This window comes from Shewanella gelidimarina, assembly GCF_023283945.1.
In the GTDB taxonomy this organism is placed as follows: domain Bacteria; phylum Pseudomonadota; class Gammaproteobacteria; order Enterobacterales; family Shewanellaceae; genus Shewanella; species Shewanella gelidimarina.
Genome location: NZ_JAKIKW010000009.1, coordinates 1 through 57,671 on the forward strand (window position 1 = coordinate 1; position 57,671 = coordinate 57,671).

Here is a 57,671-nt window from a genome sequence, read left to right on the forward strand (position 1 = left end):
GATCCCATTCCGAACTCAGAAGTGAAACACAGTATCGCCGATGGTAGTGTGGGGTTTCCCCATGTGAGAGTAGGTCATTTCCAGGCGCCTAATTTCTCGAAAGAGAGTGAATAGCCCGTTGCTAACGCAACGGGCTTTTTTACGTCTTCGATTTGTGGTTTTTGAGTTGATGAACTGACGGAACGACTGAATGTAGGGGGGTAATAGCATAGACATCATAGTGCTGTGGTCGATATTACCCAGGTGCGAGTCGAACATTTCCAGTCGCCACTCTTTTTTATCTTGGTCTGATAAGAGAGTGAATAGCCCGTTGCTAACGCAACGGGCTTTTTTACGTCTGTGATTTGTGGTTTTTAAGTTGATGAACTGACGGCACGACTGAATGTAGGGGGTAATAACATAGACATAATAGTGCTGTGCTCGATATTACACAGGTGCGAGTCAAACATTTCCAGTCGCCACTCTTTTTATCTTGGTATGATAAGAGAGTGAACAGCCCGTTGCTAACGCAACGGGCTTTTTTACGTCCGCAATTTGTGGTTTTTTGAGTTGATGAATTGACGGAACAACAATATTTAGGGACAGTGGATAAATCTCTAGCACCCTGTGTCGGGGATTTTTCGTTTAAGGGCTTTGAAACATTTCTCACCAGGGGGAAGTAGAAAGCTCGAACACAGTCAGACTCAATGCCATTGAGACATCCTGCATAATCGACACTACCGCATCCATATGGGTCGTAGCGTGAAGTCCTTGAGCTTATCAAGGACAGCTCGAAGCGAGGATAGCTCCGATAACTGTTCCAGCATTATTCTAATAGGCACCATTTCGAGTTTAACCATGACTGGCTTTTGTACGCCTGCAATTTGTAGCTTGTCCCGCTTTGAGGATAATAAAGAGTGTGGTAATCGAATATCAACTGCACTGTTGAGGTTTTCTTAGCGTGGATACCAAAGAAGGATAGCAGTGAGGTTGATATTCCAATGGTATATGGCCAATGAGCTATGAAAGAGTCGCTCTGATTCAAAAATGTAATTCATCTATAAGGGAGTGAGTAGCCTGTTGCTAAGGTAGTGGCTTTAGGGAAGTATCAGAATAGAACTCTAGAAGGTGGCGTTAATGACTTCGGTTAACGCAGTGTTTAGGGCTTCGTCGCATAAGAAATAATGACTATATTTTACTGGCGATTATAAACATTGGTTCCTGTTTACCATGACCGATTATTCGATAGCAGAAAGTAAGTAGTGTGATAATGTACCAAGCTAAATTTCATCTTAGTACAACCGACTCCTAAATGGTGATAGTTGAAGTATCACGGTTAGAGTTAATCTAGAGTTCTTGTATTTTCTTCGTCTAGCGACTTGACCTGTAACGGAAATATATAGTGTTTCTAAAGACCATAATTGGGTTGGCTTTATGGCTTGCTGATTGAAAAAAAGGCAGTCAGTGAGTTTGCCTTAAAAAATACTTTACCTTTTCGGTCAGTTTACGCATAGTGACGTCTTCAACAGGGGTGTAGCTCCAATTGGTAGAGCGGCGGTCTCCAAAACCGCATGTTGTGAGTTCGAGTCTCCCCACCCCTGCCAAATTAGAAAAAGCCGAGCATTAGCTCGGCTTTTTTACATCTGCAATTTTTCATATACCTGTTCGGTTCTATTATTTTGGTTTCTTTCAGTCAATTTACGCTGTTATGCATGTGTTGACCGAAAAAACTACAGTCGATCGGCTTTATATAAAAAAGTACTTTACCTTTTAGGCCTGTTTACGCATAATGCGTCTCGTCAACAGGGGTGTAGCTCCAATTGGTAGAGCGGCGGTCTCCAAAACCGCATGTTGTGAGTTCGAGTCTCCCCACCCCTGCCAAATTAGAAAAAGCCGAGCATTAGCTCGGCTTTTTTGCATCTGGAATTTAGAAACCTCAACGTTAGGATTAGATGGCTTCACAAGCTTGCGAGCGAACTGTTATCCTTACTCACCTTTATTCTCTTTTGAGCCAGTATGAAATCGAATGACTACTTAGATGCAATGGGGATTACCCGTTGGGTAAAAGCTAAATTGAAGGCTGAGGTATCAACCGTACTGGTGAGTCCGCGTAGGCTGACTGAGACTGACAGCCCCATCATTTCTAAAGTGCTTGAGATGCTTGGCTATGACCGTAAGCACGTACGCTTTGCCACAAGTGCTGAATCAAATTCAAAAGTCATTTGGGATATGCGCGGTAAACAAGTGGACAGCGTTGACAATATATTAATCTCGGCTCCGATTAATGAGATTGAATCTAACCCTGAAGCTAAAAAGTTACTATGGCGTAATATGCAGCCCTTTATCGTTAAAAAGGATTCAGAGTGACCGTTATCCCTCTTACTGAGCTATCGACGCCTGAGATGGCGCTAATAGCGGCCAGTGCGCATAGTCACCCGATGTCTGAGTCGACAATAAAGAGTTGCTTTGGGCCTTTGTATACTTGCTTAGGTCTATATGAGGGTGACGAGCTTTATGGTTTTGCGATATTGCATCAGATATTTGAAGATGCGACCTTAATGGATATATGTGTCGCACCAAGTCATCAAGGAAGAGGTTTCGGTAAAGCTTTGCTCGATAGGGTCATTGAGCAAGCTCGTGCTAATGATGCCGAAGTCCTATTGCTTGAAGTGCGTGAATCGGCAGTGGGTGCTCGGGCACTGTATGTCAAAGTAGGTTTTGAGCAGTCAGGGATCCGAAAAGGCTATTACAAAACAAATGCTGGGCCTGAAGATGCAATACTGATGACGCTGACTTTTTAGCGTGTGCTAATGGTATGAGTATAAGATAATAAAAATAGCGCCAGATAGGCGCTATTTTTTTATCTTTAAGATCTGACACAAGCGAGGCTATTTAACTTCTTTACCTTGTGCTTGCAGGTCTGCATGGTAGCTTGAGCGAACTAAAGGTCCACAAGCTGCATGGGTAAATCCAATGCTTTCTGCTAACACTTTCAACTCATCAAACTCTGCTGGAGGCACATAGCGCTCGACTGGCAGGTGGAATTTTGATGGTTGTAGGTATTGACCTAACGTCAGCATCTCAACATTGTGAGCGCGAAGATCGTGTAGTACTTGCGCTATCTCTTCGTTAGTCTCACCTAATCCCATCATAAGACCTGATTTAGTTGGTACGTTAGGGTGACGCTCTTTAAACTTCTTAAGCAGATCAAGTGACCATTGATAGTTTGCACCTGGTCGCGCTTTACGATAATGCATAGGCGCTGTTTCTAAGTTGTGGTTAAACACATCAGGCGGCTCGGTCGCTAAAATATCGAGCGCTTTATCGATGCGGCCACGGAAATCGGGCACCAAGGTTTCTATCTTAATTTGTGGATTTAGCAGGCGGATTTCGCGTATGCAATCAACAAAGTGCTGTGCTCCACCATCTCGTAAGTCATCACGGTCTACTGATGTGATAACCACGTACTTAAGTTTCATATCCTGGATTGTCTGAGCGAGCTTCTTTGGCTCTTCAGCATCAGGCTTTAGTGGACGTCCGTGTGCAACGTCGCAGAAAGGACAACGTCGAGTACAGATAGCACCTAAAATCATAAAGGTGGCCGTACCATGGTTGAAACATTCAGACAGGTTAGGGCATGACGCTTCTTCACAAACTGAGTGTAAGCCATTCTTACGTAGGGCTTGTTTAATCTCAGTAATACGTTGATTAGAGGCTGGCAGCTTAACGCGCAGCCAATCAGGCTTTCTCAGCATGGTGTCGCGCTCAGAAGGGACAACTTTCACTGGAATACGGGAAACCTTATCTGCGTCTCTTAACTTAACGCCAGGTTGTAATCTTTCAGGCCTATTCATAATGACTCTGGTAATCCTTGATGATGAACTAGGTTGCTTAAACCAAGCTCGTGGCTAAGGGTTTCAATTAATTGTTTGCCAGCTTCTTCGACAGTTTGTGGTCCACCGAGCTGTTTGCATTGGATCATCTCCATTCCGGCATACCCACATGGGTTGATGCGTTGAAAGGGGGACATGTCCATATCTACATTGAGAGCCAATCCATGGAAAGAGCATCCTTTTCTGATCCGTAGACCGAGTGATGCAATTTTTCGCTCTTCAACATACACGCCGGGTGCATCAGCTTTAGCATAAGCTTCTACATCATAACGTTTGAGCATGTTGACAATACTTTGTTCAATATGAGTGACGAGTTGTCGTACGCCCACTTTGAGTCGTTTAATATCTAACAGAGGATAAACAACTAATTGTCCTGGGCCGTGATAAGTCACCTGACCGCCGCGGTCAACTTGGATAACTGGGATGTCTCCAGGATTGAGGATATGCTCACTCTTACCAGCTTGGCCTTGAGTAAAGACGGGCGTATGTTCAACAATCCAGATCTCGTCAGGACTGTTTTCATCGCGATTATCTGTGTAGTGCTGCATCGCATGCCACACTGATTCGTAATCTTGCTTACCAAGATGTCGAATATGCAAAACGCTTTCTAGCAAGGGCAACCTCTCCCCCAAATATAAGTGTGGCTATTATACGCCTCAATTTGATAAATGTAAGACAGATCACATTTATCAGCAATGAGTAATATTTATAAGACGCGTTTAACACCCTCTATTTTGGCAAGTTCGACGTATAAGGTTTCTACATGTTCTTTGCTCAGGACCGTTACTCGAATCGTGATTGAGTGATAAGTGCCTTTACTTGAGACTTTCATGCTTGGCGAGTAATCGCCTGGAGCATGTTGTTGAACAACAGAAACAACACGTTCGGTTAAAGTTTCGTGAGCTTCACCGACAACTTTGAATGGAAATGAGTTTGGGAATTCCATTAATTCATCAAATTTAGTATCTAACATTTTTTACTCTCAGCAATTTCTCTAACTGTTATATGGTGTCAATTATAGCGAATTCAAGTGTACTAATACCAATTGCATTAAGTATATGTTCATTCAGTGGGAGCTCAAAGCGCTGAAGGCAAGTCGGAAGCTTGAAGTTAATAGTTATTCTATAGCAAGGGGTTCTGCCGCAGCATGCAGCGCTTTGAAACCCACCCAAAGGGAAGCGCTCAGGCATTCCACTTCTGCTTTACATTGGCTCACAAGGGAATACCATTCTCTCGGCAATGTACCTTGAATTGAAAAGCTTGAGCGTTTCTGAATTGACTACTTACTTAATGCAATTGGTATAATCTTGCTCTAGGTAATATCAAGCCTATTAAACGCAAAAAGCCACCCTGAGGTGGCTTATAATCGTGTTCGTCTGATTAACTCAACCAACCTTCAAACATTTGCTTAAAGTAGTCCATGAGTTGACTAAACCAACTGCCTTCGTTCACTTCTTGTAACGTTACAAGTGGGAACTGCGCAATATCCTTACCATTTAACTGGAAGTAGATGCGACCAACCGTTTCGCCTTTGGCTATAGGCGCTTTAAGCTCTTTGGTTAGCTCAAAGTTGGCTTGTAGGTTCTTGGCTTGACCACGGCTAATCGTGATGGGTGTATCAGTGGTTACGCCAAGATCAATGGTTTCTCTATCACCATACCAAATTTTTTGAGTAACGAAGCTATCACCTGCTTGGTAAGGAGTGACTGTTTCGAAAAAGCGGAAGCCGTAATTAAGCAGCTTTTTGCTCTCCGCTTTACGCGCTGATTCACTCTTGGTCCCCATGACGACTGAAATAAGACGCATGCCATCTTTGGTCGCTGAAGTCACTAGGTTATAGCCTGCACCAGAGGTGTGGCCAGTCTTTATACCGTCGACGTTTAGGCTCTTGTCCCACAAAAGACCGTTGCGGTTATATTGCTTGATGCCATTATAAGTAAAAGATTTTTCTTTGTAGACTGCATATTCATCAGGCACATCACGAATGATAGCAGCGCCTAAGATAGCCATATCATAGGCTGTGCTTTTATGGTTATCTGAATCAAGTCCGTGGGAGTTTTCAAAATAACTATCTTGCATGCCTAATTGCTTTGCCCATGAGTTCATCAGGTCAACAAAGCCGTCTTCTGTACCGGCGATATGCTCAGCCATTGCGACACAAGCGTCATTACCAGATTGAATGATAATGCCTTTGTTAAGCTCTGCCACCGAAACGGTTTTACCGACTTCGATAAACATTTTTGATGAATCAGGGAAGTTCTTTGACCAAGCTTTTTTACTAATAGTCACTTCATCTGAAGGTGATACGTTGCCAACTTTTATCTCATGACCAATGACATAACTGGTCATCATTTTAGTTAAGCTCGCAGGATTAAGGCTTTCGTATGCATTATTTTCTGCAATAATCTGCCCGGTATTGTAATCCAATAAGACATAGGCTTTAGCCGCAACAGTCGGTGCATTTGGCGTCATAACTGGGGCAGCTTGTGCAGAAAATGCGGCGATTGAGGTCGCGAGCAAAAGCGTTTTTATAGGTTGGTCTAATAAGTTCATATTAATCATGCACGTCTTTATTTTTAGGAATGATGAAAGCGAAGTTCCGCAAAGTATATCATTAGTCGACAAGCTAATTCGCGCTAGGTTCATTAATCTTGTTTCATTCTGTAATCAAGTAGCTTTGTGGATAACCGTGCTGTTTGAGTGTTTCTGTCAGTTTGCTCGCTAACTGCGCTTGTCCAATCGGACCAAGCTGCAAGCGGTATAGATTGTTAGATTCTTGCAACCGGCTGTTTACTTGGTATTTTTTTTCAAGATCTTTCGCTAAGGTTTCTAGGCGTTTTTTGTTAGAAGACGCGACAATTTGGATGAAATGTAGCTCAGTCCCTTTAAGCTCTGCTAATGCAATAGATTCCGGGTTGGCAATGTAGATAACTTCAAGGCTTACATTGGCGGTGCCAGTTTTTAGCATGTCGAGTCTATGGGCGGCAGCATAGGATAAGTCAATGAGTCGGTCTTCATGAAAGGGGCCGCGATCATTGACTCGAACAATGACACTTTTATTATTTTTTAGGTTAGTGACCCTCACATAACTCGGCAGTGGTAAGCTTTTGTGTGCCGCTGACATTGAGTACATATCATAGGTTTCACCATTAGAGGTTAAATGGCCATGAAACTTAGCGCCATACCAAGAGGCAATGCCTTTTTCTTGATAGCCTTGGCTGCTATCCATGACTTGATAGTTTTTACCTCGAACAGTGTAATTAGTCTTATTGCCGCCACGGCTATAGGGTTCAAACTTTGGATGAGCGTCTTCGACTTTTGACACATCAGGCGCCGATGCTGGCGCTTTATCATCGGCAATATCGTAGCGGCTGTTTTGGTTGCTGCTAGAGCAAGCAGCCAAAATAGCGGCTAATAAGATAACAACAAGGGTGTTAATGCGCTGCATAAGCTTGTTCAAGTTCCTGGCTAAACTGGTACACCGCCATCGCATAAAGCGGGCTTCGATTATAACGGGTGATGACGTAGAAATTTTTCAGACCTAGCCAGTACTCATCTTTGTCAGTTTGTTCTAGCTTAACCACTAGTGCGGGTTGAGATACATCTATATCCATCGATTTAGCAAGCGCTACACTGGGTGATAAAATATCCGCAATCGTGTAGTGCATCTTCTCTCCAGACCATGTTTTTACTGTTTCAGGCAGTTCTTTAGCCAAGGTTAATTTTACTGCCACTGGTTGGTTTTGTTGCCAGCCATGTTGATGAAAGTAATTTGCGACGCTGCCAATAGCATCCACCGGACTATTGAGTAGATCTCGACTGCCATCATTATCAAAGTCTACGGAGTAGTGACGGTAACTAGAGGGGATAAACTGGCCAAATCCCATCGCGCCAGCATACGAGCCTTTTAGGCTATTGATATCAAGCTTCTCTTCTTTTACTAATGCTTGCAGGTTAGCAAACTCACTGCGGAAGAAGGTTGCTCTTGGGGGGTAATGAAATCCTAATGTGTATAAAGCGTCTTTAACCGGGTAGTTGCCCATATAACCGCCGTAAAAAGTTTCTATTCCTATTATGGCGACAATTATTTGCGGATCAACATTGAACTCTTTAGCGGCTTTATCGATGGTTTTGGCATGTTCTTTCCAGAATGCTAGCCCTGCCGCGAGACGTTTTTCGGTAAGAAAAATCGGATAGTATTGGTGCCAAGGTTTAGCTTCCCAAGGCTTGGTCATAGCGTCAATAACCGCTTGGTTAAATTCCGCATTATCAATAAAGGCTTGAGTTTCGGCATCGCTAAAGCCTTTAGCGTTTTGCGTTTGGATAAACTCAGCTTTTAGCTCATCGACAGAGGGCTCTATGGCGTTTGCGAATGCGGAAACGGATAAAATGGTGAGCGCTAAGGGTGCTATAAAACGGTTTAACAGTGTCATCTGCTATACAATCCTCAATGTCGATTAAACGTTTACGGCGATACCTGAATACGGTAAACGTTATCGAGTTAATATTTGTTTTTGGTTGCTGTGAACATTATCTATCGATGAATCGTCTGTGAGTATGAATACTCATTAGAATCCCAAATCCAGTCATCAATGTCAGCATGGATGTACCACCATAACTGATTAACGGCAGTGGTACACCTACCACAGGCAATATGCCTGAAACCATGCCTATATTTACAAAAATATAAACGAAGAAGGTTAAGGTTATGCTACCCGCTAATAATCGAGCAAAACTAGTTTGGGCGCGTGAAGCAATAACGAGTCCGCGGCCGATGACATAAAGATACAGAGTCAACAGTAACAAGCTTCCGATAAGACCGAACTCTTCACCAATGACGGCGAAGATGAAGTCCGTATGACGCTCAGGCAAAAATTCGAGTTGAGATTGAGTACCCTCTAGCCAGCCTTTGCCCCACAGCCCACCAGAACCGATAGCAATTTTAGATTGAATGATATGGTAGCCGGCACCAAGAGGGTCTTTTTCTGGATTCAGTAGCGTAAGAACGCGGGTTCGCTGGTAATCGTGCATGAAGAAAAACCATAGCGCGGGTAACATGGCTAATACCGATCCGATAAACCCTCCCACAATTCGCCAGCTCATACCTGATAGAAACAATACAAATATACCTGATGCCGCGACCAGAATAGAGGTGCCTAAGTCGGGCTGTTTGGCAATCAGTAAGGTTGGCACCAGCAAAATGACGATAGCGCCGGCTAAGTAGCGTTTTTTGGGCGGCAGTGGGAACTTACTGATATACCAAGCCATGGTGATCGGAAAAGCGAGTTTCATTAACTCAGAAGGCTGGAACTCCATAAAACCAAGATTGAGCCAGCGCTGTGCGCCTTTATTAATCTCGCCAAAAAAATGCACTCCAAGTAGCAATATTATCCCCGTAATGTAGATAGGAAATGCCCAGCGGCGTAAGACTTCAGGGTTTATTTGCGCGACGGCAAACATGATCACCAGAGACAAGCCCATACGCACTAACTGACGGTCCATTAAGGCTAAGTCTTCACCACCAGCGGAGTAGATAACGAATAGCCCAAAGCCCATTAATGCTAAGAGTCCAATGAGTAAAGGCAGATCGATATGCAGGCGCTGCCATATATTTTGCCGATGGTTGTGTGCACTCATTCTTTTTTGTCCCATGAATCTCTTAGTAAATACTCATCAAGTAGAGCCCGTGCTACAGGGCCGGCATTTTTACCACCCCAACCCGCATTTTCAAGTACTACAGCCAGTACAATAGTGGGGTTCTCATAGGGTGCATAGGCAATAACCAATGCGTTGTCTCGTAAGCGTTCATCAATGGTATCAGCGTCATACTTAGCATCTTCTGCCAGACTGAATACCTGAGCTGTACCTGTTTTCATTGCCGCAGTATATTTGGCATCTTTGAAACGAGATTTGTGCGCAGTGTCCCGCATGGCTTCACTAATGATGTCCCAGTTCTCTGGGGTGTTAAGCACAATGGGAGCCAGCTCGTCTGTGGGCGAATCAATCTTGGCAGTTTGGTCTTGAATTGATTTAAGTAAATGCGGTACAAAACGGCGGCCTTTATTGGCCATAATAGTTGCAGCATTTGCCAGCTGTAGTGGGGTTGTCGTCCAGTACCCCTGACCAATACCGACGGAAATGGTATCGCCAATATACCAAGGCTGATTATAACGCAGACGTTTCCAATCTTTAGAGGGCATGATACCGGCGGACTCTTCATAGATATCGACACCCGTACGCTCACCAAACCCAAAGGGTTCCATAAATTTGGCAATAGCATCGACTCCGGTTTTATAGGCTAAGTCATAGAAATAGGTATCGCAGGAACCAACGATGGCGCTGTTAACATCAACCCAGCCATGACCCCAACGCTTCCAATCTCGGTATTTGCGTTCAACCCCTGGGATCTGCCAAAAACCAGGATCCCAAATACGGGTTTTTGGCGTGATAGCCTTACTTTCTAGCCCCAGTAGCGCAAGGTGTGGTTTAACCGTCGATGCTGGAGCGTATTGACCTTGGGTTGCACGGTTAATTAATGGCCGTGATGTTGAATTGAGCAGCTTGTTATAAGCTTTACTGCTAATACCGTGAACAAATGGGTTTGGATCGTAAGTTGGGCTTGATAAAAGAGCTAAAATTCCGCCATCGCGAGGATCAATAGCAACGACTGAACCACGGCGACCATTGAGTAACTCCATAGCCTTTTTTTGTAGATTAAGGTCTAAGGTTAGGTATATATCTTGGCCAGGGACCGGCGGCTCTGACTTTAAGGTACGAATGGTACGACCGCGGTTGTTGACCTCTTCTTCCAGATGACCTGGTTTGCCGAGCAGCATGCTTTCGTAAAACTTTTCTATACCCAGTTTGCCAATATCTTTGGTGGCGGCGTAGTTACTCCACTGATTATTTTTCTCAAGTGACGTTCTGTCACGACCATTGATTCTTCCAACGTAGCCCAACGCATGAGTCATTAGGCCATTATAAGGGTAATGACGTTTTAACCCCGCTTCTATCGAAATACCAGGGAATCGATGTTGATTGACACTAAACTCCGCGACTTGCTCTTCAGTAAGTTTGTTCTTAATGGTGAGAGGTTTAAAGCGTCGGTGGTATTTAAGTGCTTCAATGACACTCTCTTTTTCATCATCAGTGAGAGATATTATTTGACCAAGTTGGTCTAAGGTTTCACTGATGTTGTCGACTTTTTCAGGCACCATTTCCAAAGAGAAGAAAGGTTGGTTTTCGGCGAGTAACTGTCCATTACGGTCGTATATAAGACCTCGACTCGGGGCAACAGGTACGACCCTGATCCGGTTATCGTTGGATCGTGTTTCATAATCGTTGTATGAGAGGATTTGCAGCTGATACAGATTGACGAAAAGTAAGCTCAGCAGAATGAAAACACAAAGGAAAGTAAAAAGAGCGCGACGTTTAAACAGCGAGGCTTCAGCTGCATGGTCGTTCATGGTAATGCGCTTTCTAGGGGACACTTACATTTTCTCCTGCTCAAAAAAAGGTGCCAGGCACATATCTTATTCCCGTAAAGGTAAGACTAACTGAATGTAAAGTCGATATTATTCTCTATGGTAGGGATGATTATTATTAATGCTCCAGCCTCGGTAAAGACTTTCTGCAACAATCACTCTCACCAGAGGGTGGGGAAGGGTTAACGCTGATAAGCACCAACTTTGCGCTGCTGCTTGTTTACAGTCAGGGGATAAACCCTCGGGGCCGCCAATTAACAGACTGACATCACGGCCATCGAGTAGCCATTTATTCATCTGTTGTGCCAGTTCTGGAGTCTTCAGGTTTTTACCTGGAAGATCGAGGCTGACAATATGGTTACCCTTAGGGATTGCCGCCAACATTAACTCGCCCTCTTTTTGGAGGATGCGAGTTATATCGGCATTTTTACCGCGTTTGCCAGCAGGGATTTCAATTAACTCAAGCGCCATATCCCGAGGGAATCGGCGCTGATATTCTTTAAAACCTGTTTCGACCCAATCTGGCATGCGGGTCCCTACTGCAACTAACTGAATTTTCATTATTCAGGTTTTTCTGACCATAGTTTTTCAAGCTGGTAGAAGTCGCGAGTTTGATCTTGCATTACGTGCATGATCACATCGCCTAGGTCAACAAGAACCCATTCGCTGCTCTCACGGCCTTCGACACCTAAAATCTTTAGGCCAGCACGTTTTGATTCAACCACTAAGTTCTCTGCGATTGATTTTACATGAGTTTTTGAGTTACCTGTACAAACCACCATAAAATCGGCGATGTTAGATTTCTCTGATATGTCCATGACGACAATATCTTTAGCTTTAAGGTCTTCAACCTTATCGATTACAAATTGTTTTAGCTCGGCGCTTTCCACGCGGATACCCCATTAATTTTTAGACAGCGCGATAGTATAGCAGGTTATAGGGTTTAGATTAATAGCGAAGCTTAGAAATAATGAGATTAGCCGTGAAGAGTTTTGTGGGCAGCACTAAGCCTTTGAGCCATATAGTCTATGCTGCTTTATATACAACTGAACACTGGTGGGTAATGCCTCATCAACCGATAAGCCCTTGCTAATATCGGCGCGTATCTGAGTTGACGAAAATGGCTGCTCTGTGATTGATACGCAGAAAATACCACCGGTTTTTGGCTGGCTTTCTACTGCTGTTATTGCACTCTGTTGAGCTAACACCATTTGCATTGGATGCTCATCTGATAGTTTCCATCCTGGTCGCTGACACACCACTAAGTGGCACAAATCAAATAGGCTCTGCCATTGATACCAGCTCTGTAATCCTAAAAATGAATCCATCCCCATTAAAAAATAAAACTCATGCATTGGGTATTGTTGTTTAAGTGCAGTGAGCGTGGTGACTGTATAGGAGGGGGTTTCTCGACTGGCTTCAATTGCGCATAGTTGGAGTTGTGGAAATTCATTGCATACCGCTTGCGCCATTGCCAATCGGTCATCAGTGCTGACATGGGTGCTGTTTTTGTGCGGCGGAATATGATTTGGCATTAGCCAGATCCCATCCAACTCAAGCTGTTGCTGCACCTCCATCGCCGGACGAAGATGACCAAAGTGCAAGGGGTCGAAGGTGCCGCCTAGAATGCCTATTTTCATGATTAGTCTATGGCTATATGTTCAAGTGCTTTATGAGCTTTAGCATCAAAAAGCAGACTTACATGGCTAAGTCCGGTCCAGTCTTCTATGCCTTGCTGCTTAAGTTTTAGCTCTAGTACCGATGAGGTTGAAAGCAGCGTTTCGACTTGCGACAGTGATAACCGCTTGAGTGCCTGTTGATATAAAGGCTTACGTTTGTCCCAGATGCGTAACTTGCTCCAAAGGGCTTGAATTGGTTGACCGCTAGTTTCCGCTGTTTTGAGCTGCAGCAAAACGGTCAACTCTTTGAATAGTGACCAGAGTATGATTGGCATTGCCACTCCCTCACTTTTTAGCTGTGACAGAATATGCTGTGCTTTATCTTGTTGGTTACACAACATGGCATCAGTTAGCTGGAAAACACTAAAACGCGACTGGTCTTCAAAATATTGGGTTAACTGCTCCGGTTCAATCGGCGCTGTAGGGCTGAGTAATTGCAGTAATTGCAACGCTTGGTCCGCGGCAAGTAAATTGCCTTCATATAATGTAAACAGCATCTCTCGGGAATCACGCGATAAAGACAATGCATAATGGCTGATCCGAGTATCAAGCCAACGCTGAAACTGTGCCCCTTCTGGGGTGATACACGGAACATAAACGCCTTTAGCGTCTAAGGATTTGAACCATTTACTCTTGGTTTGTTCTGCTGCAAGTTTAGGGCCCGTTAAAATCAATAATACATCTGGATTATCCATCTGCATTAAAGATTGAAACATGGTGCTGCCTTCAGTGCCAGGTTTGGCGGTGGGCAGCGTGAGCTCAATAATACGGCGACTGGAGAACAAACTCATGGCTTGCCATTGTTCGATTAACTCATTCCAATTGAATCCGGTTTCTTGGGTTAATTGAATTTTCTCATCGAAGCCTTGCTGTTTAGCAACTTGGTACAATGCTATTCGGCTTTGTTCACATAGCCAAGGGTCATCGCCAAAAATAAGGCAACACTGTGGCAAAGGGCTGATATTTCGCAGCAACTGATCTGGGTATACCCGCATCAATTAACCTCTATAGTCGCCAAAGTCTGAATAATACGATCGGCAGCTTGATTGCGCATCTCTTTGAGTAGCAATTGCATCTCGCGGCTCTTTGCTAGCGCAGTACGCGGATCGTCCAAATAATCGCGGTGAATATCAACTTCAAAACGCTGAGATTCAGCATCTGGCAGTTGCACAGCAAAAGAGACTTGGTAGATTAACTCATACTCAGCCACGTTACCCGTTGGGTAAATGGACAGCGTTGAACGGTCTAGTGAGTCGCTAATAATGCGAACGGTTGGGATCTCATCTGTTGGCTCAACAACGGCAATACGGTTAAGTCTTAAACGTTCACGCACGAGACGAGTTAATTCACTGTATTCGTCTTGGCTACTTAAGCTCAATGTCTGCAACTGTTCAGGGATAGAGTAGCTTCCCTGTAATTTAAAGCCGCAACCCGCACTGAGCAGTACGCTCAGTGCTAAGGTTACTAAAAATATGCGTTTAATTAGCATAAGCTTTGTTTAGTCTTCCTTGTTTGCATTGTCGGTGTGCAAAGCAAATTAGCCTGCATTTAGTTCGCTACAATGTTGAGCAATTTGCCCGGGATGTAGATAACTTTACGAACAGTTTTGCCTTCAGTGTGCTTAACCACACCCTCTTCAGCCAACCCTGTCGCTTCAACTTCTTCTTTGCTTGCATCTGCTGCGACAGTAATTTTAGCGCGTAGCTTACCGTTAACTTGCACAATAATAAGCTTGCTGTCTTCAACCAGTGCAGCTTCGTCTACTTCTGGCCAAAGTACGTCTTCAATCGCACCAGTATTGCCCAGTTCATTCCACAAGCTAAAGCTAGTGTGAGGAATGATTGGGTAAAGCAAACGCGTCACAGCGCTTAATGCTTCTTGCATCAATGCTCTGTCTTGTTCAGTGTCAGTGGCAGCTTTTTGTAAGCGGTTCATCAATTCCATCACCGATGCGATAGCAGTGTTGAACATTTGACGACGCTCAATATCATCACCCACTTTAGCAATGGTTTTATGCAGTTCACGGCGAAGGTCTTTTTGAGCAGCATTAAGTGACTTTAAATCTAATTCAGCAGTTGGACCCGCAGCAACATGATCGTGTGCTGTTTTCCACAAACGCTTAATAAAGCGATGTGCACCTTCAACACTCGACTCTTGCCATTCAAGCGTTAGCTCTGGTGGCGCGGCGAACATCATGAATAAACGAACGGTGTCAGCACCGTACTTATTGACCATCTCTTGTGGGTCAATACCGTTATTCTTAGACTTAGACATCTTGCTCATACCAGTATAAACCAGCTCGTTACCTTCGCTGTCTACGGCTTTAACGGTACGGCCTTTATCATCAGTCTCAAGTACTGTTACATCGCTTGGTGCAACCCAAACACGTGCGCCTTTTGCATTGTTATAGTAGTAAGCATCAGCCAATACCATACCTTGAGTCAGTAGACGCTTAGCGGGCTCGTCAGAGTTCACTAGACCTGAATCGCGTAACAATTTGTGGAAGAAGCGGAAATACAATAGGTGCATACAAGCGTGCTCAATACCACCAATGTATTGATCGACTGGCAACCAGTAGTTAGCTTTAGCAGGATCTAGCATTTCATCGGCATGAGGGCTGCAGTAACGCGCGTAGTACCAAGATGACTCCATAAAAGTGTCGAAGGTGTCTGTTTCGCGGAAAGCTTCCTGACCGTTAACTTGCGTTTTCGCCCACTCTTTGTCAGCTTTAATAGGACTCTGAATCCCATCCATGACAACATCTTCAGGCAAGATAACTGGAAGTTGATCCTCAGGTGTTGGGATAATGGTTCCATCAGCCAAGGTGACCATCGGAATGGGGGCGCCCCAGTAACGTTGACGTGAAACACCCCAGTCGCGTAGACGGAAGTTCACTTGACGCTTACCTTTGCCTTCAGCTACTAGCTTGGCATCAATGGCATCAAACGCCGCTTGAAAATCAAGACCGTCAAATTCAGCTGAATTAAACAATACACCTTTATCAGTGTAAGCTTCTTCGCTGAGATCAAGTTCACTATCAACAGGCTTAACAACGCCTTCGATGGTTAGGTCGTATTTTTTGGCAAATTCATAATCACGTTGATCGTGTGCTGGGACCGACATAACAGCGCCAGTACCGTAGTTCATTAATACAAAGTTACCGACCCAGATAGGAACTTCTTTACCGGTTAGCGGGTGAATTGCATTAAGACCGGTAGCAACGCCTTTTTTCTCCATTGCAGCCATAGCCGCTTCGGTAGTATCAGCGTTTTTACACTCTTCGATAAAATCAGCGAGGGCAGGGTTATTCGCTGCAGCTTGCTGTGCTAATGGATGAGCGGCTGCAATAGCAACGTACGTCACACCCATAACAGTATCTGGACGAGTGGTATAAATATCGAAGCTCTGGTCGCTATTCGCCACCTGGAATGTCATTTCGATACCTTCGCTACGGCCAATCCAGTTGCGCTGCATGGTCTTAACTTGCTCTGGCCATTCGTCTAACTGGTCGAGGTCATTAAGCAGCTCGTCGGCATACTCAGTGATCTTAATGAACCACTGCGGGATCTCTTTTTGCTCTACAGTGGTATCACAGCGCCAGCAGCAACCGTCGATGACTTGCTCGTTCGCGAGAACGGTTTCATCATTTGGGCACCAGTTAACCGATGCCGTCTTCTTGTAAACCAAGCCTTTTTCGTAAAGCTTAGTGAAGAACCATTGCTCCCAACGGTAATACTCAGGTGTACAAGTGGCTATTTCACGCGACCAGTCATAACCAAAGCCAAGCATTTTAAGCTGGTTCTTCATGTAGTCGATGTTTTCATAAGTCCATGGCGCAGGCGCGGTATTATTTTTGATTGCCGCATTCTCTGCAGGCAGGCCAAAAGAGTCCCAACCGATAGGTTGCAGAACATTTTTGCCTTGCAGTCGTTGGTAACGAGCAACAACATCACCTATGGTGTAGTTACGCACATGGCCCATATGGAGTCGACCTGAAGGGTAAGGAAACATAGAAAGGCAGTAAAACTTTTCTTTGTTTTCATCTTCGGTAACTTCAAATGTCTTTTCATCTTTCCAGTGCTGTTGCACTTTTGCTTCAATTTCAGAAGGAGTATATTGCTCTTGCATCAATGTATTTCCGGCCATTGTTTGATCTAGCGCTGTTTATGCGCGAGTTATATCGACATAGAATAAACTAGAAGTGAGTCATTAAAAAGGTTCGTCTAAGGAGTATTTATTATGAGTGAACAAAGTACTGAGTTACTTTCGCTTTACGAGGCACTAATTCAACAAATAAAAACGCAATACAGTGACGATAACTCTCTGACTGTAAAGAGTTTATATAGTCAGACTCAGACCTGTAAAGAATACTTGGCTATTAAACAGCAAGCAAAGGCTGAAGAGTTAGCTTTAGTTGAACAATTTTTAAAACGTGATATCGCCAGTTTCCTACAAGAGAGGAACGCTAAAGATCTGAGTCATAGTCCAACAATGATCACGGTTGAAAATACGTTATGGCATTGGCTCAGTGAAATTACTGACAGAAGCCAGATTGAATGGCATGAGGTGGCGCAAGATTTTAAGCATCACGGCTATTATGTATCGGGCGAAATAGTTGGCCAAGGAACCATGGTATGCACGGCTTGTGGCCATGAATCGAAAATCGAATTCCCAGGGGTGCTATCTGATTGTACTGAGTGTGATAACGGCGAGTTTACTCGTGAAGCATTAGCACCTTAGCTCAATACCGTGGTCATTTTGAATGTTTTTTACGCTTATTAATCCGCATTGCTTAAATAACAATGCGGTCCTTCAATATTTACTTCTGCTTATTTACTTGTTTTCTATCCTAAAGTTACATTCCATATACTTTTTTACCACAAATCACTAAAGCTACCCGTGAACGCAGCCGATGTTTATAACAGTAATAGATGATATTCATTTCTGGTCAATCATAGGGAGATGTTCGACTGGGTCGTTGTAGATGCAAGCTTTAGAGTTGAGTAAAGCATCGGTAGTTTTTGGGGATTAGCATGAAGTTTGTACATAAAATTGTTATTAGCGCGAGTCTGATCTTGCTCTTGTCGCTAGGGAGCTTATCGAGCTACCAGTATTTCCAAGTTAAACAGCAGATAAATGATCAGGTCAGTCTGAGTGTGGCTGAGTTGGTCGATTCGATGAAAAATAATATAGAAGCTGTTATGGCCGAAAAAGCAGATCTTACTCGCTTTGCTGCTTCTCTATTCGAGTCAGACCTCTCGGATGAACATTTTCAGCAAGTGTTAGGTCAGCCTGTCATTAAGCAACATTTTATCTTAGCGGGTATGGGGCTGGAGTCGGGGCATTTCATCGGCAATGAAGCGAGCTGGCAACCGCAAAACTATGATCCTCGCAAGCGAATGTGGTATCAAGAGGCGAAACAACAAGGGCGACAATTATTTACCGAGCCCTATGCTGACGCTAGCACTGGAGAGATCTTAGTGTCAGTGGCTGCACCTCTGTTTAAAAATGGTCAGTTTGAGGGAGCTATGTTTGCGGATATCAGTCTTAAAGCGTTAGCGGATATTAGTAACAAAGCGAACTTATTCGGTGCGGGTTATGCCTTTGTTGTAGGCAACAACGGCGATTTTATTGCCTACCCAGATGCGAGTATGAATGGACGTCCTATGAGTCAGGTATTCGGGGAACAATTGGATGTGACTCAGAAAACTAGCCACATCAACATCGATGGTAAAATACATACTGTTATTTTTAACCCGTTATCCGGCTTAGATTGGAGTTTGGGTATCGTACTAGATGAACAGGTTATCTATGCCGCTGCTGACAAATTACGCGGTGACGCTATCTTCTATTCCTTATTGGCTCTGGTCGTGGCGACGCTGCTGATGGCCGGTCTCATTAGGCATTTAATGAAACCATTGGGAATATTGAACGAGGCGATGAAAGACGTGGCATCTGGCGAAGGGGATTTGACACGACGCTTGAGCACTGAATCTGACGTTGAGTTCGCGAGTTTAGCCAGCAGTTTTAATAGTTTCGTTATCAAACTGCAAGACTTGATCCAGCAGGTAAAGGTCATTGGTGGTGAAGTTGCTATTGGGACTGAAATGACCGCAGAAGGCGCGAAATCCGCCTCTCGTGCGATGGGACAGCAGACGCAGGAGATCGAGCAACTTGCAACGGCAATGCATGAAATGGCGGTCACTGCATCGGAAGTGGCTGGAAATGCGCAGAGCGCAGCATCCGCTGTTCAGCAAGCCGATGCTGCCGTTAATGAAGGTGCAGCGGCAGTGAATCAAACAACGGATTCCATCGATCATCTGTCAGAACAAATTATGCAAGCTAGCGAAGCTGTAAAAGAGTTAGAAGCAGACACTGTTAGCATCGAATCTATCCTTGGCGTCATCAATGAAATCGCCGGGCAAACAAACTTATTGGCACTGAATGCGGCAATTGAGGCCGCTAGAGCCGGTGAATCGGGCCGCGGTTTTGCAGTGGTTGCAGATGAGGTTCGTAACTTGGCAGCGCGTACTCAAGAGTCCACATCGGAAATTAAGGACAAAATAGAGAAGTTACAGTCAGGAGTCGCTACGGTTGTTAATGTGATGGATGAAAGCCGTGGCACCACCCAAACAACGGTAGAAAAGGCATTGATGGCAAATGATACCCTGAAAGAGATCCGCAAGAGTATTCAGGATATTACCGATATGAATCTTCAGATAGCCAGTGCTGCAGAGGAGCAAAGCCAGGTGGCTGAAGAGATGAATAAAAATACGTCTAACATTAAAGATCTAACCATGGAAGTGGCTGATAACGCCACACAGGCTAATGCAGCCATGGTGACTCAGATGAAGCAGGTTAAGCAACAAGAAGCCCTGCTGAACCAGTTTATTGTCTAGCACGACCTTGGCGACCATTTGATAGGCTGCTTAGTTAAATACCCGTTTACAACGGGTATTTTTCTTTAATAGCCGTTAGCGCTTCAATCGCACAAGCCTATCTCGTTTAAACGCGCTGATTAATCCCGAACCGAACAATAGCGCTGAAAGTAATAGCACCGGCCATTGGCCGACAAGGGTGAAGAGTGTATGACCTTTAACCAATGGAATATCTGCTGTTAACACACCAGCTACGAATTGGGGTAGCTGGTGGGTGATATCACCTTTTTCATTGACGACAGCAGTCACGCCGTTATTGGTGGCGCGGACCAAAGGTCTGCCAAGCTCAACCGAACGCATTTGAGCTATTTCCATGTGTTGTAAAGGTCCGTTTGAAGTGCCAAACCAAGCATCATTTGAGACGGTTAACAATAAGTCAGTCTGCTCATTTACGTTGGCCCTTAACTGCTCAGGAAATGCAATTTCATAGCAAATTGCTGGTGTAATCTGGTGTCCAACGGCATTTAAATTATCTTGCAAATAATCACCACGATTAAAGGATGACATCGGCAAATTAAACAAAGGTGCTATTGGGCGTAACAGTGACTCAAATGGAACAAATTCGCCGATAGGTAACAAGTGGTGCTTTTTGAATTCATTTTTCTCTTCACCATAGTAATCGCCTTTGTCTTGTTGCTTAGCATCATAATTCCCTAAAACAATCAGTGAATTATAGTAGCTGTTACCACGCTGACTGATAATCCCAGTAATAATGGCACTGTTATTTAAATTAGCAGCTTGATTGGCATTATAAAGAAAGTCTTTGACCATGTGTTCTGGGGCCGGAATGGCCGCTTCTGGCCAGACGATAAGATCTGCTGAAAACTCTGGCCGAGATAAGTCCATATACTTGAGCATTGTTGGCCACAGTGCGTCGGGCTCCCACTTCATACTCTGGGGGATATTACCTTGGACAAGTGCAACGCTGAGGCTTTCGCCTTTTGACTCAACAGTGGAGGTATAGGGCGCAATAAACGTGAGCATTGCAGCGATAGGCACAATAATGAGTGCACTTCGCCAGCGTTTAACCATACCAAGCGCCAATGCGCCGGCCAGTAAAGCCACGATAAAGCTTAAGCTCAAAGCTCCCGTCATCGAGGCAATGGGCTTCAGTGGCCCTTGTGTTTGACTATAACCAGCCCAAAGCCATGGGAAGCCAGTGAGTACCCACCCTCTAGCCCATTCCGTTAATGTCCAAAGCGCAGGGAACAAGATTAAGTTACGGCAGATACTGGTTTTAGGGGCTAATTTTTGCAGTAAATAACCCGTAAGCGCTGGATAGATCGCTAAATAAAGCGCCAGTAGCGCCATTAAGGCAATCGATGCAATTAGCGGTATACCGCCAAAGGTGTCCATACTGACATGCACCCAGCTAATACCAACACAAAAGCAACCAAAGCCGAAACTTAGCCAATAATGTAATCCTTGTTTTGCGGATAACCCGGCACTTTGATGCAGGGCAAATGCCATCGCAACGATATAAAGTGGCCAAATAGAGTAGGGGGCAAAAGCAAGCGCTGTCATGGCGCCAGCCGCAAAGGCTAGCACCAATCTCAGATAGGAATGATGGGCGAATGCCCGTAATTTACTCAGCATACAGCCTCATCATTGGGCGCCGTTAGGGGAGCGGATTGCTAGGCAATGCTCTCTTTAGCAGCTGGATCGGGAAATTTTACGCGTAATTGGATTAATCTACGGGTATCTGCGTTGACGACTTTAAACTCAATGCCTTTAATCATGACATTTTCATCACGTTCAGGCAGGTGCCCAAAAGCATGAGAAACTAAGCCACCCACGGTATCAAACTCTTCATCACTGAATTGAGTGCTAAACGCGTCATTAAAGTCATCTATTGGCGTTAATGCTTTGACCATATAGACTTGTTTTGAGATTTGTTTGATTTCAGTCTCTTCAGCTGAGTCATGATCAAATTCATCTTCAATATCACCAACAATCTCTTCGAGAATGTCTTCAATTGTCACTAAACCTGACACTCCACCGTATTCATCGACGACGATCGCCATATGATAACGTTGAGAACGAAACTCTTTTAACAATACGTCGACCCGTTTACTTTCCGGAACGACCACTGCTGGGCGGATAACTTGCCCAAGTTCAAAAGGCTTTTCATTGTTCTTAAAGCCATACTGAAGTAGATCTTTTGCGAGTAAAATACCCTCGATATGATCTTTGTCTTCATTGACTACTGGAAAGCGGGAGTGTGCTGAGCCAATAACGGTAGAGAGTAGTTCTTCTACTGTGTTGTCTATTTGAAGTGCGACGATTTGCGCGCGAGGGATCATAATGTCCCGCACTCGAAGATCGGAGACTTCCAATACACCTTTAATCATTTCACGCGTGTCTTCGCTGATCACTTCACGTAGTTCTGCACCGTGAATGACCTCAACCAATTCTTCGCGACTTTTGGGTTCGCCCTGGAATAACTGACTTACTTTTTCCAACCAGCCTTTCTTGGAGGCGTTGGTACTCGGGGGGATATCGTCACTCATAGTGTGTCACTGACTCTTTCGAGTCAATTATTGCTCCTCATAAGGATTGTTATAACCAAGGCTTTCAATTAGTTGGGTCTCTAATGACTCCATCTCTTCAGCCTCTATATCGTCTATATGATCATACCCTAGCAGATGGAGACAACCATGTACAACCATGTGCGCCCAATGTGCGGTAAGGGGTTTGTTTTGATCAATTGCTTCTTGTTCTACCACTGCGGCACAGATAACTAAATCGCCCAGTAGTGGCAGTTCTATGCCAGGTGGAGCCTCAAACGGGAAAGAGAGCACATTGGTGGGCTTATCTTTTCCGCGGTAGGTGTTGTTTAGCATCTGGCTTTCTGCAGAATCGACAATTCTTATGGTCAATTCTACGTGGTCCATACTACTTCTGAGTGCTGTTTTCACCCAAAGTTCCAGCTCTTGCGCTGAAGGCAGTGCAACGGCATCAACTGCAATTTGCAGATCGAGATCTACATTTGTTGGTGCATTAGTCATGATGGGGTGTTTCCTGTAGCTGATATTGGCTATCTTTATTGCCTTTATTTGTCTGGCTCTTTAGCTCATAGGCTTCGTAGGCTTCAACAATTCTGGCCACAATAGGATGACGAACGACGTCTTTGGCTTGGAAGAAGTTAAAGCTAATTTCGCTGACATCGCCTAACACTTCAATTGAATGACGCAGACCTGATTTTTGATGTTTCGGCAGATCTATCTGAGTGATGTCGCCTGTGATAACCGCACGAGAGTTAAATCCGATACGGGTTAAAAACATCTTCATCTGTTCAACTGTAGTGTTTTGGCTTTCATCAAGAATGATAAAAGCATCGTTTAAGGTGCGTCCGCGCATATACGCGAGTGGTGCAACCTCAATGACATTACGTTCTAATAGGCGCTCAACTTTTTCAAAGCCCATCATCTCAAATAGGGCGTCGTACAGTGGTCGTAAATACGGGTCGACCTTTTGACTCAAGTCGCCGGGTAAAAAGCCCAGTTTTTCACCCGCTTCGACGGCTGGACGGGTTAAAAGAATACGGCGAACTTCTTGACGCTCTAGTGCATCAACCGCAGCAGCCACTGCTAAGTATGTTTTGCCGGTACCCGCGGGGCCGATACCAAAGGTAATATCATGGGAGACAATATTACGCACATAATCACTTTGATTTGGATTACGTGGCTTAATTACACCACGCTTTGTTTTGATATAAAGCTCTTTCTCATCGCGAGGCGCTTCCATATCAAATGCGATAGCTTCTTGAATGGCAATATGAACGGTATCAGGCTCTAGATCAGGAGTGCTGCCTTTAAGAGGCTGAGTTTCAATATACAAGTCTCTGAGTAAGTTATTGGCTGTTAAACAGTTTTTAGGTACGCCGACTATCTGGAAATGATTATCACGATAGCTGATCTCAACACCAATACGGCGCTCCAATTGCTTAATGTTGTCATCAAAAGGGCCGCAAAGTGAGGCTAGTCTGCGTGTTTCAGCTGGCTCTAAATACAGGTTGAGTGTCGTTAACTTATTAGACAAAAAATAACTCCAGATTCAAGAATATTACCGAGCGAGAGCACTCTAGTTTACGAGGCATAATCAATAAATGCGAATGGTATTTTTGAATGATTATAAGGACGAAAAAAGCGGCATCTAAGATGCCGCCCTATAAACGTGATTACCCTTGGTTATCGAGTCTTTTAAGACGGGGTAAACTGAGTGACACCAATGGCGTCATCTTGCTTATACTTTGCCACAATATCAGATGGACGTAAGTCGCGACGTAAATCCATTTCATCTTCAGCGCGGACAAATACACCGCGTAATGAGTTGGTGTATACATCAACAATTTCAACGTCAACAAAGCCGCCAATATACTCAGGCTTGCCTTCAAAGTTAACAACGCGACTGTTTTCAGTACGACCACGCAGTTCCATTGGGTTTTTAACCGATGGCCCTTCAACCAAAATACGCTGCACTGTACCGACCATGTGGCGGCTATAGCGCATAGCTTGTTGAGTGATACGATCTTGCAATATGGCTAAGCGCTCTTTTTTCTCTTCCAGTGAGACGTTATCTGGCAGATCGGCAGCAGGTGTGCCTGGGCGTGCGCTGTAAATGAAGCTAAAGCTATGATCAAATTGAATGTCTTCGATGAGCTTCATTGTGTCAGCAAAATCTTGCTTAGACTCACCAGGGAAGCCAATGATGAAATCAGAGCTAATCTGAATGTCTGGACGCGCTTTACGCAAGCGGCGAATAATAGACTTATATTCGATAGCCATATGGCCACGCTTCATTTGCGTCAGGATCAAATCTGAGCCAGATTGAACCGGTAGATGCAAAAAGCTCACAAGCTCAGGAGTGTCTTCGTAAACATCAATAATATCTTGGCTGAACTCAATCGGGTGGCTGGTGGTAAAACGTAGGCGGTCTATGCCATCAATCGCAGCAACGTAGCGTAGTAGTTCTGCAAACGAACAGATCTCATCATCGTGGGTTGCACCGCGATAGGCATTTACGTTCTGGCCGAGCAAGTTCACTTCACGTACACCTTGATCAGCCAATTGGGCTATCTCAAGAATGATATCGTCTAACGGGCGACTGACTTCTTCACCGCGGGTATAAGGTACAACGCAGAAAGAGCAGTACTTACTGCAACCTTCCATGATGGAAACATATGCACTAGGGCCGTCAGCTCGTGGTTCGGGGAGACGATCAAACTTTTCAATCTCAGGAAAACTGACGTCAATAACGACTTTTTTCCCATCTTTAATCTGGTCTATCATTTCTGGTAGGCGATGTAGCGTCTGTGGGCCGAAAATAAGATCCACACACTGGGCGCGGTCTTTAATGGCTTTACCTTCTTGGGATGCTACGCAGCCGCCAACACCAATAATAAGCCCTGGCTTTTTATCTTTTAGTGTTTTCCAACGCCCTAGCTGATGAAAAACTTTTTCTTGTGCTTTCTCACGAATAGAGCAGGTGTTGAGCAAAAGCACATCGGCTTCCGTTGCGTCATCTGTCAGGGTATAGCCTTCGTATTCGTCGAGAAGATCGGCCATCTTTGATGAGTCGTACTCATTCATTTGACAGCCCCAAGTTTTAATATGGAGTTTTTTACTCATCAGTTTGTATCACTCTAGATGCACCGAAAAAATAGCGAAATATTTTAACGCTTCTGCGAGCTGCTGGCTAGCATTTAGCCTATGTTTGAGTGAAATTAATCTGCTGACTTTATTGCCCTTGTTAAACGTATGGGTATGTTTTTTTGCTGTTCTGTACTAACGGTATTGTTTGTAACACCTTGTTCTTGAGCCATTTGAAGGCTGTTCATACGTGCTTGTATGTGGATGTCAGCACGTAATTGCAGCTTGAACATGCTGATTATATGAGTGGTGTATTGGTAAATAGCATAATCCATTGGACTGCGATAAGTGACGGACATGCGCTCTATATCTTGCTGTGAGTCTGCCGCAATGCTGGCTAATGGGGTGAATAGCGTTATTAGTAACGTAGCTAGGGTTAATGATTTCATATTATTTTCACTCATTCCTTAGGGATATATCCATTTGACAATTTGAGTCTATGATATGGTTTGAATATGAGTGTGTATGGTATGTAACCAGTTGTTAATCATTGGCGTCTCAGACACATTTATATACGTTAGAGTGCTCTGAGACATTAAACGACATATTTTGTTTGGCTTAATGGCACCATCCTGGTTTAAGAAGCGCTACTTTGATCAAATTTTGCAGTGCAAAGGACAAATAGAATCGTTTTTGAGTGTAAACTTCTCTCAATGATAAGTCGGATCATCTTTCAGGAGTCTAAGGTCTGTGGAACAGCTGAAGAATAAAAGCAGTATGTATGACGCAGTTGTCGTTGGCGGCGGCATGGTTGGAGCTGCGACGGCGATTGGTTTAGCCCAGCTAGGACTAAAAGTTGCTGTGGTTGAAGCATTTGCACCCAAAGCTTATGAAAGCTCACAACCGCTTGACTTAAGAGTGTCAGCCATTAGTGCGGCCTCTGAAGCGCTTCTGGACCGTCTTGGGGCCCTGGAGTATTTAGGCACAATGCGTCAAGTCGCTTATAAAGGACTCGAAACTTGGGAATTAGACGGGTGCATCACCCAATTTCATGCCGATCAAATTGGCACTTCACATCTTGGGCATATTGTAGAAAACCGCTTAATCCAGCTCTCTTTGTGGCATCGTATGGCACAGTTAGAGAACATTACTCTATTCTGTCCAGTAAAAATCAGTCAGTTAAAGCGCGCAAATGATGCTATCGATATTACCCTTGAGGACGGCCAATCGTTCTCTACTCGGTTATTGGTTGGCGCAGATGGGGCAAACTCCTATGTTAGGCAATGGGCAAAGATCGGTATCACGGGTTGGGATTACCGTCAGTCAGCAATGCTGATTAATATCGAAACCCAGAGTGGCGAGCAAGATGTTACTTGGCAACAATTTACCCCCAAAGGTCCTCGCTCTTTACTTCCACTCCCTGGCAATAATGCCTCTTTGGTTTGGTACGACGATGCCAATCGCATCGCGCAGTTGTCTCAGTTGAATAATACGGCCTTAAAAAATCAGATTGATCAGTATTTTCCTGAGAGGCTAGATCGTGATTTTAAAGTGATTAATAAAGCGAGCTTTAAGCTGACTCGTCGTCATGCCGAGCGGTATTATGGCGATAATTTGGTGATCCTTGGCGACGCAGCGCATACCATTAACCCTTTAGCAGGGCAGGGCGTTAACCTCGGTTTTAAAGATGTTGATGCACTAATCACCACCGTCGAGTCGCACTTACAGCACAATGCTGGCTGGTGGACTACTGAAGTGCTAAAGCAGTACCAAAAATGCCGTTATCGAGATAATCAATTGATGATGACCGCCATGGATATGTTTTACGCTAGTTTTAGCAACGACATTTTACCGCTAAAACTGCTAAGAAATGGCGTACTTAAATTAGCAAATATTGATAGCCCAATAAAAAAACAGGTATTAAAGTACGCTATGGGTTTTTAATGGCCCACGTCCTATATAGGGATAAAACAAGAAAGCGGAGAGCTGCATAACAGCTTTTCGCTTTCTTGTTTATGAGGGGGAGTCAGGCAAGATTTGCAGGCGATGTCTACCACGCGATATTGTCAATTTTGCGTATAATTTGTTGGTACGCGGTTTGAGTGCTAAAATGCCGCGTTTTTAATTTTGTGGCTAAGTGCGGCAAAACGTAAATAAGTAAACACAGACTGAGTATTATGAGCAATATAAAACTTATTGTTGGGTTAGCAAATCCCGGCGCACAGTATGACCGAACGCGCCATAACGCAGGCGCTTGGTACGTTGAAGAACTCGCGCGCGTCTGTGGTGCGACGTTAGTATTAGACAGCAAGTACTTTGGCATGACAGCGAGAGTGACACTGCATGGCAAGGATGTCCGCTTATTGATCCCGATAACCTTTATGAATTTAAGTGGTAAGTCGGTTGGCGCATTGGCGAATTTTTTTCGTATTGCCCCTGAAGAGATATTGGTCGCGCATGATGAGCTCGATATGCCACCAGGGGTTGCAAAGTTTAAGTTGGGTGGGGGGCACGGTGGCCATAATGGCTTAAAAGATATCATTGCTAAATTGGCTAATGATAAAGGCTTCTATCGCTTACGCATTGGTATTGGGCATCCTGGTGATAAAAACCAGGTCAGTAACTATGTGTTGAGTAAGGCTCCGCCAACGGATCAAGAGATGATGGACGCTGCTATAGATGAAGCGGTGCGCTCGACAGAGATTTTATTTAACGACGATATGGCAAAGGCGATGCACAGGTTGCATTCTTTTAAAGCATAAACAAATACTTGGGGAATACCCCCAGGTTATTCATTGATATAAAGGTAACAATATGGGTTTCAAATGTGGCATCGTAGGCCTGCCAAATGTTGGTAAATCAACACTATTCAACGCGTTAACTAAAGCAGGTATCGAAGCGTCAAACTTCCCGTTCTGCACGATTGAGCCAAATACAGGCATTGTTCCTGTACCGGATTCAAGACTGGATGCGCTAGCTGAGATCGTTAAGCCTGAGCGTGTTATGCCAACAACAATGGAATTTGTAGATATTGCTGGTTTAGTGGCAGGCGCATCTAAAGGTGAAGGCTTAGGCAATAAGTTCTTAGCTAACATCCGTGAGACTGATGCCATTGGTCATGTTGTACGTTGTTTTGAAGATGACAACATTGTGCATGTGGCAAATAAGGTAGACCCAGCAAGTGATATTGAAGTTATCAATACTGAACTTGCACTTGCTGATTTAGATTCATGCGAGCGTGCTATTACTCGCCAAGCCAAACGCGCTAAAGGCGGCGACTCAGAGGCGAAGTTTGAAGTTGCCGTACTTGAGAAGATGCGCCCAATATTAGACGAAGGCAAAATGTTGCGTTCAATGGATTTAAGCAAGGAAGAGCTAGCTGCAATTGCTTACTTGAACTTCTTGACCATTAAACCAACGATGTATATCGCTAACGTTGCTGAAGACGGTTTTGAAAATAACCCTCATTTAGATACTGTTCGTGCCATCGCTACTGAAGAGAATGCTGTTGTTGTTGCTGTGTGCGCTGCGATAGAGTCTGAGCTGGCAGAAATGGATGCTGACGACCGTGAAGAGTTCATGGCTGATCTGGGCCTAGAAGAACCCGGTCTTGATCGCGTCATCCGCGCTGGTTACGACTTACTTACGCTACAGACATATTTTACCGCTGGTGTTAAAGAAGTGCGCGCATGGACCGTTAAAATCGGTGCAAGCGCTCCACAAGCTGCTGGTGTTATCCATACTGACTTCGAACGTGGCTTTATTCGTGCTCAAGTGATGGCGTATGAGGACTTTATCACCCATAAAGGTGAAGCCGGCGCTAAAGAAGCGGGTAAATTACGCGTTGAAGGTAAAACATACGTCGTTAAAGATGGCGATGTAATGCACTTCCTATTTAACGTATAAGCTCTTTGCGGCCGTTATTGCCGCAAACGAATATAAAACGCGGCGCTTAAAGTCTCCTTTAAGCGCCGCGTCTGTATTTTGGCCTCGATTAACCGGGGTAAACATGATTCAATTTTAGTGCTAAGCTTGGCGAATGCTTGGATTTTGAGCTTGTCGTTGCGATTTATAGAGGCTTGAGCAAAGAAATAAAATTATTTTACGCCGCTAAATTGGCGTAAATCGCAATATATTGCGCATCTGTTGCCCAGTTTGGCGAAGTAATAGCCTAACAGTGTAATTAGTTTAAATTAGCGAAAAAAAGCAGTTGACCTGAATACGCTGAATAAGCATAATACGCCCCGTTCCTCAGTGAGAGGGACGAAATATAGATGGCAATGTAGCTCAGCTGGTTAGAGCACAGCACTCATAATGCTGGGGTCGCAGGTTCAAGTCCCGCCATTGCTACCATCTTCTCAGGATGTAAAGTTTGAGACGTAGCAATATCGGTACGTAAGTCCCGGCAATATAGCTACCATCTTCTCTAGATGTAAACTTGGGAATGGCCGACTAGTTGAAAGTTTACTTTCAGAAATAAGGTTGGCAACATCTTAATCTAGATGTAAAAATTGATGCAGTTTGAGAATGGTGAATGTTGATATTAGACACGCTGTGATTGAATGCCATCTTAATCAAGATGTAAACTTGATGTAGTGCGGGAGTGGTGGAATTGGTAGACACGCCAGATTTAGGTTCTGGTGCCGTAAGGTGTGAGAGTTCAAGTCTCTCTTCCCGTACCATTTATTGAAAAGTAATGAGCTTAGGCTGGTTATTAGTAAGAAAGATTAATTGGGATATCGCCAAGCGGTAAGGCACCGGGTTTTGATCTCGGCATTCCCAGGTTCAAATCCTGGTATCCCAGCCATCTTTGGCAATGTAGCTCAGCTGGTTAGAGCACAGCACTCATAATGCTGGGGTCGCAGGTTCAAGTCCCGCCATTGCTACCATCTTTCTCAGGATGTAAAACGTGGGGTTGTAGCAAAGACGGTTCGTAAGTCCCGGCAATATAGCTACCATCTTCTCAAGATGTAAAATACGAGCCATCTTAATCTAGATGTAAAAACTGATGCAGTGCGGGAGTGGTGGAATTGGTAGACACGCCAGATTTAGGTTCTGGTGCCGTAAGGTGTGAGAGTTCAAGTCTCTCTTCCCGTACCATTTATTTTGACGTAATGAGTTTCGACTTGTTACTAGCAGCACAGTTTAATTGGGATATCGCCAAGCGGTAAGGCACCGGGTTTTGATCTCGGCATTCCCAGGTTCAAATCCTGGTATCCCAGCCATTTTTAAAAGGTTGATTTATTGACCTTGTCTGAATAACCACTAGACAATTTTATTGTTGCAGGCTATAAAGATGAAGCAAGGAAACTTGCAGTAAAATTCGATGCGGGAGTGGTGGAATTGGTAGACACGCCAGATTTAGGTTCTGGTGCCGTAAGGTGTGAGAGTTCAAGTCTCTCTTCCCGTACCATCGAGTTTTAAACAGTTTAATTGGGATATCGCCAAGCGGTAAGGCACCGGGTTTTGATCTCGGCATTCCCAGGTTCAAATCCTGGTATCCCAGCCAAACACAGAAAGCCCGTCTTAATAGACGGGCTTTTTGCTTTTCTAAATTCTACTTTTCGATATGTCCAAATAGATCCCATCCTTGTCTAAAGTTATCGCTATTGTTGTTCGCCATCAATAGCGTACTGAGCTGTGTTCTGACTGCAAGCCTGAGTAGCTCACGTAGTGCGGCCGACGTTCAAAGCAAATAGCAAAGCCCTTTAAGCTGCGTTGTGGACTTTTGATATACGACTAAATAGTCTATTTTGTTCCATACAAAATAAGACATTCCCACCCTCCTTGGCGGTCAGATTGAGGAGGTACGAGTCCACGGATGGACGAAGGTAGAATAATGCAGGAGCAATTATCGAGAGTCATGCATAGAACTATTACCGAGGATACCAGAGCCGAGAATAACGATTAGCTTCAATCCCCCATCTTGCCTACAGGGCTTTGAATTCCCGCTGAATGGTCAAACTTTTAATACAACTGGTATAAGGTCTAAATAGGCTCTGCATAAGAGGTGGCACATAATGGTAGTCATCACACTTGGGGCAATTACCAACGTGCAGGGAGTGCCGAAGTACTTGAGGACTGTGTATCGTATGCCTAAGTGGATTGAGCCTACTCTGATAGAGATATATGAGCGCATTTAACAATCACGACTCAATTAATCTCATGGCCCAGTCTTGATTATGGCTGTCATGTTACTCGCCATGACGACTGTTTGAACACGTTTAAGCGCAATATCTCAATGGCACGAGCATTAAAGACCCCAAATCTAGCCATTTATTTTGTGGTCATTACGTTAGTGCCGCTGTATCTGCGATGAGCCTAGTTGGCAAATTGGATTGAAATCCTAATGCTTGGTAACAAATCAGCCTTTTGTTAACTTTTGTTAGCTCGCTTAGTGCTAACAATCACGCTTTAGCGTTGGCCTTTTACTTGTTGTTAACATCTGGTTTTTATTTGGCATCCTTTTGTTTACCTATTGTTATCGATTAAGGCTTTATTTGTGCTGTGTTTCTCGTTAACCAATTTGTTTCAAAATGCAACCGAGGTTGTCACACTTTAATTGCAATCGTTTCGTTACATTTCATTTGCCCCAAAAAAGAGGGCTAAATAAAAGTGAGTGGAACAGATGATGAAAAGAGTCGATATAAAAGTTGCTACATTAGCAGCCTTCATTGGACTGGCCTTAACAGGTTGTTCTGGTGATGATGGACAAAATGGTAAAGACGGCGAAGCAGGTAAACCTGGACAGCCAAGTATCCCTGTTGCAGCAGATGCCAAGGCATTAACAGTTGCGGTAGACAAGATTGTCGTTGGGGCGCAATCAGATATTACCTTTACAGTCACCAATGAAAAAGATCTTCCCGTCGTAGGCTTAGAAAAGTTTGGCTTCATACTCTCAGGGTTAGAACAAGGCGCTCAAGGTGATGCTAATAACTGGAAGTTGCTTAGCTCTGAAGCCTGTCCTGCCAGCAAGTACTCTAAGTGTGGCAGCTTGGTCGATAATCAAGACGGTACTTATACTTACAGCTTTGAGAAAGACGTTAGCGCAGTAACAGCTTTTAGCATCACTGATGAAAAAACATTAAGGTTAGTGTTAAGAACTGGTGGTGAAGCCGTAGGTGCAACGGAGTTAAGTTATGCGAATATGCACTATGACTTTAGAGCCGAAGGCTTAGAGCCGCTCTATACCAAGAACGTGGTGAACAACCAAAACTGCGTTAGCTGTCATGATGATTTCGCTATCCATGGTGGTAAGTACACTGAAGTCGAAACATGTGTTTCTTGCCATACGGACAACAAAGTCAGTGATATGAGCAAAGTCTTTCCGATGTTAGCGCATGATGCACATATCGGAGTGATCCCAGCTCCCGTGGGTGGTTGTGATAACTGCCATGCTGAAAATGAGCAAGCAACGGATTTTGCAAACTGGAAGAACGTACCTACTCAAGAAACGTGTATTACCTGTCATACAGACGTTAACTTCAAGGAAGGCGTTGGTCACTGGCCGTATCAGGACAATGCTCAATGTGCTAATTGTCACACGCCAGATACCCTCGAGATGGTGCATTTGTCTACCTATAAAGGTCAGAACGAGCGCCGTGAAAATCTTCACCTGACGGTGACCGAAGCTAAGATGGTTGATGCTCCAGAAGCAAAAGCCAATATCGATGCTAACCTCGATACTGATAAGACTGGCTATGTACAGCTGACAGTCGACATTTTGGATAAAGATGGCAACACGCGTAATGAGCAGTTAGATCTGGTTAAGTACATGTACTACGCCGAGTTCTATATCAACTGGGGTGGCCAGGATATGGGCATGGAGCGTGGTAAGGTACTACGTGTTCATACCAATAAAGAAAACTTCCCAGGCTATGTCGATGAGCCAATCGTGCTTAACTATGAAAATGGTAAGACGACGTTTGAAATCGGTCCATTCGATCTTGAAGATGACTTTGATGGTGACTTGAACGATAGCTACGGTATGGTGACGCCGCGTATCTGGTTCTGTATCGACAAAGATGGTGAAACAATCCAGGATTGTGATGGAAAAACGGATTGGAGCAATGGTGCTGCGGGTTATAACTGGCAACACTTCTTCAATAAGCAAGGCATGCTGGAAGAGCGTCCACGTCGTCAAATCGTGACTAACGAGCTGTGTGGTGACTGTCATGGTACCACTACTTCAGATGATGGTTTTGTACAGATGACACTGAACTGTCGTAGCTGTCATTCTGTAGTTAAGAATGATAGTACCTACTTTGGTACCACTTGTGCCTCCGGTTCGGTCGATTCCGATGGTGATGGTTCTTTAGACCCAATGGTTATGATGAAGGACCTAATGCCACGCGGCGAGCGTGACTGGACTACTGCATCGAATGCTGGTGAAGAATGTGTGGCTTGTCATAACGCTAACAACATGCCGACTCAGGTCATACGTAATTCGCAAACCAAGCAAGGTGATGAGGATTATATTGAGCAACTGACGATGAGTCACCCGGATCAGAAAGTATGGATCCATGCAATGCATGCCAACAACCGTGCCAACCAAAGTGGTGAAGGTTGGAAGCGTAATGTTGAGTACTCGGCAGATCTAGCCAATTGTACTAAATGTCATATCGAAGACAGCTTTGACGCCAAGTACCTAGTAGGCCGTAAGCCGTTAGCACTGGATCTTGATTACATGGAAACCTATGACGGTCTCGACCCTGCAAATGGTAAAGATACTAGCGGTAACAAGCGTTATGCCGTCGATGCTGTTGCAGATGCTTTCGTATCGCCTACCGCTGCTGTATGTTTGAGCTGTCATGGTAAGCGCGCCGCGGAAGAGGGTGAAGACCGCCGTCAAGTCCGTAAGGATGTTGTTAGTCACATGAAGCAAAATGGGGCTCAGTTCGGTGTAGAGCTTGGTCAGTACACTGGTGAAGAGTCATGTGCTGTGTGTCATGATCTAAACAACCTAAAGGAATCTCATAACCTGAAATAAAGTTCTCATCCCTGCAATATTTTTTGACCCTAGCATTTTGCTAGGGTCTTTTTTTACGGGGATCACAAATATTAACAATGCATCAACTGTTTGATCGGAACTCAGCATTGTGTCAGGTTTAGAGTTAACAAAATGCCATACAATGTTGTTAGGGGATCTACTAAAAGTAGTCGAGGTTAGGTTGTGAAGATTACTGAATGTTTAATTATTGATTTAGATGCCAGAGAGTTAGTTGATATCTATCATTCGACTCGCTGCGCGTTATCATTAGCAGAGCTAGAAGTACTAAAAAGCTTAGTCAATCATGTCGGTGAAGTGGTTAGCAAAGACACACTTAATGCTGCTGGTTGGCCTGGAAGAGTGGTTGCGCCCTCATCATTGACTCAATGCATGAGCAGTTTACGAAAGAAGCTGACTGGGCAAACCGATATCGAGTTAAAAAACATCCCCCGTTACGGCTATAGCTTATGCATTATAGAGCATGCTGAAGCAGTAACTTCTACAGATATTGATAATGTCAGTACTTTCGTTAAGCCAGCATCTGGCAAGTTCAAAGCTCCAAACTCACACCGAATAAACCCAGTAAAAGCTAAAGTAGCCGGTTTGCAGGCTGTATTAACCCCCAAACTTTATCGGCTTATTGGCATCGCTGTCGTCGTTACTTTTGTGGCTGGCTTGCACTTTTCGGGAGGGCTTAAAAGCATTGTTAACCAGCTTTCCTTACTTACCGAACCCGATGTGGCATCAATCACTCAAAAGCGTTTTTCATTGGCGAAAACCCCATCGTTACTTAATGCGGTTCAACTGGATAATCAACGTAAAGAAATTATTAGCGCTGACGATGTGGTCGAAAATTGGTTTAATTATGACAATATTTTCAAAAATTCGACCGATAAACAACTGTTCTCTTTTGATAATGGCCGCTATGAATCCGTCGCTTTATGTAACGAATTCAATGAAGTCTGCATTGATAAACAGCCGCTTAACCTAGTGCGTTCGGTCAATGCAACGACGACACCATTAGATATTCAATGGTTAGCGGATACCAAGCTAAGAATGGAGCAGGTAACCTATAATAATATTTTGTTAGATGAATTCGAACCTGCCGATAAAGATTTGGTCGAGGATGTATTTCGGGCCGACGTGTACTATTACTCAGAAAGTAAAAATGTGGTGCGCGCAGATGTCAGATTGTCATTGATTTTTGATTCCGCGAATCGAGGTAAGCTGGTTGCCGCGGCATGTATTACCGATGATATGCTTAGAGAGATCTCAATTCGGTATCAGTTTAGTGGTGACTTTAAGCTGACCAAAAGTCAGGTCGATGGCAAAGTCGTTAGTACTTTTCTGGTCGATGTAAAAGAGCGGTCTTTCACTAGTCCACAACAGATATCAAAAGAATCGGCCACGATATACCGAGAGATCCGTAAAAATGTTCTGCAAAATGAACGTATGGTCATCAGGCAACTTTATCAAGATGATGACAGTGGCGTTTGGATGCTACCACTATGGGGCGAAACCATGGTTTGGGCTCATCGAGAGCAAGTATCACTTTAAGATATGTATTGCTGCAGGTTAACGTTGAGTGGCAAAGCAAAATGTAAAAGTAATAGATATAAAAACGCACTCAGTTGAGTGCGTTTTTTATTTCAGCATTAAGCTTAATCACATTCTGCTATTCAAATAGTGATTAGTGCTTAAACATTGCCGAAATAGACTCTTCGTTGCTTACGCGACGAATCGCTTCAGCCATAACAGTAGACATTGTTAACTGAGTGACTTTCTCAAGTGCCGCTATTTCAGGGCTCAATGGGATAGTGTCTGTCACAATCACTTCATCAATGACTGATTCTAAGATATTCTTCGCTGCATTACCTGAGAAAACTGGGTGAGTGGCATAAGCAAAAACGCGGTTTGCACCGTGTTCTTTAAGCGCTTCAGCCGCTTTACAAAGTGTACCGCCAGTATCAATCATGTCATCAACGATAATGCAATCACGGCCTTGAACATCGCCAATGATATGCATCACTTGTGAAACGTTTGCTTTTGGACGACGTTTATCGATGATCGCTAGATCTGAATCATCAAGTAACTTTGCGATTGCACGAGCACGTACAACGCCACCGATATCAGGTGAAACAACCACAGGGTTGTCTAGGTTCTTAGCTAACATATCTTCAAGCAACACAGGGCTACCGAAAACGTTATCAACGGGAACATCGAAGAAACCTTGAATTTGCTCAGCGTGCAGGTCACAAGTCAATACGCGGTCAACGCCCACGCTTGATAGGAAATCGGCAACAACTTTAGCGGTAATAGGTACACGAGCGCTACGCACACGACGGTCTTGACGTGCATAACCGAAGTAAGGGATAACGGCTGTAATACGACCAGCAGATGCACGACGAAGCGCATCAACCATAACGATCAGTTCCATTAAGTTATCGTTAGTCGGAGCACAAGTAGATTGAATGATGAATACATCCGCACCACGTACATTTTCATTAATCTGGACACTGATTTCGCCATCACTGAAAACGCCTACATCTGCGTCTCCAAGTTTACAAAATAGACGATCGGCTATCTTCTTAGCGAGAGTAGGTGTTGCGTTACCGGCAAAAAGTTTAATGTCAGGCACTGTAGAACCTCAGGCGTATGCTTCATGATTGTGGCTGGGACAGAAAAGATATCCCAGATGTCGTTAACACTGAGCTAATCTCTGCATTAACGGTGACTTATTTGTTCCCTTAGCGACAAAGCCATTTATCGATGCTGGCAGCTTCGCCAAGACATCTTTAGCTTGTTGCTCTTGCTCGAATTGACCGAAAACACATGCTCCTGTTCCAGTCATTCTTGACGGCGCATATTCTAGCAGCCACGCTAAGGTCTTGGCAACTTGAGGGTAACGTTTTGCGACCAACTCTTGGCAGTCATTATGCCAAGGATTGGCCATTAAAGACTCAAGTGTGAGCTTAGGCGTGTTGCGGGGGAGTTCAGGATCTTGAAACACTTCGGCGGTAGATACATGCACATCGGGTACTAAAACAAGGTACCAAGGCTCACTCGGGCTGACGTCTTGCAATTGTTCACCAACACCTTCGGCAAAAGCAGATAAACCATTAATAAAAACAGGCACATCGGCTCCCAGTGTTAAGCCTATTCTTGCTAACTCCTTAGCGGATAAACCGGTTCTCCAAAGTGTATTTAGCGCCACTAATGTGGTTGCAGCATCAGATGAACCACCGCCTAAACCCCCTCCCATTGGTAAGCGTTTATCTAACCAAATCTCGGCACCTTGCTGACATTGGGTGTGCTCTTGTAACGATTTTGCGGCTCGCAGAATTAAGTTATCGCTATCCGCGACAACATCCGACATATTTGAATGCAATATCAAGGTCGTTTTATTAGTAACTTTAAAATCGAGGTAATCACAATGCGCTACAAATTGGAACAGAGTTTGTAATTCATGGTAACCATCATCGCGGCGACCGTTGATGTGTAAAAAAAGGTTGAGCTTGGCTGGCGCGGGCCAACCCAAAGACAGTGGGGCGGTCATAACGAGGGCTCACTTGAGTGTTGTTGTGAACGATTGGTCGCGGGGGCATTTTCTGCTGCGAGTGCTTGCCATTGGTTTATCTGTATTTTAAGTTGAATGTCATTTCGTTTTAAATCCAGTAGTCGAGGTAGCTCGGCACCACTCTGGGTTTGCCAACTCTTAAAGTCGACCTTCCAAGGGGGAGGCTGGGTGGCATTAACGAGGCTCAGCGGACGGTTTAGCGCATCTTGGCTAATAATTTCATCGCCACTACTGAGCTGACCGGTTATCCAAAGTGGTAAGGCATCTATGGGGATGGTCCAACCGGTGATCCGAGTGAGTAAGCGTTGAGCGTCAGTGTCGGTGTAGGTCTTGCCATCGAGTTCTAGTACTGTATTGCCCATAGTGCTGGTTAAACTTAACACTGTCGTGCCTAGCATGGTGGTGAGTTTTAACTCATTAGAGAATGGGGTATGCAACCAATATAGATTGGTACTAAATTTATCATCGGCGGTGCGCACCGCTAACTTGCCCTGCATTTCCCACGCCTGGGCTTGTTCGACTTGGTCGACAGAGACGGGTACTAAGTTGTCTGGTATGGTAGTTGAGCAACCGCTAATGAAAATAAAGCTCAATATCACCCATGCATAAGTGTTTTTTGTGAAGCTGCTCAAATTATTCATCTATTACTGATATAAAAGAGCCCTTATGATACGAGGGGTTAGATAAATTACCAATGCCCATATGTAAAAATAACCATTTATACAATGAACATCAGCGTAAATGAGTGTCATCTCTATGTAAAAATAGTGAAAAAAGTGATGCTAATAGAAAAAATGGGTAAGAACAGAGATTATTATTCGGTTTTGTTAAGCATATTCTGTTTTTAACAAATCTAATTCAGTAGAATGGCACCCATAAATAAGATGCCCAAGAGTCCAGAAATAATCAAATGAGCCTTGTAGCAATCGGAATAAATCATAAAACGGCCACGGTCGACCTTCGTGAGAAAGTTGCATTTTCGCCAGACAAAATTCATGAGGCCATGAAGAGTCTAGCGTCGCACACTCAGTCGGGTGAAGCCGTCATTATTTCCACCTGTAATCGGACTGAACTTTACTGTAATAACGGTGAAGAGGCCGATGTTGTGCGGTGGTTGGAAGAATATCATCAACTTTCTCATGCAGATGTAGAGCCCTGCCTGTATCAGTATAAAGATCAGGAAGCGGTTAAACATTTGATGCGTGTCTCTGCAGGACTAGACTCGCTGATCCTAGGTGAACCTCAAATCCTAGGGCAAGTTAAACAATCTTTTGTGAAAGCAAAAGAAGCTGGCACCGTTGCAGCCACAATGGACCGCTTATTTCAAAATACTTTTTCTGTTGCTAAGAAAATTCGTACTGAAACAGAAATCGGTGCCGCAGCGGTATCCGTTGCATTTGCTGCGGTTAGCATGGCAAAACATATCTTCTCCTCTTTAAGCACCACCCAAGTATTATTGGTTGGCGCGGGTGAGACGATAGAGTTGGTCGCCCGTCATTTAAAAGATAATGGTGTAAAGACCATGGTCGTTGCAAACCGAACCCTTTCACGTGCTGAAGCTATGTGTGATGAGTTTGGCGCGACAGCAATTACGTTAGAACAGATCCCTGATTTTCTCCCTAAGGCCGATATCGTGATATCCTCTACGGCTAGCCCATTACCGATCATTGGTAAAGGCATGGTAGAAAAAGCGCTTAAGCAGCGTCGTCATCAGCCTATGTTGTTGGTAGATATAGCAGTTCCTCGAGATATTGAGGCCGAAGTAGCGGATCTGGATGATGCGTTCCTATACACCGTAGATGACCTGCAAAGCATCATTGAACAGAATATGGCTTCTCGAAGAGAAGCTGCCGAGCAAGCAGAATTAATTGCAGACGATCAATCTTATCAATTTATGGAATGGATCCGCTCATTAGAGTCGGTTGACAGTATCCGTGAATATCGCAGTCAGAGTATGGCGATAAAAGATGAGCTGGTAGAGCGAGCGGTCAATAAATTGGCCCAAGGCGGTAATAGCGAACAAGTGTTGCTAGAGCTTGCCAATAAGCTGACCAATAAATTGATCCATGCCCCGACCCAAGCGCTTACTGCTGCGAGTCGCCGAGGGGATCTCAATTCTCTTGGACAATTAAGAACCGTGCTCGGATTAGATAAAGACTAAGGTTAGCGTTTTAATGAAGGACAGTGTGATTCGCAAGCTTGAAGGCTTGCTTGAACGTAATGAAGAAGTGTTGGCGCTACTGAGCGATGCAGGTGTTATTGCCGATCAGGAGCGTTTTCGCGCCTTGTCTAAAGAATATTCTCAATTAGAGGATGTTGTCAGTACCTTTAAATCTTTTCAGCAGGCCGAGGAAGATCTCGAGTCAGCTAAAGAGATGATGGAAGAGGATGATGCTGAACTTAAAGAGATGGCTCAGGAAGAGTTTAAAATTGCTAAAGCAGCAATAGCATCGCTTGAAGATGAACTGCAAATTCTATTGCTACCAAAAGATCCTAATGATGATAACAACTGCTTTATTGAGATCCGTGCAGGTGCGGGTGGCGATGAAGCGGCTATTTTTGCCGGCGATCTGTTCCGTATGTACAGCAAATACGTTGAAAGTAAACGCTGGCAGTTAGAAGTGATGAACACTAACGAAGGCGATCATGGTGGCTTTAAAGAGGTTATCGCTAAAATCAGCGGCGATGGTGTATACGGACAATTGAAGTTTGAGTCTGGCGGACACCGTGTTCAACGTGTACCAGAAACTGAATCTCAAGGCCGCGTGCACACCTCAGCATGTACCGTTGTTGTTTTGCCTGAAGTTCCTGAATCAGAAGCTATTGAAATTAATAAGGGCGATCTGAAAGTCGATACTTTTAGAGCATCGGGCGCCGGTGGACAGCACGTCAACAAAACAGATTCGGCTATCCGTCTTACGCACATCCCATCAGGTATTGTGGTCGAGTGTCAAGATCAGCGCTCACAGCATAAGAACCGTGCTCAAGCGATGAGTGTGCTTACAGCCCGTATCCAAGCTGTAGAAGATGAAAAGCGTCGTAGCTCAGAAGAAAGTACCCGCCGTAATTTAGTAGGTAGTGGTGACCGCTCTGAGCGTATTCGTACTTATAACTTCCCTCAAGGTCGAGTGAGTGAACATCGAATCAACCTAACTCTTTACCGCTTAAATGAGTTTATGGAAGGTGATTTGGATGTGGTTCTTGAACCGCTAATCCTAGAGAATCAAGCCGATATGCTTGCAGCTCTGGGTGACAACTAACTCAAGACCTATTGAGTTAGCTTGAACCTTCGAATAAGGACATTCCTTGCAATTGACTATATCTGAGGCCCTTAAATGGGCCTCTTCTCAGTTAGAAACCATATCCGATTCAGCGTCACTTGACGCTGAGGTGATGCTGCTTCACGTCATCAATAAGCCGCGTAGCTACATCTACACTTGGCCAGAAAAAAGCTTGGGCTCAGCGCATATCTCTGAGTTTAAGCAGATGCTTGCTAAGCGCCTTAGAGGTAATCCGATCGCTCATATCGTGGGTGAACGGGAGTTTTGGTCTCTGCCGTTTAGAGTCAATGCCACCACTTTAATCCCCAGACCTGATACTGAAATATTAGTTGAAACGGCACTAAACTTACCTCTCGCTGCAAATGCGCGGGTATTAGATTTAGGCACGGGAACGGGGGCAATCGCATTATCGTTAGCGCATGAGCGTAACGAGTGGAAGGTGTGTGCGATTGATAAAGTCGACGAGGCAGTAGCACTGGCGATTGAAAACCGTATTAACTTAAAGCTTGAACAAGTCGATGTGTTCCAAAGTGATTGGTTTGATTCAGTCGAGTGCTATGACTTTAACTTGATCGTGTCTAACCCGCCCTATATTGACGAAGAAGATGAACATCTTTCTCAAGGCGATGTACGTTTTGAGCCGAAAAGTGCCTTAACTGCGCCGTTAAAAGGCTTTGCCGACTTGTTTCATATTGCTGATTGTGCGCGTGATTACCTAGCGCCAGGCGGTTATTTATTACTTGAACATGGTTATCAGCAAGCTATTGAGCTTAGAGATAAGTTGATTGAGCTAGGCTATGAAAATGTGGCCACGGTGCGCGACTTTGGCAGTAACGATCGCTGTACGTTAGGTCGTTGGCCTAGATAGCGAGTCATTATTACTGATTGTAAAGGCACTTTTAAAGTGTCTTTTTTGTATCTACACCCCTAAATAAGATGACGATAAGGCTTTAACCATGAAGTATTTACAGCCTGTTTCTGGGTAAGCCAATTGTGTCCACTTAACGTCATAACCTCTGGCTTCATAAAAAGGTTTGGCCTGAAAGTCTAGCGTATCAAGCATGGCACATTTACAACCTCTCGACAGCGCAATACTCTCTGCTTCAGCAAGCAGTTTATGGCCGATCTGTTGCCCTCGTAAGCTCTCCGATACCCATAAGTTGTCAATCATTAGCCAGTTGCCAAAGGTTCTTCCTGAAAAACCCGCTAGAAGCTCACCGGTTTCACTCTGCAGTTTTAATCCTAGCGGCAACCTTTCTGATACTTCCCAGTGTTGCCAATTAAACTCTGCAATTTTGTCTTTTACCGCTTGGGCAAATGTGTTGCTGTCATCAAAGACAAATTGACTCATTGGTTTAGTGATCCTAATGATTTTATTGGGACATAATATATGAACCGTGAGCTAAAAATAAAGAAAGGGGTAAAGAATATTCATACTCGCTGCTGATTAAGCTAAGCAATTGTAAAAAACGACGCTAGTAATGGCTAAATTTCACGCACTTCATCAGGATACCATTGTCTGATATTGGTTATGGTTAAGGGGATCGGGTACACTAGCGCCTTTGTCGGCCAAAAGACCTAAAATCATGGAAACGTTCTATAGTTTGTACCCTGTGTTTAAGCATACTCACATGACATTTGTTGCGTTAAGCGTGTTGTTTTTTATTGTGCGTTTTTCTCTTCATTTACGTCAGTCTCCGATAATGGACAAAAAATTCATTAAGATAGCGCCTCATGTTATCGATACCTTCTTGCTTTTGTCTGGATTGATCTTGTGCTTCTCGATTAAGCAGTATCCATTTGTTGATACTTGGATGACCGAGAAACTCGGTGCTGTCGTTGCTTACATAGCACTTGCGACCATCGCGCTTAAAGCCGATCGTAATAAATTATTTAAAGTATTTGCTGCATTAGGTGCTTTAGGTTGGGTGTTTTATGCTGCTAAACTCGCGGTATTTAAGCAAGCAATGTTGTTAGGTTGAAGACTGACTTGAAACTTAACGATTCAATTAAATTACCCGAAACGGCTTTTGAAGTTGCTGAGCATCTTGGCTTTTCAAAAGCTAAGAATGCTAACTGGGCTTGGCTTGAACTTGCGGGTTCGGTGCTGAGTTTTTATGTTGTCGATCGTCATGAACGTTTAGCTGGGTTACTCAATTGGTTTTATAATGACTTGGGTTTTTGTCCTCGCGAAGATTATTACAGCGCTGAGGCGGCAGATCTCGGTAAATGTATGACGTCAAAGCAAGGTAATAGCACCACACTGGCAACAGTGTTAATGCTACTCGCAAAGCAGTTAGACCTGAAACTTGAACCGATACTTTTGCCGGGGCAAACTGTACTGCTTAGCCAGATTGATGACGAGATTCGTTATATCGATCCTTTAAGCGGTAATGAGTTTAGCAAGCACCAGTTGCATATATTGGTGCGCGGTGAGCTTGGTAATGCGGCAGCATTAAAGCCGAGTTACTTAAAGCCAGCTTCAGTCAAGCGTCTAGTGTCACGCATGATCCATGAGATGAAAGCGGGCAGTATTGTTGCGCATAAATTTGAGCCAGCGATGGAGTGCTGTAATTTACTGCTTCAATGGCACGCAGAAGATCTTAATCTCAATCGTGAACGGGCTTTTATCGCCCAGCAGTTGGGGTGTATCAGCGTTGCAACGGCTGACTTAAAGCATTTTGTCGATAACAGTCCACATGATCCGGTTATTGAACTGGTGAAGATGCAATTGAAAGAACTTAAAGAGGACGTTGAAACGTTCCATTAAGTGTATATAACCGTTCTACTTCAAAGTGCTTGTTTCAGAGCAGATTGAGCGAATTCAACTCAAGGCGCATTGTTGTAATAATGGTGATTCCCTTATAAGACAATGCAACACAGAAGTGGAGTCGCTCAGGCGCTTCCGTTGGGTGGGTTTAAAAGTGATTTATACTGCGTTACTGACCTTGACAATAGACTCGCTATTGCACTGCGGTCAAAGCCTTGTATAAACCACTTTTAACTCCCACTGAAGTCAAGCATCTTGGAGTAGAACGGGTATAAGGGCCTAACGGCCCTTTTTTAGTAAAGCAATCATTAGTATTAGAGCGCACTAATGCGCCATTAATGAAACAACAAATTGAACAACAACAATAATAATAACTAGGCAAAGTACTGTTATTAGAAAGTACAGCCACTATCAGGGAGATAGGATCAATGAGTAGTTCCGCTTCGGTAACCAGCGCATTAGTGACAAATGATGCGACAGCGCTAGGCATACTCGCCGTTGTGTTGGGTTTTGTTTTTTATACCAGCAACAGTAGTCACCCTTTTTGGAAGAAGTTTTATAAGTTCATTCCCGCCTTATTGATGTGTTATTTTTTACCATCATTGCTAAACACATTTAATATAATCGATGGTGATACTTCTCAACTGTATTTCGTCGCATCACGTTATTTACTGCCCGCTTGTTTAGTACTGCTGATTTTGAGTGTTGACCTTAAAGCGATTCTGTCACTCGGCCCGAAAGCCATTATCATGTTTTTGACCGGTACAGTCGGGATCGTGATTGGCGGCCCTATTGCCTTATTAATCATCTCTAGCATCAATCCTGACGTCTTAGGCGTGACTGGCCCTGAGGCTGTATGGCGTGGTATGACAACGCTTGCGGGTAGCTGGATTGGTGGCGGAGCGAATCAGGCGGCAATGAAAGAGATCTACGAAGCCGGTGGTGAGATTTTCTCTATCATGGTGACCGTCGATGTTATTGTGGCCAATATTTGGATGGCAGTATTGCTGTTTATGGCGTCAAAAGCCAAAGAGATTGATGCAAGAACAGGGGCTGACACTACGGCCTTAGAAGCATTGAAGGATAAAGTTGAAAAATACCACGCTGAAAATTCACGCATTCCAAGTCTAAATGACTTAATGATGATTGCAGCCGTGGGTTTTGGTATCACCGGCCTAGCACATTTATTTGCCGACTTCTTAGGCCCATTTTTTGAAGCCAACTACCCTTGGACACGCGATTATAGTTTAACCTCTAAATTCTTTTGGTTAATCGTCACGGTAACCACCATCGGCTTAGCAATGTCGTTCAGCCCTGTACGTCATTTAGAAGCGGCTGGCGCGTCAAAAGTAGCGACTGTTTTCTTGTATATTTTGGTCGCGACCATTGGTTTACATATGGACGTGTCTAAGCTATTTGATGTCGAAAATTTATGGTACTTTGCGATAGGTATTATTTGGATGACGGTGCACGCAAGCTTTATGCTCATTGTCGCCAAACTGATTAAAGCGCCGCTGTTTTATATGGCGGTGGGCAGTCAGGCTAATGTCGGTGGCGCTGCATCTGCGCCAGTGGTTGCTGCAGCGTTCCACCCAGCGCTAGCGCCTGTTGGTGTGCTTCTGGCTGTGTTGGGCTATGCTTTAGGCACTTATATGGCGTGGATGTGTGGTCAAATTCTGCAAATAGTTGCGACCTAGCTTAGCCTGTAATAAATTATGTTGAATAACGCCAGGGCAAACGTCTTGGCTCACGAAGAGAGAAGAGATTGATGAGCAATAAAACCATTGGTTTAGGTTCGATTGAAATCGCAAATGACAAACCTTTTGTGTTGTTTGGTGGTATGAATGTGCTTGAGTCCCGCGATCTTGCAATGAAGATTGCTGAGACTTACGCGGAAGTGACTCAGAAACTGGGGATCCCTTACGTATTTAAAGCGTCATTTGATAAGGCCAATCGCTCTTCGGTTAACTCTTACCGTGGCCCAGGTATGGAAGAAGGACTAAAGATTTTTGAAGAGATAAAATCAACCTTTAACCTCCCTTTGATCACCGACGTGCATGAAGTATCTCAGTGTGCACCAGTAGCTGAAGTTGTTGATATTATTCAGCTGCCTGCATTCTTAGCACGTCAAACAGATCTGGTTGTTGCTATGGCTCAAACCGGCGCGATCATCAATGTGAAGAAGCCACAGTTTTTGGCTCCGCATGAAATGCGTCATATCATCACTAAGTTTAACGAAGCGGGTAATGACGAGATCATTTTGTGTGAGCGTGGTTCTAGCTTTGGCTATAACAACCTAGTAGTTGATATGTTGGGCATGGATGAGATGAAGCAATCTGGTTACCCAGTAATTTTTGATGCTACTCATGCATTACAACAGCCTGGCGGACGCAGCGATAGTGCTGGTGGACGCCGCGCTCAAGCAACAGAGCTTGCTCGCAGCGGTATGGCATTAGGATTGGCTGGTTTATTTATTGAAGCGCATCCAGATCCAGATAATGCCAAGTGCGACGGCCCATGTGCGTTGCCATTACATCTGTTAGAAAGCTATTTAACGCAGATGAAAGCGGTGGATGATCTTGTTAAGTCATTTGAGCCAATCGATACGAGCAAGTAAACGCTCGCTTACTGCTTGATTGCTGATAAAGCCCTGTCTCCGGACAGGGCTTTTTTATTTTCAGTCCTAAAGTATCGACTCTAGTTAAATGCTATCAGTAATTAACCTTTGTCAGGTATAGATGATAAAAGCTGAGAAGCAGTTTTTATATCATCAAAACAAATATTCACTATTTACCGTTAGTTGAGATTAATACCTAATCTAACGGCATACTATGCCGCTATGTAGCTTCCCCATTCGATGACCTTAGGTGTGCTAATTACAGATGACATGGATTTTATTTACCTTGCTTGCAGCGTCGATGCAGGCATGGCGCAATGCCTTTCAGAGTAAGCTTAGCCAAGAGGTCAATATTGCCGGGGTTACACTGGCTCGGTTTATCTGGGCAACGCCAATTGCCATGTTGTACTTAGGCGGTCTGTATTGGTGGCAACCGATGGGATTACCCTATATCACGCCTAAATTTAGTCTGTATGTTCTCGGTGCAGCGGCAATGCAGATTTTGGCGACAGCGTTAATGGTAAAGCTGTTTAAGATGAAGAACTTTGCCGTCGGCGCCGGACTGGCAAAAAGTGAGGCGCTTGTTGCAGCAATATTAGGGGTGATATTTTTTGGGACTGAACTGTCACTGCTTGGCTGGATAGGCGTGGCGATAGGCGGAGCTGCGGTCTTTATGATGAGTAGCAGAGACGGGCTGAAACAGCTGTCATTTTCAACCGCTTTGCTTGGGCTTGCGTGTGGAACGGCGTTTGCGCTCACGTCCCTTTGGGTGCGTGAAGCTAGCCTAAGTTTAGATCTTCCCTTCCCACACCGGGCTGCGTGGGTATTGTTATTTGTTATTGCGATACAGACGTTGGTTTTAGTGCTGTATTCATACCTAGTTGATAGAAATGCACTCGATAGCATCCTCAAACGCCCTAAATTGACAATACTGACTAGCACGACAAGTTGCTTAGGCTCTATCGGTTGGTTTAGCGCCATGTCTTTGCAAGCGGTTCCTTACGTTAAAACACTAGGGCAAGTCGAAGTGTTTTTTACGTTACTTATTGCCATATTTTGGCTTAAAGATAAAGTGAACATTAAAGACATGCTGGCGTTACTGATGATCGCAATTGCGGCGATTTTGGTGATGTGGGGCTAATGCTGAGCTTCAATACCGCGAGGCTGTTAATTCAGCTCTTAGGGTAACTAATCAGCCTGATATCTATGCAATAGATAGCGGCTTATATTAATCGATATGTGAGCTGCTAGTACTCCGAAGATTGCCCCTGCAAGTAAATCACCTAAGAAATGGTAGTTCTGGCCGACTTGTCCAGCTACGGCCCCTAACATAGCGATTATCCAAATCCCTTTTAAACGTGGAAACCGCCACCAAAATACGCTCACTAGTGCGAAGGTAAAAAGGGCATGCCCAGAGGGAAAGGAGTTGTAAGCGAGTCCTTGGGCAAATGGGTGGAACCCCTCTACACCATGGGTAATCCAGGATGGGTTGCTCCCCGTTGCGGTATGGACCCAAGTTTCAGGCCAAGTACGACCAAAGACAAACTTAGCACTCACACGAACGGCACTGGCCATGATTAAGGTAATCGCGAGGGTGAGTGCGAGCGAGGCAAACTTTTCTCGGCCTTTGAGGGTAACGCAGCAGATAAGCACCAAGGCGGATAATATTTCAAACAGTAGCGGCATTTGACTCAAGGGTTTAAAAATGTAACTGGCATGACTATATTGATGCATCCAACTGGCAATGCCGCGATCGAGAAATAGCACACAGAATAACGTCAGCGTGATGGCGCAAAGGTACAGCCATATGCTGGTGCGCATGCTGATTGATGATGTGACATCAGGCGCAAGTAAAGGCATTTTAATTGAAACTGTTGGCTTATTCATCAATGGCTTAGCAATCGGTATTCTAGATAATAAGAGTTTAGAGACTGATAAAGCCAAGCACAAGTAGTTTGCCAATAAGCTATTTTTTTTGTGATTTTTTCATCGCAATAGAAATACAGATTGCTGCGCCGCCCCAAGTGATGGCCAGTGCTAGTACCATCATAATGATTGCTCCAGTGCTCATGGTTTACGCTCCTGTGGTAGGTGTTGATTCGACACTAGGCCGATAAAAATGGCACAAAAAAGCATCAGTGCGATAAGACCCCAGCCTAAAAGTAACTGATCGACAACGGGGTAGTCGCCATAGCCATTTTGAATAGTATTAATGAGGTTTTTGACCAGGATCCCTGCCAACATAATAGGGCTAACAAAGCGTAAGCAGACGATAAGCCACTTACCTACGCTAAACTCGCTACTGCGATTAACATAATCTCTGACATCTGCCAGTTTGAACAGCCAGCCCATGATCAGTAGCTCAATCAAACAACTGGTCAGCAGTGCAACGTTATTGATGAAGTAGTCCACCAGATCCAGTAGCAGTAAGCCGCCATTACTGGAGAATGCAAGTGAGGTGATATAACCTAGGCCACAAACTAATAACGCTGCTTTTTTTCTTGAAATAGTGATTTTATCAATAACCGCGGATACCACGGCTTCAATTATCGATATATGCGAGCTAAGCCCTGCAACCACTAAGGCTAGAAAGAACAATGGCCCGAGAATATAAGGTATTGGTAATAAGTTGATTGCTGCAGGAATGGTGACAAAAGCCAGTCCTACCCCAGAGGAGACCACTTCGGTGATCGGTTTCGATTGTTCAGCAGCCATATAACCCAATACTGCAAAAATCATGATCCCACCGAGTATAGAGAAACCACAATTGATCAGTACGGTCATAAAGGCATTGTTGTTGATATCGGATTTTTCTGGCAAATAACTGGAGTAGGCCAACATGATGGCAAAGCCAACACTGAGGGTGAAGAATATCTGTCCGTAAGCGGCTGACCATACTTTAGCATCGAGAATTTTACTAAAGTCAGGCCTAAACAAGTAGTTGAGCCCATCTAAAGCGCCGGGCAACATAACGATCCTACCAATAAGCACTAACACCATGATAAATAGCAAAGGCATCATGATTTTACTGGCGCGTTCAATGCCGGCTTTCACACCTGAATAAACTGCCAGAGTGGTTATTGACCAGGCGACCGTCATCGGTATTGCAATGTGGAACTGTAGATCACCAAGCTTGGTGGGGGAATTATCGCCTAGCGCTAAGTATTCGTCGAAAAAGAAACTATTGGTGTCGGTGCCCCAGCTTTGGTCGACCGAGAACACTAAGTAGGACATTGCCCAGCCAATAATAGCGACATAATAAACGGCAATAACCGCCGCGATAAAGACCTGAAACCAACCTAACCATTCGAGTCGTAACCCAATACTTTGGCCTAGCTTGGCGAATACCTTAGGCGCTGCTCCGCGGTATTTATGGCCGAGGCTAAATTCCATAATCATAAAGGGAATACCCGCTGAGAGCATGGCAAATAGGTAAGGGATAAAAAATGCGCCACCGCCATTTTCATAAGCCATATAGGGGAAACGCCAGATATTGCCTAAGCCTATGGCTGAGCCTACAGCGGCAAGAATGAAGCCTGTTCTTGAATTCCATTGCTCTCTTTGCATCGAACGCGCCTTTTTCTTACCAATTACTAGATTGTAAATTGGGGGTCATGGCTTAATTTTAGTCTGAATTCAGAATCTTGCTTTATATCGGGTAGAGGCATGTAAGCATGTTCTTAGTCACAGGTACTAGCGGTGATATTGCAGCTCTAAACACTTAATTTCATCGACAAGATGCTGGTTCTGAGGCGTGGCAATACCATGCAGTTTTGCCATCTGTACAACAAAGCCATTAATGGAGTCTATTTCCGTGGTTCGTTGATGCTGCACATCTTGATGCATCGATGAATAGTTGTCGGCCGTAAGCGTGATCACTTGGTAAACCCGATTTAACACTGAAGGTAACTCCAATGAAATATGTTCGGCATTTGCGACTTTTACCAGCTCAGTGACTGCCGCTATGATGGTGTCACTGTATTGCTCATGTGCAAGCTGACCATTTTGACAATTATGGATCGCGGTCAGCGGATTAATGGCGACATTGATTGCCAGCTTTTGCCAGAGCATAGTCAAGATATCTTCACTCCACTGGCTTTGTGGTATGGCAGTTAAAAGTATGTTTTTAAGTGATTCAGGTAATGTTTTCTGGGCAGAAGACTTTTGCTGAGAAGAGGACTCTAACGCCTTAAAATGCTTAGGCAGTTGAAGAATCCCTAGCTGAGTGACACCTTTGCCAGTTTGTTTGGTATGCCACAGCGATTGTTTTAATGCTGCTTGAGAGGTGGTGCCAAGACTAAGGCTCTGCCCGTTGAGCATTTGGGCAACGTCCAAATGCGGTCCCATTCCATTGTGTAACAGTAAGATGTGGCACTCAGCGCTGAGCATGGGGATGATTGTTTTGAGTGCGGCGCAGACTTGATATGCTTTGACACAAACAATGAGTAGGTCAGTCTTTGGTAATTGCTGTGCATAGTCATTTAGGCCAACAAACTCTGCAGTCTGTGTCGACTCAGTATTGTCTAGACTGGTAAACGTGAGCGGTTGTAATTGGGAATGTTCAGCTCTGCTAATGACGTTAACGGCTATTTTACTGGCGGAGACAGCTGTGCTTAGCTGGTGATAGATCAGTTGCCCTATCGCACCAGCGCCAACAATGCTGACCTGCTTTAATAATGTCGAATTTGCTGAGGTTGAATCGTTGGCTAAGATCATCAGTGATTTATGTTCTTTAATTATCAGGATTAGCTTCTTTGCTCAGCCTACACTGTCGTCGATGATTTTCGCAGCTTTAAAGTACTTTATATAAAGCCATAGCGTGACATAAAACAGCGCAATACCCATCATGTCGGCGATGACATCAGCAACAGAAGCGCTGCGGTAAGATAGCTGAGATTGGACCATCTCGATAAAGACAGCATAGACGGCTAACACGACAGCAAGTAAATACCATCTCGGTTTAAAGGCAAAATAGGTCAGACAGGATAGAACAAAAAAGCTGCCGAGATGACCTAGCTTATCAAAGTTAGGAATGCTGTTGATGTTATAGCTTGGCTTGGAAAAAACCAAATAACTAACGACCATTAAGGTTATTGCTAACGCGAGCTTGAAGATATTTTGTTTGTTGATCACATCATACACACTGGAGTCATTTGCCCTCATCATAAAAAAATAGGCCGATAAAGTCACCTATAACTATGCTTGGTATCAATTTAATCTTTATTACCTCTTCAAGTCATCGCTTTTCGTGGGTAAAATACGGTCAAATCAAATTTTAAGGATCAAGCGCATGCCTTCAATGGATATCGTGTCTGAAGTAAATGAAGTCGAATTACGTAACGCCGTGGACAATTCTATACGTGAATTGCAAGGTCGCTTTGATTTTCGCGGCAAAGAAGCCAGTTTCGAATATAAAGACCATGCGGTAACGTTATCTGCAGAAGATGACTTTCAATGTAAGCAGTTAGTGGATATTTTACGTATGCAATTAAGCAAACGTGATGTTGACCCTAAGTCGATGGATGTTGCTGATAAGGCCATCCATAGTGGTAAAACCTTCTCTTTACAGGTGAAGTTTAAAGAGGGTATCGAAACATTAATTGCTAAGAAGTTGGTTAAGCTGATAAAAGACAGCAAGCTTAAAGTGCAATCTTCTATTCAGGGTGACTCGGTGCGTATTACCGGTAAAAAACGTGACGACTTGCAAGCAGTTATGGCGCTAGCGCGCGAATCGGATCTTGGTCAACCGTTTCAGTTTAATAACTTTCGAGATTAGTCACCGTCCCGATTAACCATTTTGATGGCTAATCGGTAGTGTCGATCGTCGATGAATTTAATGAGAGCTCACCGTTAACTGTTGAGCTCTTTTTGTTGGGTGCTTTCATCAGCGCTCACCGTTTGAGTCTCGGGGACATACTTTTGCACCAACAGCACCAGGCCTAATACTGGGAAACCGATAAGACTGGCGCCAACAAAGAAACTCACGTAGTCATAAGCATCTATGTACGCGCCGGAGAAACCGGCAACAAACTTAGGAAATAGCAACATGATGGACGACAGTAATGCGTATTGCGTCGCACTATAGCCAGTACTGGTTAGGCTAGAGAGGTAAGCAATAAAGGCTGCCGTTGCAACGCCACCGCTGAAGTTGTCGACCGAGATTGCTAAGGTTAAAAAAGGCACGTTGTAGCCAATGACGGCTTGATATGCGAAGAGTAAGTTGGTTGTGGCGACCAAAAATGCGCCGAGAAATAATATTTTCATTGTGCCGTACCGAGCCACTAATAGCCCGCCTGCACCCGCGCCCACCAGCGTCATGATCAAACCATAGACTTTACTTAGTGTGGCAATTTCTGCTTTAGAGAACCCCATGTCGACGTAAAATACGTTTGCCATTACGCCCATCACAATATCTGAGATCCGATAAGTCGATATTAACAGTAGAATTAGGATGGCACTTTTACCATAGCGTTTAAAGAAGTCGAGAAAGGGCAGCACGCTGGCGGTATATAACCAAGACAGAGTGGCCGCTATTGCTGGCGAGTAACGCATCGAAAACTGTTGCTTAAGCTCAGCTTCTTTCTCATCGGCCTCTTTAGATTCTACTTTGGGTTCATCGCTAAATAGCGTGGTGATGATACCGACAGACATTAAGCCTGCCATGGCTAAATAGGCTGTTTGCCAAGATACTAAACTATAGGTGTCGTTATTAGGTTCAATCCAGGCGGCGATGGTTAATGCACCTGCGGTCGCAATAATCATTGCGCTGCGATAACCCACTTGATAAGCAGCGGCTAGCGCTGCTTGCATCTTCTCTGACGCTGATTCAATTCTGAATGCATCAATAACAATGTCCTGAGTTGCAGATGCCAAGGCAACCATTAAGGCAAAAACAGCCAGCTTCTCGATATCGACCAGAGGATCGCTCTGGCTCATGCCTACAATGGCAACGACCAGGATCAGTTGAGCGAATATCATCCAGCCTCTGCGCCGGCCAAGTAGCTTAGTGAATATAGGTAATGACATTCGGTCGACTAGCGGCGACCATGCCCATTTGAAACCATATACTAATGCTATCCAACTGAAATAACCGATAGCCGTTCGGTCTACTCCCGCTTCTCTTAGCCAAAAAGAGAGTGTTGAAAAAACTAACATCAGTGGTAAGCCAGCTGAAAACCCCAAAAGTAATAGGATCAGAACCCGTTTATGACAGTAGATCGAGAGTGAATTTTTGATGCGCTGAGAATAAGAGGTCATTGACACTGAAGGCACACGCTTGCTTAAAAAAGTCAGGGTATAAACAGCTTACGGGTGAGTTTGCTTTGGTTCAAGGGTTTAATGGTAGGGGCAACGAATAAATGATTAGACTCACTAAAAAGCCCAAACCGAGAGGTTTGGGCTTTGGGTGTTGCTTTTAGTTAAAGCTTTCGATTGAAACTAAGGTCTAACGCCTACACATCCTTGAGGAATTTCTCCACCAATACTGAGATAGTCACAGCAGTCATCGACTTGCTGCCTCAAGAACTGATTACCTCTAATAGCCCAAAAGGGCCATTTGTCGAAGGAATGCAGTAGGTGCCAAAACACACGTTCCATATCCGTTTGCGCATCACCCTGATGGTCATACATCTGCCATTCTTCTAGGGTGTCCCATAGATATAGCTGGATTTCATTGAAATCGAGTTGATTACTTAAAAACGCTTTCCCATAGAAAGCCAGCTGGGGCGCTTTATCATCAATGAACTCATTTGGTGTCATTGAACCGCCTCCTTTTACTTACTCAGCAAGTATAGGATCTAATTTAGGGCTTTTGCTCAAATAATTCAAAATAATTCAAAATTTACATTTGTTACTTTCTAGGCAGCAAAGTCGCTTTTTTTAATACTATGTCTTCGATAGGAAAGTCGGGCCATTTAAGCTTACTGTTAAACTCTGTTGGCACTAAAGCCATTGCCGCGAGAACTTCCATGCCTGAAGTGACTTCACCAAAAACGGCATAGCCCCAACGGCGCGATGAAGGATCGAGCTTTTCGTTATCGACGATATTAAAATAGAATTGGCTGGTGGCTGAGTGTGGCTCTGCTTCCCGCGCCATTGCGATAGTACCAGTTAAGTTGGATAAGCCACTGCCAGACTCATTCACAATGGGTTTATCAGTTGGACGTTCATCTTTATTTAAATCCAGGCCTCCTCCTTGCACGACAAAGTCTGCAATAACGCGGTGAAATAGCGTGTTGTCGTAGTGGCCTTTTACAACATAGGTGAGAAAGTTATCGACGGTCAGTGGTGCGCGGGTTCTATCTAGCTCAACCACTATTTTTCCCATGCTGGTGTCAAACTCAACCTCGGGATATAGCGTATTAGGTTGAATATCGACAGCATGGGCAAACGGCGTGAGCATTAACACGACTAAGCTAACGCAATTTATCATCCAAGATTTCATAATCTTCCTCGTTGTTGTCGTTGTCGTTATTGTTGTATGAACTGATTCAGCTCTGGATCATTAATAATGTCACGAGTCAGCTCACCGAGTAGCTTGTTCATTTCAAGTTCAAGGGTGGCGAAATCAGCACTAAAAGGGCCTTTTAACATGCCTTTTGCTCGATAGCGTTTAGTCAGCGACTGATGCGTATTTTGAGCGATAACATTAATGATGATCTGACTATTAGCTTCAAAACCAAAAGTACCTTCATCTACATCTGTTAATAACTGTTCTATTTGGATTTGTAAGTGCTTAACCGAACTTGGGTCGACATGATAACCTGCTTGAGAAAAGCCATCTCTAAAGACTTGATCCATTTGTACTCGCGGTGCTTCGCTCGGGCTGACTAAGCGCGCTGCATTGTCGCCATCATTAAATCGCACGATGAAGTTAGCTGAACGGGTATCGATAGTTTCTATCGCGATTGGCAGTTGGGCACTTGTCTGTTGCGTAATACTGGGGACTTGTGGGTTTAACGCAATGTGTGTTGGGGGCTGGCTCGCGCAGCCTATAACGGAAAAAGCTACTGCAATTATTAAAAGTTGAGGTTTCATTATCACTATTTTTGTCAAAATTGGGTTGGCTCCAGCATACCAGAAGATGATCTGATTTCCAGAGTCAGAGTGGATTTTTAGTGCATCAGTGTTTCTGACCGTTTTTGTTATGGCCTACGCGATAAAAGTTGTTGTAGTATGGCGGCTTAGTATAAGTGAACTGTTTATTTATTAATGGATTAGTGGATTTCACTATTTTTTGTAAAGTGTATTAAGGGAACCAATATGCGTATTTTAACAATCCTTGTCGCGGGTTTATTGAGTTGTAACGCTATGGCTGCTGAAGGCGATCATATTATAGGCGGTAGTGTGGGCTATGGCGCTAATGAGCTTGATGGATTCGAGAGCGATAACTCAACCAGTGGCGATAACGTTGTTTATGATGTTTACTATCGCTACATGTGGCATGACAATTTTGGTGTCGAAGCGGGTTATTTTTCCGGTAGTAGTGGAGTATTTAGTGCTTTAGGGAGTATTTTTGGCCAAATTAACAATATCGAGTATTCAGGTTTAAGGGTTACTCTATATGGAGAGTACATACTGTCCGAAAGAAACCGTTTATATGCTAAGTTGGGCGCGAGTGCTAATGAGCTGAGCTATAAATGGGGAAGTAGTTGGAGCAATGACGAACTTCAATCCTCTAATGAAAATGATGTTGATTTATACACGGCTGTAGGATGGGAAGTTCGTTTTCATTCGGGCTTTGGTATGAATATCGAATATCAATATATTCCCATTCAAGCGTTAACAGCTCAGAACGTTAACTTTGGTATCAGTTACCAATTTTAGAAGCGTAGATTGAATGCTAATAGCGTCTTTAATATAAGGCGCTATTAATTGATCGTAACTTAATACCGTTATCTCTCCCCCCTTCACGTACCACCATACCTACGCCAATAAATGCACTCGACACTCAATAAGTTTACAGTTTGGTAACAAAAGATCGTTGAACAGCTTTTAACCTGAGTCAGTTCCAGTTAGAGTAAAAGGTCAAATATGCTCTTGGGGATTAACACGTTATGTCAGCTGATCGCGCTCTATGGACACCTAAAGTACTGACCAGTTCTACAGCCCCTCAAAGTCTTATTGATGATAAAGGTTGCGCGATCTATGGGCATTTCGATGGTCCGGTTGTCAATTTAGCGGCTGATAAATTCCGTTACTTTAACGAAATGGACAAGCCTGCATCAAAGTGGGCTAAATATTTCGACTTTAAGCAATTTCAGTTTGTGAGTATTGTGACTCCCCATTATGTCATTGGCGTTGCGCTGGCTGATATTCGTTATGTGGGTAGTGCGTTTTGCTATTTGTATGACATTAAACAAAACCAGTTGATAGAAACAAGTTGGCTCAAACCTTTGGGGATGGGCTATCAAATGTCAGCTTCCCCTATGCAGGGCAGCGCAAAAATCAAAGGCGCTAAAGGGTCCGTTGAATTTGATATCGAGCAGGGGACATGGCGCGTAAAACTCGATACGTTAGGCATTGAAGCGGATTTATACTTGCAACCTGAACCGCTGAGTTTACCTATGGCCATGTGCAACCCGACGGGTTATAGCGGCTGGACTTATACCCAAAAACACAATGCACTGAATGTAAAAGGTACCTTGCTGATTAATCATGAGCCACAACCATTGCAAAGGGTGACGGCGGGCTATGATTTTAGTGCCGGTTTCATGCGTCGTGAAACAAGTTGGCGCTGGGCCAGTATTAACAGTTTAACTGATGAAGGTAGTTTAGGGCTTAACTTAGCCGCTGGCGTGAATGAAACAGGTTGCAATGAAAATGTGTTTTGGCTCAATGGCGAGCGTCATCTGCTCGGTGCAGTGCATTTTGA

53 protein-coding genes, 10 tRNA genes and 1 rRNA gene (1 of these 64 running past the window's edge) are annotated in these 57,671 nt (G+C 44.2%); 31 read left to right on the forward strand and 33 right to left on the reverse strand.

Annotated elements, in window-relative coordinates; all coding sequences use genetic code 11:
* The 5 genes from rrf to rimI all read left to right on the forward strand — a co-directional run.
* Positions 1 to 86: ribosomal RNA gene (rrf, locus tag L2729_RS09450) — 5S ribosomal RNA — on the forward strand; the annotation flags it as partial.
* A 1,420-nt stretch (positions 87 to 1,506) separates the two neighbouring features.
* Positions 1,507 to 1,583: transfer RNA gene (locus L2729_RS09455), tRNA-Trp, on the forward strand.
* Between the two features lie 200 nt (positions 1,584 to 1,783).
* Positions 1,784 to 1,860, forward strand: a tRNA-Trp gene (locus tag L2729_RS09460).
* Positions 1,861 to 1,995: 135 nt separating this feature from the next.
* Positions 1,996 to 2,346 carry a DNA polymerase III subunit psi gene (locus tag L2729_RS09465; protein ID WP_101089906.1) on the forward strand — a complete coding sequence of 117 codons (351 nt, stop codon included), beginning with the start codon at positions 1,996 to 1,998 and terminating at the stop codon, positions 2,344 to 2,346.
* Between the two features lie 35 nt (positions 2,347 to 2,381).
* Complete coding sequence (gene rimI / locus L2729_RS09470; protein ID WP_248988166.1) at positions 2,382 to 2,780, forward strand: ribosomal protein S18-alanine N-acetyltransferase; 399 nt, start codon at positions 2,382 to 2,384, stop codon at positions 2,778 to 2,780.
* 87 nt (positions 2,781 to 2,867) lie between these two features.
* Here the strand turns inward: rimI and lipA are convergent, their stop codons facing one another.
* The 14 genes from lipA to leuS form a co-directional block, all read right to left on the reverse strand.
* Positions 2,868 to 3,833: a lipoyl synthase gene (lipA, locus tag L2729_RS09475; protein WP_248988057.1), complete on the reverse strand. Its 966-nt coding sequence runs from the start codon at positions 3,831 to 3,833 to the stop codon at positions 2,868 to 2,870.
* Positions 3,830 to 4,486: a lipoyl(octanoyl) transferase LipB gene (lipB, locus tag L2729_RS09480; RefSeq protein WP_101090029.1), complete on the reverse strand. Its 657-nt coding sequence runs from the start codon at positions 4,484 to 4,486 to the stop codon at positions 3,830 to 3,832. The genes lipA and lipB overlap by 4 nt, the downstream gene beginning before the upstream one ends.
* A 92-nt stretch (positions 4,487 to 4,578) precedes the next feature.
* Positions 4,579 to 4,845 carry a DUF493 family protein YbeD gene (gene ybeD / locus L2729_RS09485; RefSeq protein ID WP_248988058.1) on the reverse strand — a complete coding sequence of 89 codons (267 nt, stop codon included), beginning with the start codon at positions 4,843 to 4,845 and terminating at the stop codon, positions 4,579 to 4,581.
* A gap of 407 nt (positions 4,846 to 5,252) precedes the next feature.
* On the reverse strand, positions 5,253 to 6,425 hold the full coding sequence (locus L2729_RS09490) for a serine hydrolase (RefSeq protein ID WP_248988167.1): 1,173 nt from the start codon (positions 6,423 to 6,425) through the stop codon (positions 5,253 to 5,255).
* A gap of 103 nt (positions 6,426 to 6,528) precedes the next feature.
* A complete protein-coding gene (locus tag L2729_RS09495; protein ID WP_248988059.1) occupies positions 6,529 to 7,320 on the reverse strand; it encodes a septal ring lytic transglycosylase RlpA family protein in 792 nt (263 codons plus the stop codon).
* The gene (gene mltB / locus L2729_RS09500) at positions 7,307 to 8,305 is read right to left on the reverse strand and encodes a lytic murein transglycosylase B (RefSeq protein WP_248988060.1); all 999 of its coding nucleotides are present in this window, start codon (positions 8,303 to 8,305) and stop codon (positions 7,307 to 7,309) included. Before mltB ends, L2729_RS09495 begins: the two co-directional genes overlap by 14 nt.
* A 97-nt stretch (positions 8,306 to 8,402) precedes the next feature.
* Positions 8,403 to 9,509, reverse strand: coding sequence for a rod shape-determining protein RodA (gene rodA, locus L2729_RS09505; RefSeq protein WP_248988061.1), 1,107 nt, complete (start codon positions 9,507 to 9,509; stop codon positions 8,403 to 8,405).
* Positions 9,506 to 11,362, reverse strand: a complete 1,857-nt coding sequence (gene mrdA, locus L2729_RS09510; RefSeq protein WP_248988062.1) for a penicillin-binding protein 2 — start codon at positions 11,360 to 11,362, stop codon at positions 9,506 to 9,508. Before mrdA ends, rodA begins: the two co-directional genes overlap by 4 nt.
* Positions 11,363 to 11,446: 84 nt before the next feature.
* Entirely contained in the window at positions 11,447 to 11,917 is a 471-nt protein-coding gene (gene rlmH / locus L2729_RS09515; protein ID WP_101089913.1) for a 23S rRNA (pseudouridine(1915)-N(3))-methyltransferase RlmH, read from the reverse strand.
* Positions 11,917 to 12,246, reverse strand: a complete 330-nt coding sequence (rsfS, locus tag L2729_RS09520) for a ribosome silencing factor (protein ID WP_101089914.1) — start codon at positions 12,244 to 12,246, stop codon at positions 11,917 to 11,919. Before rsfS ends, rlmH begins: the two co-directional genes overlap by 1 nt.
* 114 nt (positions 12,247 to 12,360) lie before the next feature.
* A complete protein-coding gene (gene nadD / locus L2729_RS09525) occupies positions 12,361 to 12,996 on the reverse strand; it encodes a nicotinate-nucleotide adenylyltransferase (protein ID WP_248988063.1) in 636 nt (211 codons plus the stop codon).
* 2 nt (positions 12,997 to 12,998) lie between these two features.
* Entirely contained in the window at positions 12,999 to 14,030 is a 1,032-nt protein-coding gene (gene holA, locus L2729_RS09530) for a DNA polymerase III subunit delta (RefSeq protein ID WP_248988064.1), read from the reverse strand.
* Positions 14,030 to 14,524, reverse strand: coding sequence for an LPS-assembly lipoprotein LptE (locus L2729_RS09535; RefSeq protein ID WP_248988065.1), 495 nt, complete (start codon positions 14,522 to 14,524; stop codon positions 14,030 to 14,032). Before L2729_RS09535 ends, holA begins: the two co-directional genes overlap by 1 nt.
* A 59-nt stretch (positions 14,525 to 14,583) precedes the next feature.
* The gene (leuS, locus tag L2729_RS09540; RefSeq protein ID WP_248988168.1) at positions 14,584 to 17,163 is read right to left on the reverse strand and encodes a leucine--tRNA ligase; all 2,580 of its coding nucleotides are present in this window, start codon (positions 17,161 to 17,163) and stop codon (positions 14,584 to 14,586) included.
* 111 nt (positions 17,164 to 17,274) lie between these two features.
* Here leuS and L2729_RS09545 point away from each other — a divergent pair, with 111 nt between their 5' ends.
* Both L2729_RS09545 and L2729_RS09550 read left to right on the forward strand, forming a co-directional pair.
* Positions 17,275 to 17,775, forward strand: coding sequence for a zinc ribbon-containing protein (locus tag L2729_RS09545; RefSeq protein WP_101089918.1), 501 nt, complete (start codon positions 17,275 to 17,277; stop codon positions 17,773 to 17,775).
* 293 nt (positions 17,776 to 18,068) lie between these two features.
* Positions 18,069 to 19,934 (forward strand): methyl-accepting chemotaxis protein, encoded by a 1,866-nt coding sequence (locus L2729_RS09550; protein ID WP_248988066.1) that lies wholly within the window; start codon positions 18,069 to 18,071, stop codon positions 19,932 to 19,934.
* A gap of 75 nt (positions 19,935 to 20,009) precedes the next feature.
* Here the strand turns inward: L2729_RS09550 and lnt are convergent, their stop codons facing one another.
* The 6 genes from lnt to L2729_RS09580 form a co-directional block, all read right to left on the reverse strand.
* On the reverse strand, positions 20,010 to 21,569 hold the full coding sequence (gene lnt / locus L2729_RS09555) for an apolipoprotein N-acyltransferase (protein WP_248988067.1): 1,560 nt from the start codon (positions 21,567 to 21,569) through the stop codon (positions 20,010 to 20,012).
* 38 nt (positions 21,570 to 21,607) lie between these two features.
* The gene (gene corC / locus L2729_RS09560) at positions 21,608 to 22,483 is read right to left on the reverse strand and encodes a CNNM family magnesium/cobalt transport protein CorC (protein WP_248988068.1); all 876 of its coding nucleotides are present in this window, start codon (positions 22,481 to 22,483) and stop codon (positions 21,608 to 21,610) included.
* 27 nt (positions 22,484 to 22,510) lie between these two features.
* Complete coding sequence (gene ybeY / locus L2729_RS09565) at positions 22,511 to 22,981, reverse strand: rRNA maturation RNase YbeY (protein ID WP_248988069.1); 471 nt, start codon at positions 22,979 to 22,981, stop codon at positions 22,511 to 22,513.
* Complete coding sequence (locus tag L2729_RS09570) at positions 22,974 to 24,014, reverse strand: PhoH family protein (RefSeq protein ID WP_248988070.1); 1,041 nt, start codon at positions 24,012 to 24,014, stop codon at positions 22,974 to 22,976. The genes ybeY and L2729_RS09570 overlap by 8 nt, the downstream gene beginning before the upstream one ends.
* Before the next feature lie 161 nt (positions 24,015 to 24,175).
* Positions 24,176 to 25,603 carry a tRNA (N6-isopentenyl adenosine(37)-C2)-methylthiotransferase MiaB gene (gene miaB / locus L2729_RS09575; RefSeq protein ID WP_248988071.1) on the reverse strand — a complete coding sequence of 476 codons (1,428 nt, stop codon included), beginning with the start codon at positions 25,601 to 25,603 and terminating at the stop codon, positions 24,176 to 24,178.
* Positions 25,604 to 25,698: 95 nt separating this feature from the next.
* Positions 25,699 to 26,013 carry a hypothetical protein gene (locus L2729_RS09580; RefSeq protein ID WP_248988072.1) on the reverse strand — a complete coding sequence of 105 codons (315 nt, stop codon included), beginning with the start codon at positions 26,011 to 26,013 and terminating at the stop codon, positions 25,699 to 25,701.
* A gap of 328 nt (positions 26,014 to 26,341) precedes the next feature.
* On the opposite strand from L2729_RS09580, the gene L2729_RS09585 reads away from it, so the two are divergent.
* From L2729_RS09585 to L2729_RS09645, 13 genes are all read left to right on the forward strand, one after another.
* Complete coding sequence (locus tag L2729_RS09585) at positions 26,342 to 27,508, forward strand: FAD-dependent oxidoreductase (RefSeq protein ID WP_248988169.1); 1,167 nt, start codon at positions 26,342 to 26,344, stop codon at positions 27,506 to 27,508.
* Between the two features lie 233 nt (positions 27,509 to 27,741).
* Entirely contained in the window at positions 27,742 to 28,326 is a 585-nt protein-coding gene (gene pth, locus L2729_RS09590) for an aminoacyl-tRNA hydrolase (protein ID WP_101089926.1), read from the forward strand.
* A 52-nt stretch (positions 28,327 to 28,378) separates the two neighbouring features.
* Entirely contained in the window at positions 28,379 to 29,470 is a 1,092-nt protein-coding gene (gene ychF, locus L2729_RS09595) for a redox-regulated ATPase YchF (protein WP_248988073.1), read from the forward strand.
* A 370-nt stretch (positions 29,471 to 29,840) separates the two neighbouring features.
* Positions 29,841 to 29,917: transfer RNA gene (locus L2729_RS09600), tRNA-Met, on the forward strand.
* A gap of 244 nt (positions 29,918 to 30,161) precedes the next feature.
* Positions 30,162 to 30,246 (forward strand) — tRNA-Leu (locus L2729_RS09605).
* Positions 30,247 to 30,296: 50 nt separating this feature from the next.
* Positions 30,297 to 30,371, forward strand: a tRNA-Gln gene (locus tag L2729_RS09610).
* A 5-nt stretch (positions 30,372 to 30,376) separates the two neighbouring features.
* Positions 30,377 to 30,453 (forward strand) — tRNA-Met (locus L2729_RS09615).
* A 126-nt stretch (positions 30,454 to 30,579) separates the two neighbouring features.
* Positions 30,580 to 30,664 (forward strand) — tRNA-Leu (locus L2729_RS09620).
* Positions 30,665 to 30,714: 50 nt separating this feature from the next.
* Positions 30,715 to 30,789 (forward strand) — tRNA-Gln (locus tag L2729_RS09625).
* A 103-nt stretch (positions 30,790 to 30,892) separates the two neighbouring features.
* Positions 30,893 to 30,977 (forward strand) — tRNA-Leu (locus L2729_RS09630).
* A gap of 21 nt (positions 30,978 to 30,998) precedes the next feature.
* A tRNA-Gln gene (locus L2729_RS09635) sits at positions 30,999 to 31,073 on the forward strand.
* Between the two features lie 1,119 nt (positions 31,074 to 32,192).
* Complete coding sequence (locus L2729_RS09640) at positions 32,193 to 34,553, forward strand: multiheme c-type cytochrome (RefSeq protein ID WP_248988074.1); 2,361 nt, start codon at positions 32,193 to 32,195, stop codon at positions 34,551 to 34,553.
* Positions 34,554 to 34,736: 183 nt separating this feature from the next.
* Positions 34,737 to 36,110: a winged helix-turn-helix domain-containing protein gene (locus L2729_RS09645; protein ID WP_248988075.1), complete on the forward strand. Its 1,374-nt coding sequence runs from the start codon at positions 34,737 to 34,739 to the stop codon at positions 36,108 to 36,110.
* Positions 36,111 to 36,243: 133 nt separating this feature from the next.
* Here the strand turns inward: L2729_RS09645 and L2729_RS09650 are convergent, their stop codons facing one another.
* The 3 genes from L2729_RS09650 to lolB all read right to left on the reverse strand — a co-directional run bounded on the left by L2729_RS09650 (position 36,244) and on the right by lolB (position 38,771).
* The gene (locus L2729_RS09650) at positions 36,244 to 37,191 is read right to left on the reverse strand and encodes a ribose-phosphate pyrophosphokinase (protein ID WP_248988076.1); all 948 of its coding nucleotides are present in this window, start codon (positions 37,189 to 37,191) and stop codon (positions 36,244 to 36,246) included.
* A 63-nt stretch (positions 37,192 to 37,254) separates the two neighbouring features.
* Positions 37,255 to 38,109, reverse strand: a complete 855-nt coding sequence (gene ispE / locus L2729_RS09655) for a 4-(cytidine 5'-diphospho)-2-C-methyl-D-erythritol kinase (RefSeq protein WP_248988077.1) — start codon at positions 38,107 to 38,109, stop codon at positions 37,255 to 37,257.
* Positions 38,106 to 38,771 carry a lipoprotein insertase outer membrane protein LolB gene (gene lolB, locus L2729_RS09660; RefSeq protein ID WP_248988078.1) on the reverse strand — a complete coding sequence of 222 codons (666 nt, stop codon included), beginning with the start codon at positions 38,769 to 38,771 and terminating at the stop codon, positions 38,106 to 38,108. The genes ispE and lolB overlap by 4 nt, the downstream gene beginning before the upstream one ends.
* Positions 38,772 to 39,040: 269 nt before the next feature.
* On the opposite strand from lolB, the gene hemA reads away from it, so the two are divergent.
* From hemA to prmC, 3 genes are read left to right on the forward strand one after another with little or no spacing between them, the layout of a single operon-like run.
* Positions 39,041 to 40,291: a glutamyl-tRNA reductase gene (hemA, locus tag L2729_RS09665; protein WP_248988079.1), complete on the forward strand. Its 1,251-nt coding sequence runs from the start codon at positions 39,041 to 39,043 to the stop codon at positions 40,289 to 40,291.
* 13 nt (positions 40,292 to 40,304) lie between these two features.
* Complete coding sequence (prfA, locus tag L2729_RS09670; RefSeq protein ID WP_248988080.1) at positions 40,305 to 41,390, forward strand: peptide chain release factor 1; 1,086 nt, start codon at positions 40,305 to 40,307, stop codon at positions 41,388 to 41,390.
* A 46-nt stretch (positions 41,391 to 41,436) separates the two neighbouring features.
* Positions 41,437 to 42,279, forward strand: coding sequence for a peptide chain release factor N(5)-glutamine methyltransferase (prmC, locus tag L2729_RS09675; RefSeq protein ID WP_248988081.1), 843 nt, complete (start codon positions 41,437 to 41,439; stop codon positions 42,277 to 42,279).
* Positions 42,280 to 42,330: 51 nt separating this feature from the next.
* Here the strand turns inward: prmC and L2729_RS09680 are convergent, their stop codons facing one another.
* Positions 42,331 to 42,762 carry a GNAT family N-acetyltransferase gene (locus L2729_RS09680; protein ID WP_248988082.1) on the reverse strand — a complete coding sequence of 144 codons (432 nt, stop codon included), beginning with the start codon at positions 42,760 to 42,762 and terminating at the stop codon, positions 42,331 to 42,333.
* Positions 42,763 to 42,997: 235 nt separating this feature from the next.
* Here L2729_RS09680 and L2729_RS09685 point away from each other — a divergent pair, with 235 nt between their 5' ends.
* From L2729_RS09685 to L2729_RS09705, 5 genes are all read left to right on the forward strand, one after another.
* Positions 42,998 to 43,393: a SirB2 family protein gene (locus L2729_RS09685; protein WP_101089937.1), complete on the forward strand. Its 396-nt coding sequence runs from the start codon at positions 42,998 to 43,000 to the stop codon at positions 43,391 to 43,393.
* Positions 43,394 to 43,401: 8 nt separating this feature from the next.
* Entirely contained in the window at positions 43,402 to 44,181 is a 780-nt protein-coding gene (locus tag L2729_RS09690) for a transglutaminase family protein (protein ID WP_248988083.1), read from the forward strand.
* Positions 44,182 to 44,609: 428 nt separating this feature from the next.
* The gene (locus L2729_RS09695; protein WP_248988084.1) at positions 44,610 to 45,878 is read left to right on the forward strand and encodes a DUF819 family protein; all 1,269 of its coding nucleotides are present in this window, start codon (positions 44,610 to 44,612) and stop codon (positions 45,876 to 45,878) included.
* A 71-nt stretch (positions 45,879 to 45,949) separates the two neighbouring features.
* On the forward strand, positions 45,950 to 46,798 hold the full coding sequence (kdsA, locus tag L2729_RS09700) for a 3-deoxy-8-phosphooctulonate synthase (protein WP_248988085.1): 849 nt from the start codon (positions 45,950 to 45,952) through the stop codon (positions 46,796 to 46,798).
* Positions 46,799 to 47,063: 265 nt separating this feature from the next.
* Positions 47,064 to 47,939, forward strand: a complete 876-nt coding sequence (locus L2729_RS09705) for a DMT family transporter (protein ID WP_248988086.1) — start codon at positions 47,064 to 47,066, stop codon at positions 47,937 to 47,939.
* A 47-nt stretch (positions 47,940 to 47,986) separates the two neighbouring features.
* Here the strand turns inward: L2729_RS09705 and L2729_RS09710 are convergent, their stop codons facing one another.
* The 5 genes from L2729_RS09710 to L2729_RS09730 all read right to left on the reverse strand — a co-directional run bounded on the left by L2729_RS09710 (position 47,987) and on the right by L2729_RS09730 (position 51,931).
* Positions 47,987 to 48,685, reverse strand: a complete 699-nt coding sequence (locus tag L2729_RS09710) for a phosphatase PAP2 family protein (protein ID WP_248988087.1) — start codon at positions 48,683 to 48,685, stop codon at positions 47,987 to 47,989.
* A gap of 79 nt (positions 48,686 to 48,764) precedes the next feature.
* The gene (locus L2729_RS09715) at positions 48,765 to 48,869 is read right to left on the reverse strand and encodes a methionine/alanine import family NSS transporter small subunit (protein WP_248988088.1); all 105 of its coding nucleotides are present in this window, start codon (positions 48,867 to 48,869) and stop codon (positions 48,765 to 48,767) included.
* Positions 48,866 to 50,365, reverse strand: a complete 1,500-nt coding sequence (locus tag L2729_RS09720; protein WP_248988089.1) for a sodium-dependent transporter — start codon at positions 50,363 to 50,365, stop codon at positions 48,866 to 48,868. The genes L2729_RS09715 and L2729_RS09720 overlap by 4 nt, the downstream gene beginning before the upstream one ends.
* A gap of 126 nt (positions 50,366 to 50,491) precedes the next feature.
* A complete protein-coding gene (locus L2729_RS09725) occupies positions 50,492 to 51,514 on the reverse strand; it encodes a ketopantoate reductase family protein (RefSeq protein WP_248988090.1) in 1,023 nt (340 codons plus the stop codon).
* 42 nt (positions 51,515 to 51,556) lie between these two features.
* Positions 51,557 to 51,931 (reverse strand): VanZ family protein, encoded by a 375-nt coding sequence (locus L2729_RS09730; RefSeq protein WP_248988170.1) that lies wholly within the window; start codon positions 51,929 to 51,931, stop codon positions 51,557 to 51,559.
* A 157-nt stretch (positions 51,932 to 52,088) separates the two neighbouring features.
* Between L2729_RS09730 and L2729_RS09735 the strand changes: the two genes are divergently transcribed.
* Complete coding sequence (locus tag L2729_RS09735; protein WP_101089946.1) at positions 52,089 to 52,574, forward strand: YajQ family cyclic di-GMP-binding protein; 486 nt, start codon at positions 52,089 to 52,091, stop codon at positions 52,572 to 52,574.
* 74 nt (positions 52,575 to 52,648) lie between these two features.
* Here the strand turns inward: L2729_RS09735 and L2729_RS09740 are convergent, their stop codons facing one another.
* The 4 genes from L2729_RS09740 to L2729_RS09755 form a co-directional block, all read right to left on the reverse strand.
* Positions 52,649 to 54,055 (reverse strand): AmpG family muropeptide MFS transporter, encoded by a 1,407-nt coding sequence (locus tag L2729_RS09740; RefSeq protein WP_283104195.1) that lies wholly within the window; start codon positions 54,053 to 54,055, stop codon positions 52,649 to 52,651.
* 180 nt (positions 54,056 to 54,235) lie between these two features.
* Positions 54,236 to 54,556 carry a hypothetical protein gene (locus L2729_RS09745; protein ID WP_101089947.1) on the reverse strand — a complete coding sequence of 107 codons (321 nt, stop codon included), beginning with the start codon at positions 54,554 to 54,556 and terminating at the stop codon, positions 54,236 to 54,238.
* A gap of 91 nt (positions 54,557 to 54,647) precedes the next feature.
* Positions 54,648 to 55,229 (reverse strand): peptidylprolyl isomerase, encoded by a 582-nt coding sequence (locus tag L2729_RS09750; RefSeq protein ID WP_248988172.1) that lies wholly within the window; start codon positions 55,227 to 55,229, stop codon positions 54,648 to 54,650.
* A gap of 38 nt (positions 55,230 to 55,267) precedes the next feature.
* Entirely contained in the window at positions 55,268 to 55,834 is a 567-nt protein-coding gene (locus L2729_RS09755; RefSeq protein ID WP_248988091.1) for a YajG family lipoprotein, read from the reverse strand.
* A gap of 225 nt (positions 55,835 to 56,059) precedes the next feature.
* Between L2729_RS09755 and L2729_RS09760 the strand changes: the two genes are divergently transcribed.
* Positions 56,060 to 56,623, forward strand: coding sequence for a porin family protein (locus L2729_RS09760; RefSeq protein ID WP_248988092.1), 564 nt, complete (start codon positions 56,060 to 56,062; stop codon positions 56,621 to 56,623).
* Positions 56,624 to 56,853: 230 nt separating this feature from the next.
* On the forward strand, positions 56,854 to 57,671 hold the 5' portion of the coding sequence (locus tag L2729_RS09765) for a DUF2804 domain-containing protein (protein WP_248988093.1). 247 nt of this gene lie beyond the right edge of the window; the window shows 818 of its 1,065 coding nt (coding positions 1-818); it begins with the start codon at positions 56,854 to 56,856; its stop codon lies off the right edge, out of view.

What these genes read in the sequence shown, in the direction of transcription:
- L2729_RS09465 (WP_101089906.1), top strand. Translation starts at nt 1,996, where the DNA reads ATGAAATCGAATGACTACTTAGATGCAATGGGGATTACCCGTTGGGTA.
- rimI (WP_248988166.1), top strand. Translation starts at nt 2,382, where the DNA reads ATGGCGCTAATAGCGGCCAGTGCGCATAGTCACCCGATGTCTGAGTCG.
- lipA (WP_248988057.1), bottom strand. Translation starts at nt 3,833, where the DNA reads ATGAATAGGCCTGAAAGATTACAACCTGGCGTTAAGTTAAGAGACGCA.
- ybeD (WP_248988058.1), bottom strand. Translation starts at nt 4,845, where the DNA reads ATGTTAGATACTAAATTTGATGAATTAATGGAATTCCCAAACTCATTT.
- L2729_RS09490 (WP_248988167.1), bottom strand. Translation starts at nt 6,425, where the DNA reads ATGAACTTATTAGACCAACCTATAAAAACGCTTTTGCTCGCGACCTCA.
- L2729_RS09495 (WP_248988059.1), bottom strand. Translation starts at nt 7,320, where the DNA reads ATGCAGCGCATTAACACCCTTGTTGTTATCTTATTAGCCGCTATTTTG.
- mltB (WP_248988060.1), bottom strand. Translation starts at nt 8,305, where the DNA reads ATGACACTGTTAAACCGTTTTATAGCACCCTTAGCGCTCACCATTTTA.
- rodA (WP_248988061.1), bottom strand. Translation starts at nt 9,509, where the DNA reads ATGAGTGCACACAACCATCGGCAAAATATATGGCAGCGCCTGCATATC.
- rlmH (WP_101089913.1), bottom strand. Translation starts at nt 11,917, where the DNA reads ATGAAAATTCAGTTAGTTGCAGTAGGGACCCGCATGCCAGATTGGGTC.
- nadD (WP_248988063.1), bottom strand. Translation starts at nt 12,996, where the DNA reads ATGAAAATAGGCATTCTAGGCGGCACCTTCGACCCCTTGCACTTTGGT.
- holA (WP_248988064.1), bottom strand. Translation starts at nt 14,030, where the DNA reads ATGCGGGTATACCCAGATCAGTTGCTGCGAAATATCAGCCCTTTGCCA.
- L2729_RS09535 (WP_248988065.1), bottom strand. Translation starts at nt 14,524, where the DNA reads ATGCTAATTAAACGCATATTTTTAGTAACCTTAGCACTGAGCGTACTG.
- leuS (WP_248988168.1), bottom strand. Translation starts at nt 17,163, where the DNA reads ATGCAAGAGCAATATACTCCTTCTGAAATTGAAGCAAAAGTGCAACAG.
- L2729_RS09545 (WP_101089918.1), top strand. Translation starts at nt 17,275, where the DNA reads ATGAGTGAACAAAGTACTGAGTTACTTTCGCTTTACGAGGCACTAATT.
- L2729_RS09550 (WP_248988066.1), top strand. Translation starts at nt 18,069, where the DNA reads ATGAAGTTTGTACATAAAATTGTTATTAGCGCGAGTCTGATCTTGCTC.
- lnt (WP_248988067.1), bottom strand. Translation starts at nt 21,569, where the DNA reads ATGCTGAGTAAATTACGGGCATTCGCCCATCATTCCTATCTGAGATTG.
- corC (WP_248988068.1), bottom strand. Translation starts at nt 22,483, where the DNA reads ATGAGTGACGATATCCCCCCGAGTACCAACGCCTCCAAGAAAGGCTGG.
- ybeY (WP_248988069.1), bottom strand. Translation starts at nt 22,981, where the DNA reads ATGACTAATGCACCAACAAATGTAGATCTCGATCTGCAAATTGCAGTT.
- miaB (WP_248988071.1), bottom strand. Translation starts at nt 25,603, where the DNA reads ATGAGTAAAAAACTCCATATTAAAACTTGGGGCTGTCAAATGAATGAG.
- L2729_RS09580 (WP_248988072.1), bottom strand. Translation starts at nt 26,013, where the DNA reads ATGAAATCATTAACCCTAGCTACGTTACTAATAACGCTATTCACCCCA.
- L2729_RS09585 (WP_248988169.1), top strand. Translation starts at nt 26,342, where the DNA reads ATGTATGACGCAGTTGTCGTTGGCGGCGGCATGGTTGGAGCTGCGACG.
- pth (WP_101089926.1), top strand. Translation starts at nt 27,742, where the DNA reads ATGAGCAATATAAAACTTATTGTTGGGTTAGCAAATCCCGGCGCACAG.
- ychF (WP_248988073.1), top strand. Translation starts at nt 28,379, where the DNA reads ATGGGTTTCAAATGTGGCATCGTAGGCCTGCCAAATGTTGGTAAATCA.
- L2729_RS09640 (WP_248988074.1), top strand. Translation starts at nt 32,193, where the DNA reads ATGATGAAAAGAGTCGATATAAAAGTTGCTACATTAGCAGCCTTCATT.
- ispE (WP_248988077.1), bottom strand. Translation starts at nt 38,109, where the DNA reads ATGACCGCCCCACTGTCTTTGGGTTGGCCCGCGCCAGCCAAGCTCAAC.
- lolB (WP_248988078.1), bottom strand. Translation starts at nt 38,771, where the DNA reads ATGAATAATTTGAGCAGCTTCACAAAAAACACTTATGCATGGGTGATA.
- hemA (WP_248988079.1), top strand. Translation starts at nt 39,041, where the DNA reads ATGAGCCTTGTAGCAATCGGAATAAATCATAAAACGGCCACGGTCGAC.
- prfA (WP_248988080.1), top strand. Translation starts at nt 40,305, where the DNA reads ATGAAGGACAGTGTGATTCGCAAGCTTGAAGGCTTGCTTGAACGTAAT.
- L2729_RS09680 (WP_248988082.1), bottom strand. Translation starts at nt 42,762, where the DNA reads ATGAGTCAATTTGTCTTTGATGACAGCAACACATTTGCCCAAGCGGTA.
- L2729_RS09685 (WP_101089937.1), top strand. Translation starts at nt 42,998, where the DNA reads ATGGAAACGTTCTATAGTTTGTACCCTGTGTTTAAGCATACTCACATG.
- L2729_RS09695 (WP_248988084.1), top strand. Translation starts at nt 44,610, where the DNA reads ATGAGTAGTTCCGCTTCGGTAACCAGCGCATTAGTGACAAATGATGCG.
- kdsA (WP_248988085.1), top strand. Translation starts at nt 45,950, where the DNA reads ATGAGCAATAAAACCATTGGTTTAGGTTCGATTGAAATCGCAAATGAC.
- L2729_RS09705 (WP_248988086.1), top strand. Translation starts at nt 47,064, where the DNA reads ATGACATGGATTTTATTTACCTTGCTTGCAGCGTCGATGCAGGCATGG.
- L2729_RS09710 (WP_248988087.1), bottom strand. Translation starts at nt 48,685, where the DNA reads ATGAATAAGCCAACAGTTTCAATTAAAATGCCTTTACTTGCGCCTGAT.
- L2729_RS09715 (WP_248988088.1), bottom strand. Translation starts at nt 48,869, where the DNA reads ATGAGCACTGGAGCAATCATTATGATGGTACTAGCACTGGCCATCACT.
- L2729_RS09720 (WP_248988089.1), bottom strand. Translation starts at nt 50,365, where the DNA reads ATGCAAAGAGAGCAATGGAATTCAAGAACAGGCTTCATTCTTGCCGCT.
- L2729_RS09725 (WP_248988090.1), bottom strand. Translation starts at nt 51,514, where the DNA reads ATGATCTTAGCCAACGATTCAACCTCAGCAAATTCGACATTATTAAAG.
- L2729_RS09735 (WP_101089946.1), top strand. Translation starts at nt 52,089, where the DNA reads ATGCCTTCAATGGATATCGTGTCTGAAGTAAATGAAGTCGAATTACGT.
- L2729_RS09740 (WP_283104195.1), bottom strand. Translation starts at nt 54,055, where the DNA reads ATGACCTCTTATTCTCAGCGCATCAAAAATTCACTCTCGATCTACTGT.
- L2729_RS09745 (WP_101089947.1), bottom strand. Translation starts at nt 54,556, where the DNA reads ATGACACCAAATGAGTTCATTGATGATAAAGCGCCCCAGCTGGCTTTC.
- L2729_RS09750 (WP_248988172.1), bottom strand. Translation starts at nt 55,229, where the DNA reads ATGATAAATTGCGTTAGCTTAGTCGTGTTAATGCTCACGCCGTTTGCC.
- L2729_RS09755 (WP_248988091.1), bottom strand. Translation starts at nt 55,834, where the DNA reads ATGAAACCTCAACTTTTAATAATTGCAGTAGCTTTTTCCGTTATAGGC.
- L2729_RS09760 (WP_248988092.1), top strand. Translation starts at nt 56,060, where the DNA reads ATGCGTATTTTAACAATCCTTGTCGCGGGTTTATTGAGTTGTAACGCT.